Origin of the sequence: Mycobacterium sp. MS1601 (assembly GCF_001984215.1) — a bacterium.
Taxonomy (GTDB): Bacteria; Actinomycetota; Actinomycetes; order Mycobacteriales; family Mycobacteriaceae; genus Mycobacterium.
In genome coordinates, this window is the sequence record NZ_CP019420.1 from 974,026 (window position 1) to 1,031,457 (window position 57,432).

Genomic DNA, 57,432 nt, shown 5'->3' on the forward strand with positions numbered 1-57,432 from the left:
AGGCGGCGGCGCTGACGTTGGAGAAGGCCGGGTTCACCATCGAGCGCACTCCGGAGGACTGGCTGTTCAAGGCCTGCGTCGACGGTGACTTCGTGATCGACGTGCTGCACCGCCTCAATGGTGTGGCGGTGACGGCGGAAACGTTGGATGCGGCCGAGGAGGTCGACGTGTTGGCGATCCGGATGCCCGTGGTGCCGCCCACCGAGGTGGTGACGGAAAAGCTGTTGTCGCTCAACGAGCACCACTGCGATTTCGCCGCGCTGCTGCCGGGTGTGCGAGCGGTGCGTGAGGCCGTGGAATGGGCTTCCGTGCGTGCGGCCACTGCCGAGCATCCGTTTGCGTCGGCGTTTCTGTTCCTCACCGATCAGTTGGACATCACGTAGCGGCGGCGCTCAGCCGCGCCGCCATCACACGCGCTCCTTCGATCACCTCGGGCGGGCCCAGGATCTCGAAGTCCGCGCCGACCATCGCCAAAAACAGCGGGATCTTCTCGGGGTCGTCGGCGCCGGCGCTCACCAGGCAGGAGTCCGGGCCTTCCGCTTCCACCGTTGCCGATGACGGCGAAAAGAACTGTTCCACAATCTCTTTGGAACAGAAGAACCGCACCTGCGCGACGTAGCGGTAGGAGCTGCTGCTGATGGCGCGGCTGACGTAGGTGGCCGCGTCGGGCGCCTCGCGCGGGGTGAAGGTGGTGCCGCGGGCACGGACGTCGTCCATCCGGTCCAGCCGCAGGGTGCGCCAGTCCTGGCGGTCGCGGTCCCAGGCCAGCAAGTACCAACGGCGCCCGGTGGTCACCAACTGATACGGCTCGAGGCGTCGCGATGTCTGATTGCCGCGGATGTCGGTGTAGGTGGTGTCGACGTGTTCGTGGTCGCGGCAGGCTCGCGCCAGCGACATCAGCGCGTCGGGTTCGACGGGAGTGTCCGACCCGGAGGCCAGTGTCACCGTCGACTCGCGCACGGCCGAGACCTGCGACCGCAGCCTGGCCGGCATCACCTGATCGAGTTTGGACAGCGCCCGCAGCGCGGACTCCCCCACTCCGGCGACGCTGCCTCCGGCGGCCAGGCGCAGGCAGACCGCCATGGCGACGGCTTCTTCGGGATCGAGCAGCAGCGGCGGCAGGGCGGCGCCGGCGCCCAGTTGGTACCCGCCGCCGAGGCCGGTACTGGCCTGCACGGGGTACCCGAGGTCGCGCAGCCGTTCGACGTCACGGCGCACGCTGCGGCCGGTGACGCCGAGGCGCTCGGCCAGCTCCTCGCCGGTCCACACCCGCCGGGACTGCAACAGGCCCAGGAGATGGAGCACACGGCCCGTGGTTTCGGACATGCCAGCAGTATTTCGCACTTTTAGGACCGAAACTGTCCTATATGGGTGTGACGCTGTGTTCATGACCGCCCGAAGCCTCACCGACCAGCTGGTCTACCAGCTCGACTTCCACTGGCAGAGCGCGCTGCGACCCCGATTGGAGGGCCTGACCGACGACGAGTACTTCTTCGAACCGGTGTCCGACTGCTGGACCCTGCACCCTGACGGGAGCATCGACTTCGCTCATCCCCCGCCCGAGCCGGCGCCGTTCACCACCATCGCGTGGCGGATGGCGCACCTGATCGTCGGTGTACTCGCCATGCGCACCCACAACCATTTCGGTGGTCCGCCTGCCGACTACTACAGCTGGGACTACGCCACCGACGCCCAATCCGCGCTGCGCCAGTTCGACGACGCCTACCGCGGCTGGATGGACGGGGTAAGCGCCCTCGACGACGACGGCCTGGCGCGGCCGGTGGGCGCGGCCGAGGGCGGCTGGGCTGCCGAGCCGATGATCACGCTGATCTTGCACATCAACCGGGAAATTATCCACCACGGAGCTGAAATCGCCTGCATCCGTGACCTTTACGCACACAAGGAGAACTGACATGGCCGCTATGCCCCCACCCGTCGCCGATGAACGCGCCGGACTTCTGGAGTACCTCAAGGCTCAGCACTACGCCTTTCACGCCATCGCGTTCGGACTCACCGATGAGCAGGCACGCTCCAAGCCCACGGTCAGCGCGCTGTCCATCGGCGCCATCATCAAGCACGTCACCAACTGCCAGCGCGGCTGGATGCAGCGAGTGGCTTCGGCTCCCGAACCCACGCCGGCAGACACCAGATCCATTCAGGAGCAGGCCGCGGAGTACGAGGGCGAGTTCGTCATGCGCGACGACGAGACACTGGCGGGGATCCTGGCCGCCTTCGACGTCGGCAATGCCGAAGCCGTCGCGCTGATCGAGACCGTCGACCTCGGCGCGGCCGTACCCATCCCCCAGGACGTGCCGTGGTTCCCCAAGGACGTGTCCGCATGGTCGGTGCGCTGGGTGCTGTTCCACATGATCGAGGAGCTGGCCCGGCACGCCGGGCAGGCGGACATCATCCGCGAAAGCATCGATGGCGCAACGCTGTACGAGCTGTTGGCCGGGTTGGAGGACTGGGAGCCGACGCCGTGGCTGACGCCGTGGGGCAAACAGCCGGTGAACGGCTGACGGGGCCACAGCACGCACGGTCATTTCGCGTGGACGGCTACTGACGCCCGTGGTAAAAATGTGTCCGATTCTGACAGAAGCAACCACGGCTCGCACCACGCCGGTGCCGACGCCCTATGTGTGTCCGGTGGAAGGCGTGGCGCTGTTCCATGGAGAGGCTGGTCGGTGCGCTTCGCGCCTTCATTCCCTATACCGTCGGCGCGGCAATCGGGTTCTGCACCGCCCCAACCGGACTGATGATCACCGCTGCTGTCGGTGAATTGTCTCCGGTTGCCGGGCGAGTCGTCAGCCTGGAGCCGGAGACTCAGGCCAACTGGGCGGACGTGAAAGCGCCTATGGCAATTGATGATCTGACAACCGACCCATGGGTGTCAGATCTGCCACGCGCCCTGGCAGCGACGCTGGAGCTGCGCAGCGCACTGGTGATTCCGTTGGTCGCCCAGAACCTGACCATCGGTGCCTTGGTGCTGGCCAGTACTGCCCCTCGGACATACCGCACCGCCGCCATCGAGCACATCACCTCGATCTCGGCCGCGATCATCCCGCTGGTGCTCGGAAGCGAAAGGCTCGGGCATCTCCTGTCCAGCCTTCTGCGGGCGGAATCAGCCGGCTCGGTCACGCCGGTGTTGTCGAACGCCCCGGCCCACGACTTACATTTCGGCCCCTGGTTTCTCGAGCCCCGTGCGCTGAGTGCGGTGTTCCAGCCCATTGTCAGGTTGCCTGATCGACAGGTGGTGGGGTTCGAAGGCCTGTCCCGATTCAGCGGAGCGCCGGGCCAGGCCGCTGACCTCTTCGGTGGCGCGCGGGCGTCACTGTGGGGCCACCGGATGGAACTGCGGGCGTTGGAGGCAGTTCTGTTGGCAGCCCGAAAGATTCCGGATCATTTCATCCTCAGTGTGAATTTGAGTCCGTTGGTTGCGCTACATCCAGCTGCGCGAGAATTGCTGCTGGCGCAGAGTCGGGCATTGGTCGTCGAACTCACCGAGTACCACGCGACCACGCCGGCCATGGACGTGGAACTGCACGGATTGCGAGGAAGCGGCATCCAGCTCGCAGTCGACGATGCGGGCAGCGGGTACTCCACACTGACTCGAATTCTGCGCCTTCGCCCCGAGGTCATCAAACTCGACCGTGAGCTCGTCGCAGATCTGGAGGCTGACCCTGTTCGCCAGACGTTTGTCACCGCGTTTGTGCGGGTCGCGGGACAGACCGGCGCCACGTTGATCGCCGAAGGCGTCGAAACCGAAAGCCAAAGCCAGATCTTGGCTCAGCTGGGGGTCGAGTACGCCCAGGGCTACGCCTTCGGCCACCCTGCAGCGGTCGATGACCTGTTTCCCGACAGTCCAGGTGGCGGCCGGCCCAGCTGACCTACGGCGTTGCCGAGGTGGCGTCCGCGGACGCCGACGCCACCATTTCCAGGTACGCAGCGGCGATTCCCGACATTTCGAAGTCCTCGTCGAGATCGGTCCCCGCCCGGATGCCGCCGGGCATCAGGTCAAGCACCGCTTCCCTGTGCTCGCGCGGCACCTGGGAGGCCCGGCACGCCAGGAGCGCGGACTGCACCTCGGGCAACAGTCGATCCCACCAGTCGTCAAGGCGGTGACGTTCGTCCTCCAGCAAGTTGGCTTCGAAGCTGCGAAGCAACCAGCGTCCGGGATGCTGCACGGCTTCGTTGCTGCGCGCTCGAACAGTTTGCGCGGCAATGGATACCGCTACGCTATGAGGCACATACCCATGAGGATTGGCCAGCAGGGCGGCCTGATGTCCACGGTGGAGCCGGTAGAACCAGGTCAATGTTCGATCGCGACGCATGCCTCTACCGTACCCACCGCGGCGCTTGCCCGTGCGACTGATCGCAGCAGCGTACAGTGGGTGTCAGGCGGTACTTCGCACACGTGACCATTCGAGCCGTGTCATCGTCGGTTATCAGGATCCGGCTACATTTCCGGTCTAGATGGGAGCGTCGTCATGACGCCACAACAACCTCTCGATGACGTCGAGCACCACAGCACTCCCCGGCTCCGGCTGAAGCCCAAAGGACCGCAAACCGGTTATGTCGACGGTGCGTGGTGGCCCGAAAGCACAGAACTCACAACCGAATTGCCGGATCTTGTAACGGTGTTGTCGGTTCGGCTGGGACCTGTTGACTGTGTGCTCTACCACCTGGGCAGCTGGGCGGATGTGCCCCGCAAGATCACCCTCGGCACTCAGCGGCTGCGCCTTGGCGGCTACCGCCGCCAGCCGATGAACACCATCGAGCTGGTGGGCCCGCACGGCCGGATCATTCTGCTGGTGGTGCCTCCGGAGACCGATGCCGCCGACGCGCACGCCATCATGATGGCTGCGGCTGCCCGCGACAACTCCGCGGCGCCCGCCGACTTGCTGGGGCTGCGCGCCTCCGAGGAGGTCCGCGCGTAGATGCGGGATCTGAGGTGCCCCCGATGCGGCCAGCACCTGGCCTTCGAGAACTCGGTCTGCCTGTCATGCGGCAGCAGGTTGGCGTTCGCGTTGGAGGAAGCCGCAATGCTCGCCATCCCCGATGCGGCAGGTTTTCCCGGTGAGGTGGTGGCTGCGGGCGCCTACACGCTGTGCTCCAATCTGGATGTCGCGGCCTGCAATTGGGCGGTGGCCGGCGGCGGCACCGACGTGGGTGGGCTCTGCCGGTCGTGTCGGCTGACGCGCACCCGGCCCAATGACGCCGATTCTGCGGGCATGGTTCAGTTCGCCGCGGCCGAGCGGGCCAAGCGACGCCTGATCGCCGAATTGGCCGAGCTGAGGCTCCCGATTGTCGGCCGCACCGAGGATCCCGAGTTCGGACTGGCCTTCGACTTGCTGTCCAGCACCTTCGAACCGGTGTCCACCGGCCACGAGAACGGGGTCATCACAATGGATCTCGCAGAGGTCGATGATGTGCACCGCGAACACGTGCGTGTCGCATTGGACGAGCCCTACCGGACCTTGCTCGGACACTTTCGGCACGAGATCGGCCACGCCTACTTCCATCGCCTGGTCGGGGCGTCGCTGACCAGATACGCGGAGTTCCGGGCCCTGTTCGGCGATCCGGACGCCGACTACCAGTCCGCGCTCGACGGTCACTACAACAGTGCGACTGCCGACTCCTGGCGAGATCACCACGTGTCGGCCTACGCCGCCATGCACGCGTCCGAGGACTGGGCAGAGACATTCGCCCACTACCTGCACATCCGCGACACCCTCGACACCGCAGGCGCATTCGGACTGGCCCCAGATGACGCCACTTTTGAGCGAAACAATATGCGCACCAGCGCTTTTGACGAGATCATCAACATGTGGCTGCCCTTGGCGTGGTCGCTCAACATGGTCAACAGGTCCATGGGACGCGACGATCTCTATCCGTTTGTGCTGCCCACGCCGGTGCTGGGCAAGATGTCCTTCATCCACACCGCCATCGAGGCCCAGCGTTGCCCGCTCAGCTGATTCGTCTCGGTGGGGTGTGACGCTCTGCACCGGCGTGAACCACAGCCGTCACTTCCGCCCCTTGCTCGGCAGGGAGCACCTTCGTGCCCGCCTCTGTGCGACACCCTTGCGACACACCGAGTTGTCGCATCACAGTCGCACAGACGCGGGCAGATTGGGCTTGCCATGGACAACCCGAAGCAGCCCCGGCAACGACCTACGCCGCGCGAGTGGTGTCGGCGACCAACACACGCAGCGCACGCACACGCCGGTCGATGCGGTACTCGGTGGCCCGCGCCATCTCCCCCGGCCCGTACAGCCCGCGCCCGCGTCGGTACACCCGCCCGATCTTGACGTCGGTGCGAAGGGCGTCCGACACCGTTTTCGACGGCCGGCCTCTGATGTCGAATCCTTGGTACTGCACAGACTCGACCAGTTCGTCCACGGACACGGTGCCGTGCTCGAAGATGTATGTGACCAGCAGATAGCGCAGGTCGATGCAGCGCAGGCGTAACCGGGTATCCATCTGGGAACCATGGCAGCCGGCACCGACATACCACACCTTGATTGGGCGCACACCAGCAGATTTGAGACACTGCAAGACATGAGTTCAACCAAACACCGCGAGGTGGCCAAACTCGACCGGGTGCCGCTGCCCGCCGAGGCCGCCCGGATCGGCGTGACGGGTTGGCAGCTCACCCGAGCAGGCGCCCGCGTCGTCTCCAAGATCAAAGCCCGAGGATCTTTGCAGTCCAAGGTCATCAAGGAGATTCCGCAGACCTTCGCCGACCTGGGCCCCACCTACGTCAAGTTCGGCCAGATCATCGCCTCCAGCCCCGGCGCCTTCGGTGAGCCGCTGAGCCGCGAATTCCGCAGCCTGCTCGACGCGGTGCCGCCGGCAGACACCGCCGAAGTGCACCAGCTGTTCAAGGAGGAACTGGGCGACGAGCCGCAGAACCTCTTCAAGCACTTCGAGGAAAAGCCGTTCGCCAGCGCCTCCATCGCGCAGGTGCACTTCGCCACCCTGCATACCGGTGAAGAGGTGGTCGTCAAGATCCAGCGGCCTGGGATCCGCCGCCGTGTCGCCGCCGATCTGCAGATCCTCAAGCGATTCGCCCAGGTGGTGGAGTTCGCGAAGCTGGGCCGACGGCTCTCTGCCCAAGACGTCGTCGCCGATTTCGCCGACAACCTGGCCGAGGAGCTCGACTTCCGACTCGAGGCGCAGTCGATGGACGCCTGGGTCAGCCACCTGCACGCGTCCCCGTTGGGTCGCAACATCAAGGTGCCGGACGTGTACTGGGATCTGACCAGCGAGCGTGTGCTCACCATGGAGCGCGTCAGCGGTGTCCGCATCGATGACGTGAAGGCCATCAAGGAGATGGGCCACGATGGCACCGAACTGGTCAAGGCGCTGCTGTTCTCCACCTTCGAGGGCGGCCTGCGGCACGGGCTGTTCCATGGCGACCTGCACGCGGGCAATCTGCTGGTCAACGACAAGGGCCAGGTGGTGTTCCTGGACTTCGGCATCATGGGCCGCATCGACCCCCGCACCCGCTGGCTCTTGCGTGAGCTCATCCACTCCCTACTGGTCAAGAAGGACCACGCCGCCGCAGGCAAGATCGTCGTCCTGCTCGGGGCGGTTGGCACGGTCAAGCCGGAAGCCCAGGCCGCCAAGGACCTGCAGCAGTTCGCCGAGCCGCTGACCATGAAAACCCTGGGTGACATGTCCTATGCCGACATCGGCAAGCAGCTCTCCAAGCTGGCCGAGGCCTACGACGTCAAGCTGCCGCGTGAGCTGGTACTCATCGGCAAGCAGTTCCTCTATGTCGAGCGCTACATGAAGCTGCTCGCGCCCAGGTGGCAGATGATGAACGATCCCCAGTTCTCCGGCTACTTCGCGAACTTCATGGTGGAAGTCAGCCGCGAGCACCAGAAGTCCGAGGTCTGAGTGGACCTCCGCAGCGGTTACGCCAAGTCCAAAGCCGGGCCTCTTACTCGCGGAACAACGCCGCTCGACGAACCCGGCGGGTCCAAAGCCGGGCCTCTTACTCGCGGAAAAGCGCCGCTCGACGAACCCGGCGGGTCAGCCGATCTGGACATCTATTTCGAAGACCTCGGCAATCCCGATGATCCGGCGGTACTGCTGATCATGGGTCTGGGAGCGCAGCTGCTGCTGTGGCGTGACGGGTTCTGCGAGAAGCTGGTCGACAGGGGTCTGCGAGTCATCCGGTTCGACAATCGCGACGTGGGACTGTCCACCAAGTTGGACGGTAAGAAAGTCGTCACCAATCAGTACGCGAGCATGGCGCGCTCACTGATCGGCCGCAGGAGCCCGTCGGTCTACACGCTCGAAGACATGGCCGACGACGCCGCCGCTGTCCTCTCTCACCTGGGCATCGACTCGGCGCACATCGTCGGCGCTTCTATGGGCGGCATGATTGCCCAGGTGTTCGCCGCCCGGCACAGCGCGGCCACCAACAGCTTGGGCGTCATCTTCTCCAGCAACAATCGTGCGGCGCTGCCGCCACCGGATCCGCGGGCATTGTTCGCCGTCATCAAGGGCCCTCACCCGGACTCTCCGCGTGAGGTGATCGTCGAAAACGCCGTGCGGGTCAGCAAGATCATCGGCAGCCCCGGCTACCCGGCTCCGGAAGACAGGGTGCGCGCCGACGTCATTGCCGGCTATGACCGCAGCTACTACCCATGGGGAGTGTCGCGCCAGTTCGGCGCCATCCTCGGCAGCGGCAGCCTGGTGCACTATGACCGTCAGATCACCGCGCCCACGGTGGTCATCCACGGACTCGCCGACCGACTGATGCGCCCGTCGGGCGGACGGTCCATCGCGACAACGATTCCGCGCGCCCGGCTGGTGTTGTTTCCCGGGATGGGCCACGAGTTGCCCGAACCGCTGTGGGATCAGATCGTCGGTGAACTGTGCGTCACGTTCGCCGAGCGTCCGTCGACGACCACCGGCGCGGTTTGACTCGGCCAGTTGACCACCTGCATGTAGAGTCGGCGCTGCAAGTGGGTTAATCACGCGTCTCGGGGGGACGCTTGACCGGCCTCTGGTTTCACCAGAAGGACATCAAGTCATGGCGAAAAAACTGAAACCGCACTTCGACGACGTACAGGCGCATTACGACCTGTCAGATGAATTCTTTGCACTGTTCCTCGATCCGAGTCGAACGTACAGCTGCGCATACTTCGAACGTGATGACATGACGCTCGAGGAAGCCCAGCTCGCGAAGGTGGATCTGGCGCTCGGCAAACTCGGGCTGCAGCCGGGGATGACCCTGTTGGACATCGGATGTGGTTGGGGCGCAACGATGATGCGCGCCGTGGAAAAGTATGACGTGAATGTCATCGGACTGACGTTGAGCAAGAATCAGAAGGCCCAGGTTGAGCGGGTGTTCGCCGAGTCCGACAGCCCGCGCACCAAGGAGGTGCGGCTGGAGGGTTGGGAGGATTTCGAACAGCCCGTCGACCGCATCGTGTCCATCGGCGCCTTCGAGCATTTCGGCAAGGACCGTTGGGACGACTTCTTCACCACGGCCTACAAGGTGCTTCCCGACGACGGTGTGATGCTGCTGCACACCATCACCGCACTCACCATTCCCCAGATGATCGAGCGGGGCATCCCGCTCACCTTCTCGGTGGCACGGTTCATCAAGTTCATCCTCACCGAGATCTTCCCCGGTGGATATCTGCCGACCATCGAGTTGGCGGGCGAGCACGCCGAAAAGGCCGGCTTCACGTTGACTCGCACACAATCGCTGCAACCGCACTACGCCAAGACCCTCGATCACTGGTCGGCAGCGCTGGAGGCGCATCGCGAGGAGGCCATCGAGGTGCAGTCGGTGGAGGTCTACGACCGATACATGCACTACCTCACCGGGTGTGCCGATGCTTTCCGGAAGGGTTACACGGACGTTTGCCAATTCACGCTGGAGAAGTCGGCGTCGAATTAGGGTCAGTCACCGGCAAAACGCTATGGTGAGGGGCTAGTTGCGGTCGTCTTGGAAGGTTAGCCAGGGGCGCCGGTTTATGGAAAGGCCGAGTAAGAGAAGCTATGTCTGATAATTCCGCTGGTACCAAGGATCTGACGCCGCACTTTGACGACATTCAGGCTCACTACGACCTGTCGGACGACTTCTTCGGGGTGTTCCAGGACCCCACCCGCAAGTACAGCTGTGGCTACTTCACCGGTCCCAACTGCACGTTGTCCGAGGCACAGATCGCCAATGTCGACCAGCATCTGGACCGGCTGAATCTCGAGCCCGGCATGACGCTGCTGGAGATCGGCTGCGGCTGGGGTCTGACGCTGCAGCGCGCGATGGAGAAGTACGACGTCAACGTCATCGGGTTGACGCTGAGCAAGAACCAGCAGGCGTACTGCAATGAGCTTCTCGGCCGGATCGACAGCGAGCGCACCTTCGACGTGCGCCTCGAGGGTTGGGAGCAGTTCCACTCCCCTGTCGACCGCATCGTCTCCATCGAGGCCTTCGAGCACTTCGGCTTCGAACGTTACGACCAGTTCTTCAAGAATTGTTATGACATCTTGCCCGCGAACGGCCGGATGACCATCCAGAGCAGCGTGAGCTACCACCCGGACAATCTGCAGGCACGCGGCAAGAAGCTGACGTTCGAGATGGCCCGCTTCATCAAGTTCATGATCACCGAGATCTTCCCTGGCGGCCGCATCCCCACCACGGACATGATGGTGGAGCACGGCGAGAAGGCCGGTTTCACCGTGCCCGAGGCGATGTCGCTGCGCAACCACTACATCAAGACACTCGGTATCTGGGCCGCGGCGCTGGAGAACCACAAGGACGAGGCCATCGCGGCCACCGATGAGGAGAACTACAACCGGTACATGAAGTACCTGACCGGCTGCCAGTACTACTTCGTCGACGAATCCATCGATGTCAGCCTCGTCACCTACGTCAAGGAAGCCAGCTAGCTCGGCATCGGGAGTTCCCTTGCCGCGCAGAAGCTTTGGGAGCCCGCCGGCCTGTCGAGATTCGACACGGATGGTGGGCCGGCACGGGCGTGGATCCAGATCCGCGAAGAGGGCACCCGCGCCTGCGACCTTCGTCAGTGGCCCGCGCTGCGCGGCCGCATCCCGCGAAACCCAAGAGCAAATCCGTCGTGAGCCATCAGTACAGCGTCTGTAGTTAGCGGAACTATTGACCGCTGCAGCCCGCGATGAGCAGACAGTAAGTCCATGGCCGTAACCAGCTGATGCCATTCATCTTTCTACAGGTCTTCGATCCGGCCAGAAACTGACATCTGCGCAACCAAATTTGCTGTTTCTAACGCATGTTTCGTTTCAGCTATCGAACCAGAGTTGCTGCAGCTATGCTCATGCCGCCGCCAGTCGGCGCACATCCGCTTCGGAAGAGGTACAGAGTGGGTTCTGCACGGTATATCGGTCGAGTCGGAGCGCTGGCTGTCGCACTGGGTATCGGGATGGTGGTCACCAACAGCCCGGCCATCGCTCTGGCCGAGGATTCGGCGAAGGTGGCGCCGTCTGCAGACAATGACCGCTCCGACGTGCAGAGCCCGGAGAAGGAGTCGACGCCTGAGAACGACTCCCCTTCCGATGAGCCCTCCGAGGACGACGACACGGACGACAGCGCGGAGGTGGACGATGCCGACGCTGACGGCGAAGACGAGGGCGATGAAGTCGACGAGGGCGACGACGACGCGTCAGAGGATGCCGCTTCCGCCGACGACGAGGACGTTCCCGACGAGGACGACAGCACTTCGGGCACGGTGACGCGCGCGCCGACGGTCACCGTCACCGAGCGCCGGCTCGTCGAGCAGAATTCGCCGGAGCCGCAGGAGGTTTCGGCCACCGCTGAGAGCGAGGCCGGTCTCGAGGCCGATACCGCCACCGAGACCAAAACCGAGCCGACGGCGGCAACCGACTCCGGCAACAACCCCGACATCGTGACCGCAGCGGCCGAGCCTCTCACCGTCACGATTCCCACCGTGGCCGCGGCCGTGGTGGCACCCGCCAATCCGGTACAGACGTTCGTCACCAGCGTGCTGTCGTGGTTCGGCTTCGCTCCGCACGCCGGCACCGCCCCGGCAAGCCCCGCGAGCAATCCCACAGCCTGGGCCGTTCTGGCCTGGATCCGCCGGGAGATCGGCTACACGTTCTTCAACCGCAGCCCGGTTCTCGATCCCGTCAAGACAGGGCAAACCGCGGCCGGTGAGGTCACCGGTGACCTCAACGGCAAGGACTTCCAGGGCGCCGCACTCACCTACTCCGGCAGCGGCAGCACCCCCAAGGGGTCGGTGGTGATCGACCCGGCAACCGGCGCCTTCACCTACACCCCTGGCGCGGAACTGGCCGCTGTCGGTGGCACCGATACCTTCACGGTCACTGCCAGCAACACCGCGGCCTACCGGCTGCCCGGAGTGGCGGGCATGATCCAGGGTGTCATCCATCAGGGTGCGCAGCTGCTCGGCCTGGCGCAGTCGGACGCCACGTCAACCGTGGTCGAGGTCTCCTACGATGTGAACGGCCTGACCGTGATCACCGAGATCCGCACGGCCGGAACACCTGTCGGCCTCGTCATGAGCTCGGACGGCACCCGCGCCTACCGCACCTCCGAGATCTATGACGCTACGACGGGTGAATACCGCACCCGGGTCACCGTTGTCGACACCAACACCGGTGCTGTCCTGGGCGCGCCCGTTACCCTGGTCGGCCGACCCGGCGATTTCCAGGTGAGCAAGGACGGCACCCGCGTCGTGCAGACCAGCGAGGCGTACCACGAGGACACCGACAGCTACACCACCACCGTGGTGGTCATCGATTCTGCGACAGGCGATCTGGTGGGGTCCCGCTTCGTCATCGAGGCTCACCGAGCCGGCCACCTGCAGCTCAGTGATGACAGCACCCGCGCCTTCCAGACCACCCAGACATTCGATGAGAACAACCGGGTCTGGTTCACCGAACTCACCGTCATCAACACCACCACCGGCACCCTGGTGGGTACCCCGATCGTGGTCGACGGGTCGTTTCGCATCCACACCAATGACCGGTTGAGCCGTGAACCGTTGGTGTTCAGCGCGGACGGCACCCGTGCCTACATGTTGACGCAGAACCTGGGCTCTGGCGTCGATGCCACCAAGCCACAGGAATCCACGCTGGCCGTCATCGATATCGCCACCGGCACGCTGGTCGACACCCCGGTCACCGTCGACGGGCACCCCGCCGGTCCCCTCGCGTTGAGCAAGGACGGCACCCGGGTGTACGCGGTCACCACCGTGGACATCTACTTCACCAACACCGCGACCGCCAGGGTGGCCGTGGTGGATGCCCACACCGGTGCGTTGATCGGTGATCCGTTGGTGCTCAACGGTTATGCCGTCAGTGACAGTGGGTCACCCGATACCGAGCCCGTGCTGTTCTTCAGTCCCGACGGCAGCCGCGCGTTCGTGTCCACCAATGTGTGGGATCCTGTGACGTTCGCGGAGACCACCCGCGTGGCGATGTTCGACGCCACCGACGGAACCCTGTTGCACACCACCGTTCTGGAAGGCCGCGCCCGCGGCACGCTGCAGCGGTCAACCGCTGATCCCACCCGCTTCGTCCAGGTCACGGTCACCGACTTCGGCACCAGGATCGAGCCTGCGACAACACAATTGGCGACCATCAATGCCGAAGACGGCACGTTGATCGGTACCGCACACACTCGCGGCATCGACGACAACGGTTTCCCCGTGCAGTTCAATCCAACTGGCACCCGGGCCTACCTGTTGACCGTCCATCGCCGCGGTGACCAGCATGAAGGTCCCGCCGATGCGGAGAGCCTGTATCTGACAGTGATCGACACCGCCACCGGGCAGCTGGTGGGGGAACCGATCGAGCTACGGGTGGCCAAAACCGTCGAAGACGGTAATGGCTCCGTGCAGTTCAGCGCTGACGGCACCCGCGCATTCCAACTGGTCCAAGAGAAGACACCCTCGGGCGTGGACTGGTCCACGCGCATGCTGGTGATCGACACCGGCAGCGGAGCGCTGCTGAACACTGTCGAGCTGCCGGGTCCACTGGTGGGGCATGGGCAGGACAGCGACGACGGACACCGGGTGTACCTGACCACTGCCACGAAGCTGATGGTGATCGACAGCGTCACCGGCGCTCTGGTGTCGGCCACCACGCTGCCGGGCACCCCGGTTGCCGAGATGACGTTTGCCGGCAACGCCGGTGAGCCCGGATATCTCGCCGTCACCAGGACCGTGGCTGGTCGCACCGAGACCGTCGTATTGGTCATCAACACCGTGACGGGCGGCATCACCGAAACCTGGTCCCCGCAGGCAGGGCAGGTCATTGCGGGGTCCGCTCCGGTGTTGAGCCCGGACGGCAGCCGCCTGTACGTCGTCACCTCGGTGCATCATCAGGACACCAACACCTACACCGCCGTGGTGGCGGCCTACAGCACCGCCCACGGCGCGTTGATCGGCACACCAGTCACGGTGCCCGGCCCGCGCAAAGGTCCGCTGCAGGTCAGTGCCGATGGCACGCGCCTGGTGCAGCCGGTCTCGCTGCGGGATCCCTCGACCGGTGAATGGATCAGTGCGCTGGTGGTGATCAACTCCCACACCGCGGCGCCCGTGGTGGTGTGAAATCCGTTCTGGAATTCTGTCGGATCTGTGTGGCGCTGTTCGTCGGTCAGGTAGAGAGTTCAACATGAGGTTGCGCTCCTAACTCGAGGACGGATGACCATGCACTATCTGGCGATTCTGCGGGGCCCCGAGCCCACCGGTGAGTACGACGCCGCCGCTGAGGAGGCGATCATGGCGGAGTACACCGACTTCAACACTCGCGCCGGTCACGCCATCCGGAGCGGCGATGCGCTGTGCCCGGCGGCTGACGCGGTGCGCATCTCAGGTGGAGTGGTGACCGACGGGCCCTTCGCCGAGGGCGCCGAAATAGCGGGCGGCTACTACGTTTTCGAAGCAGACAATCTGGACGACGCACTGCAGTTGGCCCGCCACATCCCGGCGCGCAAGGCAGGCGGTGTCGAGGTGTGGCCGATGGTCGGCTGGGAAGCACCGGAAGGGCCGCTGGGCGCTGACTGGTTCGCGCTGCTACTGGAGCCGCCCGGAGCGGATTTTCCCGATCCGGGCACACCGGAATGGAATGCCGATGTCGCCCAGCACGAGGCGTTCGGGAGGAAATACGGTGAGCACATCCTCGGCGGCGCGGCCCTGCACCCTCCGTCAACGGCCACCACGGTGAAGGTCCGCGACGGTGACGCCATCTTCACCGACGGACCGTACGCCGAAGGCGCCGAGGTGGCCGGCGGCTTCTATCTGCTGCGGGCCGCCGACAAAACCGAGGCCGTCGAGATCGCTGCAAAGATCCCAGTCTCGGTGGTGGAGTTGCGTCAGTTGGCCAACATCTCTGCTGTGTAACTCTTCATGACGGACCTGGACGGCGTCTTCCGGCGCGAGTGGGGTTCTACCGTGGCCGCGCTGGCGCGCTGGTGCGGCGATCTCACCATCGCCGAGGACGCCGTCCAGGAGGCATGCACTGAGGCCTTGAACATTTGGTCACGTGACGGTGCGCCCGACAGCCCGGGCGCCTGGCTGTTGACGGTGGCACGCAACCGCGCGCGAGATCGGCTTCGGCGCGAATCTGCGCGCCCGGGCAAGGAATTGACTGCGGCAAGGGATGAGGTGTTGGCCCGGATAGACAGCACCGACCCGCATCCCGTGCGCGACGACGAGCTGCGAATGATGTTCACCTGCGCGCATCCCGCATTGGAGCGCACTTCTCAGCTCGCGTTGACCCTGCGGTTGGTCGCGGGGTTGACCGTCGCCGAGATCGCCAGGGCGTTGCTGCAGAGCGAGGCAGCCGTAGCGCAGCGAATAACCCGGGCCAAGAACAAGATTCGCACTGCCAACATTCCGCTACGGGTGCCGCCCGCCGAACTGCTGCCCGAGCGGGTTCCGCATGTGCTGTCGTGTGTGTACTCGGTGTTCACCGAGGGCTACTGGTCCACGGCCGGACCGTCTGCGGTGCGGGACGAGCTGTGCGACGAAGGGGTGCGGCTCTCCGGTGAACTGTGCACGTTGATGCCCGGTGACCGGGATTGTCGTGCGTTGGCAGCGCTTGTGCTGCTGCATGATTCACGACGCTCGACGCGGGTCGATGCTTGCGGTGCGTTGGTACCGCTGGATGAGCAGGACCGCCGGCGCTGGGACGTGACCAAGATCGCGCACGGCCTGGATAGGCTGAGAACGGCCGCCGGCGCAGGCGGGCCATATCTCCCCCAGGCCGTCATCGCCGCCGTCCACGCGTCGGCCCCCAGTTGGGAACGGACGGACTGGGGCACCATCTGTGCGGCCTATGACCGGTTGGCGGCCATGACGGACTCACCGGTGGTGCGCGCCAACCGTGCACTGGCAGTGGGTTTTCGCGACGGTCCCGACGCCGGGCTGGCAGCGTTGGAGCGGGTGGCCCACGACCCACGCCTGGTCCGGTCAAACCTGGTGGCCACGGTGCGGGCCGATCTGTTACGCCGGGCCGAGCGCTTTCCCGAAGCGGCAGACAGCTATCGAGTGGCGTTGGAGCTCAATGGCTCCGAGCCGGGCAGGCAGTTCCTGCGGCGGCGTATCGAGGAGTGCGACGCTCAGTATGCGCCGGAGCTGGTGAAGACGGCGCGGACCGTCTTCACCGCGATCACCATGTCGGAAATCATGGTCCAGTTCTCGACGTAGAACATGTCGAGGCGTACCGAGTCCTCCCAGGAGAGGTCGGAGCGGCCGCTGACCTGCCATAGGCCGGTGATGCCGGGCTTGACCAGCAGGCGCTTGCGCACGTGATCGTCGTACGTCTTGACCTCGTTGGCCAGCGGCGGTCGCGGCCCGACGACGCTCATATCGCGCTTGAGAACGTTGATGAACTGGGGCAGCTCGTCGATGCTGAACTTCCGCAGGAACTTTCCGACCGGGGTGACGCGAGGGTCTTCCTTGATCTTGAAGAGCACCCCGCCGTCGCTCTCGTTCTGCGACGCGAGCTGGCTGACCATTCTGTCTGCGCCCTGCACCATGGTGCGGAACTTGATCATCTCGAACGGGGTGCCGTCGATGCCGATGCGCTCGGAGCGGTAGAACACCGGGCCCTTGCTGGTCAGCTTGATGGCAAGCGCCACAACAAGGAGGATGGGCGCCGCCGCCAACAGCACCATGCTGGAGAACACGACGTCGAAGAGGCGCTTCTCAAATCGCTTGGCGCCGTGGTACTGAGGCTTCTCCACATGGATCAGCGGAAGGCCTGCCACCGGACGCATCTGCAGGCGCGGCACTGCGACGTCCACCACTCCCGGCGACACGAGCAGGTCGATGTTGTGCTTCTCGAGCTCCCATGACAGGTCGCGGATACCGCGTCCGTCGAGTCGCTCGGTGGCCGTCACGGCCACGGCTTGGCAGTTGGTGGCGGCCACGGCGGCAGCGATGTTGGACTCGTCGCCGAATGCGCGGATGGTGCCGACACCGGGGACGTCGATCAGCGTGCGCTTCTCTTCACCGGAGACACAGGCACCGACCACGCGGTACTCCGACCATGGTTCACGTGCCAAAGCCTGGGTGAAGTCGCGCACCGCGGGCGCATTGCCGACCACCAGGACGCGGGTGAGGCACTCACCATGTGCGCGCGCCTTGACAACTTGGCGGCGGGCCAGCCAGCGGAACAGCGTGAGAATGGCGATGCCGGCGGGTAGCGCGATCATCAGGTAACCGCGGGCGATCTCGAGCTTGAAGAGCATCGAGACGACGGCGACGAATCCGAACGTCGACAGCGTGGCCAGGACAACTCGACGGTATTCCTCAGCGCCGGAGCCGATAACCCGCGGCGAGCGCGACCGGTTGATCGACAGCGCCACCAGCCAGCCGAGCGTGATGACAATCGAAACAGCGGTGTAGTTCGAATAGTGGAGCGCCTCATCGGCGTTGGGGAGTTCGCCAAATCGGAGCCACTGCGCGAGCGCAATCGCAAAGACAACTCCGAAAACGTCCACAATGATCAGGCGGCGGCTGTAATCCCGCTGCCAATCTGAGTATTTCTTGCTCCCAGGGGACAGCAACGTCCTGAGTTGCGAGTTTGCTGCCGCACCCAATCGATCATCCACCGCAGTCATCTGTCCCCCACCAAGTTAGCCCCTTGGGCTGCAACTTTAGCCCACCTTTTGCCGTTTTCTCAAGGCGAGCACAGTGTTCGCTCAGGAAACTTAGCACGCAGCTCGTCCCGACTTCCCCGCAGCCGAGCAAAATTCACCCCCGCGTAACTTTGCAGGGCCGCAGTTCAGATAAGGCGTCAACCGTCATAGAAGGCATGGATGAATAAGTAACACCATACTGACCCACGACAGGCTCAGTCTCGATGCCCACTCAGCCATCAGCCGTGGCGCCCCGGACTCAGAGGATCGCAGAGCTCAATTACCGGCGCAAGAAGCCGCGCGATCGTGTTGCCGACCTCAGCGAATACTTCAGGCCCTTGATTGATTGGGTCTGGAACATCCTCAGCCGCGCCAGCCTTAAGGAGGGGGCGGAGGCGGGAAAAGTCCGCCACGCTACCCACCCCTTCGAGCGATGCAAGCTGCGCCGCCTCCGAAAGCGTATACGTGCTGCGAAGGAGACGCGGTGCAAGCGACAGCACCTTGTCACGATGATCTCGGGTCATAGTCAAAATGAGATCAGCCTGCGCAGCGATCTTGGGCGTCAACTGTCGAGCGCTGAAGTTTGTTGCGTCGCCGCCCAGCCCCTCCAGGACAAGAGCAGCTTGATCATGAATTGGATGCGCAATGACTGCACGAGTACCTGCACTCGACGTCACGAGATCCGGAATCTGACGTTCCGCTCCGTACGCTGCAGCAAGTCGTTCGCCGATCGGTGACCGGCAGATGTTTCCGGTGCAAACGAACAATAGGTGCAGGGCGGGCCCCTTTCACTCTGCGCAATTTGCGCTCGGCCAACCTTAGTTCACCCGACAGACCGCGAGGCCCGCTCGGCAGTAGAGCGAGACCATACGCGCAGCGACCGGCTACATCACACACCACGAGTAGCGCAGACGGCAGGACTAGTAGATGCTGGTCCGGTTGCGAAACCGCCACGACAAGCAGCGCAAGCAAGCTCGGGGTGCCCTAATATAGGTGCTCACGACCAATCTGGGGGACATGAAATGAGTTGCCGCATAGCGGTTTTCGGTACCGGATATCTTGGAGCCACGCACGCAGCCTGCATGGCTCAACTCGGTCACGAGGTCATTGGTGTCGACATAGATGAAGCCAAGCTCGCGAAACTCAGCGCGGGCGAAGTACCTTTTTACGAGCCTGGCCTAGACGAAGTCCTCAGAGCAAGCGTCGACTCTGGTCACCTTCGCTTCACCTCGTCGTACGAAGAGGCCGCTGAGTTCGCGGATGTACACTTCATCGGCGTAGCTACACCTCAGAAACGCGGAGAATTCGCGGCAGACGTCACATATGTGGACTCCGTTGCTACCAAACTCGCGCCCTTGTTAACTAAGCCGTCGGTCATCTTTGGAAAATCTACGGTTCCGGTCGGAACCGCGGCACGAGTGAGTTCGCTCGTCCAGCGCCTAGCCCCTGTGGGCGACGCGGCCGAAGTAGCTTGGAACCCGGAATTCTTGCGCGAGGGCTTCGCGGTACAAGACACGCTCCATCCGGACCGGATTGTGCTGGGCGTCGACACTAAGCGCAGTGGTCGCGCTGAGGAAGTGGCCAGAGAAGTCTATTCGAGCATTCTCGAGGAAGGTGTGCCGTTCCTCGTTACAGACCGTGAAACCGCAGAATTGGTCAAAACGGCAGCGAATGCATTCCTCGCCACAAAGATTTCGTTCATTAATGCTATGGCCGAGGTCTGCGAAGCGGCAGGTGCCGACGTGACGGAGTTGGCAGACGCAATCGGGCACGATGCACGAATTGGCAGACGTTTCCTTAACGCAGGCATCGGGTTTGGCGGCGGCTGTTTACCAAAGGACATCCGCGCGTTTATGGCGCGAGCGGGTGAACTGGGCGCCAATCAAGCGCTCACCTTCCTGCGCGAGGTCGACAGTATCAACATGAGACGTCGAGCCAAACTGATGGAGATGGCAAGGGAGATGGCCGGCGGATCCCTGATAGGAACCCGCGTGGCAGTCTTAGGCGCGGCGTTCAAGCCTGACTCTGACGATATCCGAGATTCCCCAGCATTGAATATTGCGGGCCAGATACAACTCCAAGGCGCGTCAGTCTCCGTCTACGACCCCAAGGCAATCGATAACTCCCGCAGAATGTTCCCCACCCTCGAGTACGCAAGTGACGTGTATGAAGCCTGCAGGGGCGCCGACGTCACACTAGTGCTGACCGAGTGGGATGAGTTCCGCAAACTTCAACCCGAACAGCTGGATCACATCGTCCGATTCAAGCGCATTATTGACGGACGAAACTGCTTAGACCAGCTGAAGTGGCGTAGCTCCGGCTGGGAGTACAAGGGCATGGGCAGACGGTAGCTCGACACTCAGCATCAAGTTTGCTGCCGACCGCAGCGGTGGGCGGCCGATGATCGAGAGCGGTATACTTCCGCAGATCGTTACGTCGAATCACGGAATGATCGAGCGTGAAAAATCAGCAGCGAAGGGGTGGCGTTGACTCTCCAGGATTTTGTCAAGATGTTGCGCGCCCGGTGGCTTACTGTTTGCGCGACGACCGTTCTAGCGGTGTTTGGGGCCGTCGTGATCTCGTTGCTCACTACACCGATGTATCAGGCTTCGACCAGACTGTTCGTGTCGACTGCGGCAGGCGCGTCGGTGTCAGAGATGTACCAGGGGAACAGACTTTCTCAGGAACGTGTCGTGTCGTACACCGAGCTAGTCAAGGGCACAACACTTGCACAGCGGACTATCGACAAGCTCGGCCTCGACATGTCGCCTGGGCAGCTGGTCGCTAACATCACGACGAGCGCGAGACCAGACACAGTGCTTATCTCGGTGTCGGTACTCGACGAATCACCAGTCCGCGCCCGAGACATCGCAAATACATTGTCCGATGAATTTGTCGTCATGGTCCGGGAACTCGAGACACCTGAAGATGGAACAGCTCCGAACGCCCGCGTCGTAGTCGAGCAACGAGCTTCGATACCCAGCAGCCCGGTCATTCCCAAAACTACAAATAATCTCCTCATGGGCTTCGGATTGGGCTTGGTACTCGGCATCGGCGTGGCCGTCATCCGTGAACTGCTTGATAACACAGTCAAAACCCGAGAAGCACTGGAGGAAATCACCGGCGTTGGTGTAGTCGGTCAAGTTCCGCTTGACAGGGATCGTCGTAAGCAAGCCGCGATATCGTTCGACTTCGACAACTCAGCAATTGCGGAAGCATTCCGAAAACTCCGCACCAACTTGCAGTTTATTTCGGTCGACAATCCTCCTCGCGTGATTGTAGTGACAAGTTCGACGCCGGCCGAAGGAAAGTCCACCACTGCCATAAACATTGCGTTGGCGCTGGCAGAGGCTGACCATAATGTACTGCTTGTCGATGGAGATATGAGGAAGCCCACCCTCCATAAGTATCTGGACCTAGTTCAGCCGGTCGGTTTCAGCACCGTTTTAAGCGGTCAGGCTTCTCTAGAAGACGCAGCTCAGAAGACGCGCTTCTCGGGCCTGACAGTCGTGACCTCGGGCGGAATTCCACCAAACCCCAGTGAACTTCTGGGCTCGCAGTCAGCGAAAAAGCTCTTGGCTGAAATGCGCAACTTATACGATTACGTCATTATCGACACAACACCACTTCTCGCCGTAACCGATGCTGCAATCCTCGCCGCTGGCGCAGATGGTGCTCTCATTATGACCCGATTTGGCCAGACCAAGCGAGACCAGTTGACACACGCGATTAAGAATCTCGACGACGTTGGCGCTCCACTGCTGGGGGCAGTGTTCACCATGATGCCAACACGTGGAAGTAATACTTACAACTACAGCTACTACGGCGAAGAAGGGCGCACAGCCACTACACAGAGGCCATCGAAGGCCCCCGGCAGTAGCGATGACTAAGTCCAAGGGCGAGTGTCGGCCCCGACGAGCCACTGTGATACGCAATCAGATCGTGGAGCCCACAACGATGGCGTGCTTCCACTGGATGACTCAGGCTGACCTGTTCCCGTACTGCTGATATCTCGTTGTGGGGGTCGAGGGCAGAGTGATCGGCAAAGGCTCACCTGCGCCCGGTCAACACTTACCGTTGGTACGTCGGCGAGTTGCCGAGCGACCCGCGACTGGACGAATCCGTGGCGGCCATCGGAGCTGAGACTGGAATCGGCGCGGTGCCGTTGTTCTGGTCGAAACTCCAAGCGCTTATCGCCGCCCAATTCGTCGGCGATGTTCCGAGCGCAAGGCCGACGAGCTGTCAGCTGTAACCAAACGCATCGCCCGATTAGATGCCGAACTCACGTTAACCCGCGTGACGCACGCGAACTGTTCGACGAAGAAGCGGCAGTGCCCCCGAAACTCCGACGAAGGATCGCCGAGAGCTAATGGCGAGAACAGCCCGCTCGATCTGCTTGCCGGATAAGGGAATTAGCTCGATTGTTTCCTGCACAACCGTCGAAGCTGACCCGGCCCCGATCGCGAAGTTCCGAACGCTGACTGTCGCCGACACGATCACCGAGATCCACCAACGATCGAGCGGCATGGACGCAAGCGAGTCCGCCATACCATGTGTGCAACTACGAAATGGACGTCTAATACATCCCGTTCGTTCGATTATGCAGCCACACGGCATGTACGAGCTGCTGCATCCCAGGCGGAAACCAGCCTGATTGGTGTTGATACGTCCGTCCATCTGATTCATCAGAATCCAGTACCACCAAGGACGACGATCATGGCGCACGGATCTCACCGAGCATCCCGCACGTGCCTGCATGCTGTGTTTGCGAACTACCTCTCCCGCATCTCCGTGGCCCTCACGTTCGCCACCACTGCGGGCATGACGGTGGTCCACAACGCGGTCAACATCGCGGTCGGTCGGCAGACCCGTCGAAGGCGTAGTGGCGCAACGCTTCTGAACGCGGATCATGTAGCTCAGTTCAGGTCATGGGGCCTCTGGGAAATCTGCAGCGATGTGGTCTCGACTCTTACGGAACCGAGGCGAGTGCTTGGATGGCACCGCCACGCACCTGTTCAAGGCGATGATGCAGGTCGACTACTCAAAGTCTCACGGTGAGCTGCCCGAGGAGCACCACCGGTCATCATCCGGGTCGAGGCGGACTGCGATAACAGCCGCTGAACATCGGTGCGTGGTGAACTACCCGGAACCGCTCAGCGAACGAATCGCCGCTCAGCCTGGACTGCGGTATGGTCCCGATTCATCTGAGCATCGCCAAGGAAATGGAAACACAATGAGACGGGCGGTCGCGCTATGACCTCACTGCTAGATCGCTACAAACGGTACCGGGGAACACGTCGCCGCGAGGTGGAACAGTCCCACACCCGGCTTGACATTCAAGGCCTCCGAATGGTGGCCGTGCTAGTGGTCTTCGCAAACCATCTGTGGGGTTGGCCACATGGCGGATTCGTCGGCGTCGACGTCTTCTTCGTCATCTCCGGATTTCTGATCACCGGGAACCTACTGCGTGACGCTCAAGCTCGCGGCACCGTGTCGTTCAAACGCTTCTACTGGAATCGGGTCCGAAGGATCGTGCCGGCCGCAACACTGGTATTGCTCCTCACCTACCTTGCCGCGGTTGTAGTGTTCCTGCCGTTCCGCTCGCAACAGGTTGGCGTCGACGCCCTGTTCGCGTTCGTCTTCTTGGCCAACTGGAATTTTGCCATCCAGGACACAGACTATTTTCAAGAAGGCAACGCCCTCTCGCCAATTCAACACTATTGGTCGCTGTCGATCGAGGAGCAGTTCTACTTCGTCTGGCCCGCGCTGATCTTTCTGATCAGCGCGCTCGTCCTGCATCGGGCTTGGACGCACTCCCACCGCATCCAGATGGCTGCCGCCATTATGGGCCTAATCGTCGCGGCGTCATTCGTGTGGGCCATGTACCAGACATCCACCGCGCCCGCATGGGCTTACTTCGACACCCTCACCCGCGTCTGGGAACTCGGCGTCGGTGCGCTACTGGCTACCGCGGTAGGGCTGTTGGGACGGATACCGGCTGCCATCAAGCCCGCGTTGTCGTGGACCGGCCTTGGCCTGATCGCGGCTAGCTTGTTCCTCATAGGCGAAGATTCCGCTGGATTCCCAGCTCCTTGGGCATTGCTCCCCGTCACTGGGGCAGCGCTTGTGATCGTCGCCGGAGTGAACGGAGAACCCAGATTTCAGGGATTCTTGCGTAATCCCGTGTCGACCTACATCGGAGACATCTCCTACTCGCTATATCTGGTGCACTGGCCGGTAATCGTCATCCTGGCTGCGATCATGGACGTGGGCACTCCCTTCTACGTCATAGCTCTCGCACTGGCGTTCGGGTTTGCGATCGCGTCGTACCACCTCGTGGAGAACCCTCTGCGGAGAGCGGACTGGGCAACGCTGCGCCGCAGCATCCGCGCGATCCGCCACCAACAGTACGAATCAAATCCGGCCACCAAGCACGCAGCAGTCGCCTCCGCGGCGCTTGTGACACTCGCACTGTGCGTGTTCGCGTTGCAGCCGTTAAAGGCCAGCGATCAAACCGAATTGGTCACCGTGGCCGCCAACAACTCCATCGGCAATCCACTGGAGGCGTCCGCGCCCGAGGTACCGTTGGGGCCACTCGGGGCGGATCTGCAGAACCAGATACTAGCCGCAGTTCAGGCGACATCATGGCCAGTGCTCAACCCCACAATGGAAGCCACCATAACCGGGCCCCAGGCACCACCGGAGGTTGCCCGCTGCTCGCGGACGGTAGACAACGATCCCTCCGAGTGCACCTGGGGTATGTCGACGGCCCCCATTAAGGTCGTTATCGTCGGCAGCTCCATCGCAGTGACCTACTCGGGACCGATGCGCGACATCGCGTTGAACTCCGGCGGCCAGCTCCAGGTGCACACCGAAGCGATGTTCGGTTGCGCCTTCGTGGATGCCGCAATCCAGAACACCGACGAAGAAGAGGCAGGCGACTGTGCCGCAAAGAAGCAACGAGCCATTGATGTCATCGTGGCGTCCAGGCCTCAGGTTGTCGTAATTTCCAACTCGTACAAGGCGGCAGTGAGCGCTGAAACTGGCCGCGACATGAGTCCAGCCCAGTGGAGCCAGTCCATGCGGGCCATCGTCGAGAAGATCAGCGGCAGCACAAACAAGATCGTATTCATGGCAGCACCACCGGCGGACGTGAAACTAACAGAGTGCTATGGCAACCGGTCGAGCACTCCCCAGGACTGCCTATCTCGTGTGACGTCTGAATGGAACGGAATAGCTCAGGCTGAACAGAACTTGGCCGAGTCCTTCAATTCAACGTGGATCGACTCGCGGCCATGGTTCTGCACCAGCGCCAACGTGTGCCCAAGCTTTGTCGGATCCACGCCGACGAAGGTCGATGACAAACACATGTCGCCCGCATATGGTCAGAAAATCACCCCAGTGATGTTGGAGACCCTGATCGCTGCTGGTGTCTTTCCCGCGCCAGCCTGACCAAGTCATGTCCGACCAACTGGGTAGCAAAACTCAGTGGCTTATGGGTACCTGGGACGCCATGGCAGACGAAGGCGATTTTGTCGTATCACGTCTCCAGTCGCCACCATAGCTTGACAGCGTTAAAGTTGCATTCACCGGCGTTGCGACCTTTGTCGTGCTCGACACCGAACCCCTGTCTCTGGCAGCCGTGGCTACCGCGGCGTTTGTGGTCGTCGATGTGATCTGAGAGTTTGCGGGTGAGCACTTACAGTCCGGCGCGCAGACTTCGACGGAACTCCACCGGTGATGTCGGCCATTGGTTGGCGCCTTGCATAGGGGTCCAAAGTTCCTGTTCGATACGACGAACGCGCTGTGGGTTCTCTTACCTCGCCAAAACCGGATACCTCGCCAGAACCGGATACCTCGACTCAGTCGATGATGAGCAGTGAGGCAGGCGGGCCAGCTTGATCAGTTCGCCTTAGAGTCGGTCGGCGCGAGCGCGGCGGCGAGGCGGTCAACCCACTGCGCTCGCGGTGGCGAAGGCGACGTGATGCCCAGCCTGGCAGGCTCGGATGCCCAGTACGGTCCGATCGATAGATGGGCTTACCTATTCCTGTGGCCCAAGCAAGACGACATTCTGTTTGGCGGCGATGAAATCCAGGGTGCCGGGGTGCGCGATCTGTTCGCGTTTGAGGGAGCGTGATAGTCGAAGTGTAACTCCTTCAACGCTTTCCGCGAGGGAATTCAGGTGTTCCGGATGCGACCCTCACCGCCGTGGGGTTCGCGGGCGGCAAGCTCTCGTTGCAGGCACGTCGCGAGGGGTTCCTCGTGGTCCAGTTCTCGGCTCGGGCCTGTTTAACCAGCGTGAGGATGGCATCGGCCAGCGACGCGCTTTGGGGGCCGGTGAGAAAATGCCATCCGTACCCCCTGTTCCAAACCTGCCATCGTCGCCACCGTCAACGAGCGCCTCATCCGACTGTTCGATACTGTCTACACCGAGGCTGTCAGGGCGGCCCGAACCTCGACCGAGGCGTCATCATCGAGGGGGTAATTTGGACCCGGTTAACCGACGGAAGTTCTGCACCGCAGCCAGCATTTGCTGCCTAAGCGCCGCAACGGTCGCTCTTCACCAACTCAATCCGGCCGGAACGTCTGGTCGCGATCTAGTAGCCGATGGTAAATACAACCCCGAGACCGGCGAAATGGCTGGGACGGACAATACAGCAGCCATCAATTCGGCCCTCGCTTCTGGCAAGCAGCTTCAGCTCCCCCCTGGTTACTTCTATTACGCAGGCCCGCTCTACACGGCAGCCGACGGCAGCGGGATCAACGGCAGTGGCTCAGCATCAAGCTTCCTCATAACCGATAGGAACTTCGACCGCCACATCTCGGTCGCTGCAGGCACTAGAGACACCTCGTGGACCGGCTTTGCGATGATCGGGCCCTTCTCAGAGAACAACAAGCGCCGCAATCGTGCACTCACAGTAGGCACACGGTTTTCCGGGACCGGCACAGCATCAGCGGCCTGGGACGCCAGCGGGACATGGATCGATGACTTCACCACATACGGATACAGCGTTGGAGTGCATATCGCAGCCGCCGATCACGTCCGATTCGGCACAATTAAAGTCTTCGAGGCCGGGAATAGCCGGGAGGAACCGGGTTCTTATGGCATCACATGTTCGGGATCGGACCTACAGGGAAAGTACCTACACGCTGAAAACACGAGTACTAGGGGCAGACATGCACTGTATTACACAGGTATCGCAAATGATTGCTATGTCGAGAAGGTAGAAGCAAAGGGATTTGACCTTGCTGCCGTGCAGAACCGAGCTCGTATCGGCGGTGGCCAGAGAAACGGATTCGGGTGGGGGTTCTTTGACGATTGCAACACGAACGACGGCATCGAGCCAGTGGGATCGATAAGAGGTGTGGTCAATTTCGTATGCGCTGACGGCATCGTCGTGCCCGGGGCGGGCAAAGCAAGTATTGGAGACTATGTCGCCGTAAACTGCGGCGGATTCCCGGGACCATCGCTGCGCTATATGCCTCAGTCGCAGTGCGGTACCGTCCGAATCTTCGGGCACGCAGGGTCTGCGCACTTTACAAGAGGGAAGCACTACGGCAGTGAGATCTACTACTCGAATGATGTCCGACTTCCTGAGCTAATCTTTGTCAACGGATACGGCCCGTCTGGCCTAAATGATCCATCGTTCAGACCCATTGTCGTTGAAGGCTCTTCCGGGTGCTACGGAGGCTCGGTACAGATGCATCCAGGCGCCATCTATACGACGGACTAGCAAAATTTCTGGACAACTCATTACTGATCTACAGGCTCCGCCCGCGCCATCGTCTCAATGTATGTACTGGCCGCGATAGCGCTCAAGCGCATCCTGATGGCAATTTTTGATAAAACTACCGGCACCGGAGCGTAGTCCGCAAATACGAAACCACATCGGCGGCACATCACAAAATCTAGTTCAGGACTTCCCTTGCCAGATTTCGACGTACCGCCCCATCGCCGCATCTGCAGAAAAGTTGGCGACTACAAAATCTCGAGCTCGAGCACCAATGTGTTCCAACGAAGAACCCGTAGCAATCCTACCTAGGATCTCTTCCGCTGCACTAGTAACGTCGGCACCGTCGATGACGAAGCCAACAGACTCTGACGGCACGAGCTCTTCAATACCCTGAGTCGGTGACACAAAGCAGACACATTTAGCTAGCATTGCCTCCTTTACGACGTTCGGCAGCCTCTCAGACCTTTTCTGCGAAAAGAAAAGAAAATATTCGCTGGCACACATAACTCTGAATAGATCGCGACGTTTCATGTATCCAGCAAATCTAACAGCAGGAGATACACCGAGTTCAATAGCGAGTGCTTCTAGACGCTCCCTCTCTTCGCCGTCTCCGATTATGACCAGCGTGGCTTCACTATGCTGGATTCTAATCGCGGCAAAAATACGGAGAGTCAAATCCACACGCTTTGAGTGGGTGAGAGCTGAAGCCGTACAAAACTGTAGAAGAGTCTTTGTCACCTGTTGCCCGCACTCATCAGCCGAAGACAACTCCGCAATGGGAATTCCTCGGTGCACCATGTTAACGTCCCGTACTACGCCAAGCTCCTTGATTCGGTCCAGATTACTGGATGAATGCGTCAGGCGGTGATCCACCCGATCCGCGGTAACACCGAGTGGGAACCCGGCGTCCAGATCGTACGCGCCCATATGGACAGAAGTGATGATCCCGGGCGAATAGCGTGACAGCAACGCCGGCACTGCAGATGGCCAGTGACCCCAGAACGCGTGAACCACGTCCGGCTCTCGTCGGCCCAGTTCGTGCACGAGTTCGGCAATTCGCGGAAGCAACAGAAAGAACACCAAGAATCCGCGAGGGTTGCGGACAAGTTTTCGAAAGATACTAATGAAAAACTTCGGATTCTGCATCAAGAATCTTGGAGCTGCACACACGCCCGATAAGTACCCAACTGCCGTGGCATTTGCGATTAGTTCGGTGTCTAGTTCATACGTAGCCGCCAAAGCGCGCTGCCTAGCACTTTTAGGCAGAAGGCATTCAACGTTGACTTCATGCCCCAGCGACCGAAGCGCTTCAATGTCAGATATCGCGAACGTCTGGGTAGGTACGGGAAACTGCATCATTACGTATGTAATTTTCATCTACTCTATCTCCGATACGATTATCATGGCGCCGTATAGCCCAAACCGACAAGAAAAACTGCAGAACATACGTCACGCACAATGTAGCCGAAATGGCAACTATTGCCGGCATCTCGGCCAGTCCGCGCACGTTCGACAAGAAGAATACTCCGACAATGGCACCAAGTCTCGCACAGTCCCACAGTAGCTGCGCTTTCTGATGACCCAGCACATTTAAGGTCTGTATCATCGGCGAAACTATAAACTGCGCGTAGAAAGCTGGAACCAGAATCTGACAGAAGACGCCGGCGCGACGCCACTCATTACCGAAGATAACTTCGAAGATCCAAGGCGAGAACACCGCCAATAAGGACATCGGTAGAAGGCCAGCCAGAAACAGTGAAAGAATGGTTTTTAAGTACGTGGGGAGCAACTGCACCCCGCCAGCAAGCGAATCTTTCGCTAAACGATTTGTGTACACCTGTGCCACGGAGCGCCCAATAACCAGTGTAGGCAAGGCGACTAACCGTTGAGCCAACAAGTAGAACCCGGCCGCACTCAACGAGTAGAACGCCCCAATTAAAACCGGTATAAGATGTATACCTAGTCGGTTAATTACGCCCGCAGGAAACGCAAAGAGGAAGAACTGCCGATACTTCCACGCAACTCTGCCGATATCTCGAAATCCGAATCTCGACGGCCGACTTCGGCGTACGGCCAAAGCAAACGACGTAGCTCCATAAGACTGCGACATTACGTATCCGACCAGCAAGCCGATGGGGCCGAACATCAGTAGCCCCAAACCGATCTGAACAAGTATCGAAGATATTGCTTGGCGGATCTTCACCCTGGCTACGAGACCGAAGTCTTGGGCGTAACCCACCCAGGCATTAAGCGATGTGAAAACACCCACGGCGAATGTCCCGATTGTTACCAGCCACCAATAATCCTGAATAGTGGCAAGGCTGGAACTAGCTTGCACTGCCAACCCAGTCCCGAAAAGCACTCCCACGACGGCAGTGCACAGCGCAGTACTAAGCATGCACAAAGCTAGAGTTTGATACGACTCCTGTTTATCCTTCGATAGCGATATAGCGATATCATAGCGAAAATTTGCGATTACCGGCACAACGCCCAATATTGAAACGAAAACGGCGAGTACACCGAAGTCGGATGGCGTATATATTCGAGTTAAGATCGGTGTGCTTGCCAGTACCAAAAACTGACTTAAGATCGCGGAAGTTGCCACTTTCCGAATATCCGCGAAGTATCTAGAGCTTTTAAGACTGCTAAATGCCTTCCTCGATCTTGCCAACACGATTTAGCCCGAGCCCAACTGAGCACGCAAGGTTTCTAAGTAGCGGTTAGTTCGAGGAGGCAGGGAGGCGCGGTCCAGGTTACCTGACTTCCAAATTTGGAGGAGTTGGGCAAGCCCTTCGGGCTGATTTTCAGTGATGCATACAGAGGACAGTCCAAGCTGCTTGTAGAATCTTGGGGTCTTCACGTGTTGGGGCAGCGAGATGATCTGCTTTCCTAGCGTCACTCCAACTATGCCAACGTGGAGCTTATTCGTTATGACAAGATCAACTTCGTCAATCAGATTACACAGCTCGATCGGGTTCCCCGAGTACGAGAATTGATCGGATTCAGGGATAAGTTGACGAAGCTGGTCAAGAGCTTTATCTTGCGCCGTTGACCTTCGAGTCCGAGAAAGACTGTCCGTGATGAAAACTGGCCTCTCACTAGAGTTACTCCGAAAGAACTCAACCAAGACATCAGCCATGGCGTTCCACTGTGGCGAGCCGAAGTTTGTGAGATGAACCAATACTCGCTTTTGTCGCTCGGCGTGTGGGAGTCCAGCAGCCGTAGGTGTAGACGTCCCGTTTGGCGATCCTAAGATATCCCTTGTCATGTACGTTGCTGCGTCGATATCGACCGCTACCGGACGCGTCACACCGATTTGACGTAAAAAGTTCTCAGACTCTTCGTCTCGGACGATCACGAACTTGGAGTAATTGACAAGTCTCCTCAGTCGCCCACGCAGAAACTTTGAAGAAAGCGGTCCAGCACCGGTACCGAGGATGTAGATATCCTTTCGCATCAGCATTGCCAACTCCGCAATTAGAAAATGCCTAAAGAAATTTCTAATCGACCACCTAAGGCTATTCTTACCGGAGTCGCCGAAGTAACCTCCGCCGCAAAAGACCAGATCTGTGCATGACAGGAAACGGACAATACCGCGATAATCCGCGTCTATTAGGGTAGCGTTTCTCCGGTTTGCAAGAGGTAGGACAACCTGCGCTTCCGCCGCACTTTTGATCCAATGACAAAAAAGAGCGCACAGCAGCGTGTCACCAAAGTTGTAACCAAAATAAGAGCCGTGTAGGGCGACTTTTCTCAAGTTTATGCCTTCTTCTGTCTCTAGACGATTTGATTAGTTCGACTCTGCGAGGTTTCTGTGTAGCCCGATGCATCCACCGGCCATTAGCGGGTCCTCCGCCTCGGCGCAAACGTTAGGATGGGCGCCACAGGTGGAAGTTGACCTAAGACTCCCAGTCCGGGTGTACACACGGTCCAAGGCTCAATCGAACGATTCGTATCGAGTGCACTTCCCCGTGAGAAACGGTCAAAGAACTTCTGACGGCTGGGCGTCGGAGCTATCAATGCCGGCCTTGGGCTAGTAGCTAACAACCGTGGCGCGCCAAGACGGTGGCGCATTTGCGTTGCCATCACACCACCGCATCCGCGACGCGTGGGCGCGTTCTCGGCGGTGGCATTGCTTTCGGCGGCCGGCAGACAATCCACGCAATGCCGAGCAAGACCACTAAAATAGCCGTCTCTATGATAAACACTGTCACACCGTTCTTAAATAGCGTCACAGATTGCATAAAGAACACCGCAGCCAGAGATCTATACCATAGATCAGGCACTAGTTGACATTTTAAGCAAAAACGGTAGAACAGAAAGGCAAGCAGCAGCGCCGCAATCGGAGCAATCGGGCCGAATCCGTAATACAACTCGCCGTACCAAAATGAGCTTGGATTTTCAATGAGCCAATAGTGTTCTTCCAAAATCGTATCAAGATCTACAGGCTTAGATGTCCACAGCGCTCGCGGAATAAAGATTGTGAAAGGATACAGCAGCAAGTATAGCGGGTGCGCTCCATAACTATCGACAAAGTCTTGAATATAGACAAAAGTGGGAAACCCGGTTGACGGACTTCCGAACAATACGTCCTGAAAGCTTCTGACTTCAAAAGCGTTGACGCTTTCGCCTTGGCTCCAACTCGTAAAGTATACCCTCGCATACCAGAGGAGCGGCACGAGGAGTAACCCAGCCGTAAGCACACCCAATACCAGCGGACGCCCTCGCCGCGCAATCTTATTCATATGCTCTTTAGTGAGCGAACCCGCGGCCGATGAAGCTGTTCGCAGTGGCCCGAGGAATATCGTTAGGCTTAGCAATAGCAGTGCTGTCGTCACCAACTCGCGACGTTGATGGGTTGAGAAAGTAGCCATCAGCGCCAGACCGACCCAGACCCAGCCGGAAAGCCGCATTCGACCATGCTTCCAGTAGCTTAGAACCACCAGCACCGACGGGATCGCCAGGTACATTGATCGCAGATATCCAGATTGCTCTGCAGCGACACCAGTCTGTTGAATGGGTAGAAGAAATCTAGTTAGCGATTGACCAGACTGACGATATTGAATAGCGGCGAGCGCGAGCCAGAGGGCGAAGTAAATTGCAGATACTGCTGCGATCTTTGGGGACCCGATTAATCGCACCGGCGCTGCCTTCTGCTCTTGCAAGATGAAGCTTTCCTTCTTGGTGAACTGCTCAGCTGCAGCCGCGCCGAGCAAAAGGCAGATATTAAGCGTTCCTAAATATAGCGCTGAGTTCAACGAGTTTTCATCGATTAGTATCGTAAAATTTCTCCACGAATAGGATTCGAATCCCGATCCGTCAAGGAAAAGCACGGCTGGCAGCGACGAGAACACCGTTGTGAGTACACCCACGATGGACAGCGGATTGTACGGATTTCGCCAGAGCAGCCATCCGGCAAGAACAGATTGCAAAACAAGCAGCGTGATCAAGAGTGCGCTGTCGTTCATTCCCGCACCAATTCGTGATCCCAGCCAACCTTCAACTGGTCGAGTCGGCCTCCCAAACGGTAGCCTTCGCCGTTGGCAACTGCGTTGTTCACGCACCCCCCTTAGATCCCCTGCTAATCAAGCCCCGACGAAGTTTTACCAATCACAAGTAGCCCTGTTGCGAACTCGTTCGCCTACGTTCCCACGGATCAGGATCGAGTGCCAGCCGCGCACCCGTCGTAAGCGATCAAAAGTAACTAGGCTCACTAGCCTCGTCTACTCGGTTCTCGTCGATCGGGCCTCATCACGGAAGTGCAAACGACGGTCTCCAGCCTCTAGCGTTGTGCCGCTGTACCTCCGGAGTTTGACCAAGGTGACGCTGAATCCGCTGCGGTCCAAGATCTTCGGGTGATTGACACCCCGCCTGGCAATACTCCCCCGGGTTGCCGATCATTGCGACCCGCACGTCCGGACTCACCGCCGTTCACCACGTTCTCCAATCAGATCAGGGGCCGGATCTGGTCTGATAGTTTCTTGACTTCACCCAACGCGGACGTTCAGCCAGACACAGTCGATGTAGCACCTTATTTGGCCGTCCCCAGCGGACCAGCACCTTCAAACGGCGTGTTAGGCAACCATGCAGCGTAACGGGCGTAGTCCCCCGCTTGCTCGGATGGATGAGTCCAACCGGTGTTAGAGTCCGGTAGCCCGATGTCGGGCGAGAAAAGACGATGAACGTGTGGCTGCCCGGAAGCGGCGCTCCGCGGAGACATCGTTGGCAAAACTGCACCGTGCGGACGAGTTGACCGCGGGAAGCACGATTGGCGAGGAGGCCGCCGCCAAACTGGAAGTGTCGGCGGCCTCGCTCTACAACTGACGCCCGCAGCTACGGCGGGATGGACACCGATTCCGCCAAAAAGCTCAACGAGCTTCGCAGCAGTACGCCCGCCTCAAGCGGCTGCTCGCTGAAGCTGAACTGGTCAGAGATGCCCAGCGGTAGGTCGCGAAGGGGAAATGCTAGACCCAGCTGCCAAGCGCTGCGCCGTAGTCATGCTCAAGGATACTTTGGCATGGCGGAATGGTTGGCGTGCAAAGTAGTTGGGCTGGCCCGCTCCACCTGCCGCAGCCTCCTGCTAGCGCGGACTGCCGCTGATCCTGATGCCGAAATACGGGGCTGGTTGCGTACCTACGCCACCAACACCCTGCCACGGGCTTCCGAGCGTGCCTGGGCGTCGCTGCGCTACTGCAAGGGCCGTGAGGTCGCCAGAAAGGAAATCCACCGATTGTGGCGCGAGGAAGGCCTGCAGGTGCGGATGCACAGTCCGCGCAAGCGGGCCGGGGTCTCACCGATTCCACCGGTCGACGCCGGCACCCCAAATGCGGTGCGGGCGATCAGTTTCCAGTTCGACTCCACCATCGACGGCAAAGCCATCAAGATCGCGCCGATGGTCGCCAAACATAGCCGGTGCTTGCCGCTTAACATCGTCGAGCGATCAATCACCGCTGATCGGCTGGTCGACGAGTTCGAGAAGGTGTTTGCCGCCGCCGGCGGGCCACCGAGGGTGCTGCGGAGGACAATGGACCGGAGTTCGTTTCTCAAGCACTGCAACAGCTCTGTGGTCGCTGAGTGGGTAGCTCCCACATCTCGCCGGGGAAGCCGTGTAGCAACGGACACATCGAATCCTTCAACGATCGAGTACGCAGAAAGTGTCTCAACCGCAACCACTGGTACACCCTGCTCAAGGCTCGCGCGGTAATCGGCGACTTCAAGGACGAACACAACCTCCGCCACCGCGACTCAGCCCCGCGCTGCCGCACACCGGCCGACTATGCTGCGGTCTGCAGGCGCACCCACACCCAGATGGCCTACAAGCATCAACTAAATCTGGATCGACAAACCCGACGGACGCTCGCACCGTATGCACTCAGCAACGGTGACTCGCAGGCTGGTTAAGCCCGAGGCCCTGACCACCAGACCATGCCAGCCCGAAACTCTTAGGCCCAAGTCGTATCAGTCGTATCACCGGTCCCAGGGCTTGAGCTTAGGGCCATCTCTCCGCGCCGACCACTGACGAACTGAGGATATAATCGCCTAAACGATCACCTCTGGCGTTGATCTCTCGAATGAACCATCCAGGGGTGCAGTCCGTGACAGAGGTCCTCATCTGGGAAATACCTGGCTCGAAGGTGCGGTTCGGTGGCCCAGCTTGCTTTCGGACTCGTCGAGCATTCCCAGCAAATGTCTAGCATTAACATCGGGACGCGAGGTGCCTACCCGCACGTCTCAGATCAGTCTCGGGTGATGCAGCAACTAGTAGGAGGTGCAAGTGCCTAATGTGAACCGCCGCGGCTTTCTAGCGGGTTGCGCAACCGCCGGCATTAGCGCAATGACATACGCGGCCGCCCCTACAGCTGGTGCCACACCAAGGTCTACGACAACGCTGTTCGACTTCGATGCGGTCGCCGATGGCAGTTTCGATTTCGCCACACGCACGATGAGAGGAACCGATAACACGGCGGCGATTAATTCAGCGCTTGCATCAGGTCAGACAGTCGCCATTCCGCCGGGGTGGTTCTACTATTCCGGCACATTGCATACGGATGTCAACGGCAGCGGTTTATCGGGCAGTGGGAGTCAGTCCTCATACCTCATTACCGATCAGAGCCTCGATAGGCATATTGCCGTTGTCGAGGGAACTGTGGATACAACATGGACTGGGTTTAGCATGATCGGACCGTTTATCAATGATGGCAACGACCTCAATCGAGCATTTACAGTCGGAGTCAAGAGCGACCTGGTCACTTTATCGACAAAGCCGTGGGATGCAGCTGGTACGTGGATCGATGATTTCACTACACTCGGATACTGCGTGGGAATGCACATTGCAGCCGCAGATAACGTTAGCTTCGGATCCGTTGAGTTCCGTGAATCTGGCGATAGCAGAGCAGAGCCCGGAGCTTACGGACTGACGTGTTCCGGCTCAAATCTGCGCGGAAACTCCGTGCGCGCCATCAATGCAGGCACTCGTGCTCGCCATGCTGTCTACTACACAGGTCCGGCTAATGATTGCTTTGTTGAAACAATAGAGGCTAAGGGATTTGACTTCGCTGCTGTACAGAATCGCGCCACCAAGGGCGGCGGAAAAGGAAACGGTTTCGGAAACGGGAAGTTCGAGGACTGCAACCTTGCTACGAACGAATCCGCAAACCTTCGAGGCGTTGTCAATTTCACGTGCGCCGACGACAAAGTCGTGTCAGGTGCCGGGGGTGCCCGAATCGGCAGCTACGCCGCAATCCACTGCGGAGGCTTCCCAGGCCCCTCACTTCGGTATATGCCTGACTCACAATGCGGCAAAGTGATGGTCTATGGACATCTGGGAACGTTCCTGACGGATCATTATGGAGCCCACATTTACCGTTCTGCAAACGTCGAACTACCGCTGATGATATACGTTTCCGGGTTTGACGCCGGAGGATTGAACGACCCATCCTTTCGACCGCTGGTCGTTGAAGAGTCACCCGACTGCCACGGCGGCGGTGTCGAGATGCAGCCCGGTGGCGTATTCTCGTCGCAGCCAAACTGAAGTCGGGCCTATTTCGGAATTGGTGGCATCCGCCCCCAAATCGGGTGAACTTCACACGGTGATTTGCCAGCGAGGACTCGGCGTCCACTGCATAGGTCGATGATGGGAACCAGCTATCTATCTATTTTGCGGTAACTCAAATAAATCACAGCAAGGCAAAGTCGACCTGGGCCATCTGCCACCTTTTGATAGTGAACACGCACGCCTAGGGCAGCCGGAAGTCAGTCACACTAGGGTGAATACGTTCCGACAAGCGGCTCCAACCACTGGACTTGACGTTCTAAGCCCTCGGCTATCGCAACGCTCGGCTCCCACTTCATAGAGTTCTTGGCTTGTTCAAATGAACCACCTGTACGGAAGACGTCGCCAGCAACCTTTTCACTACGCTCAACTTCAATTGGTTTTCCAATGATCTGCTCGATTGTCCCCAAAACGTCGTTTACTGATACACTTCCGCCGCCCGAGACGTTGTAGACAGATCCGGGCGAGACCGCTGCTGCTGAAGCCGCAGCCATGTTCGCCCTCACAACGTCATCGACGAATGTGAAATCTCTGATTTGTTCGCCAGTGCCGAAGAGTTGGATTGGACGACCCAAAAGAGCCCTCGTGATGAAGCGGGTGAAAGCCATGTCGGGCCGTTGACGCGGCCCGAACACGGTGAAATAGCGAAGTGAAACTGTGGGGACGCCAAAGTTGCGGGCGTAGAGACCCATCAGATGCTCCGCCGCAAGCTTAGTTACTCCATACGGACTCAGCGGATGAGGAGTGTCGGTTTCCAAAGTCGGAAACCGCTCCGCGTCTCCATACACCGACGACGACGATGCGTAAACAAAGCGTTTTAGAGAGGTCGAGCGGCGCGCCGCCTCAAGCAGCCTTTGAGACGCAAGGATATTGTCATGGGTGTAGGCGTCGAAAGAGTTCCCCCACGACGGACGAACACCGGGCTGTCCGGCTTGGTGGAAGATCACCTCGGTGCCGTCCAATAGCTCATCCAGATCCAGCCCTACGATGTCCTCTTCGACTATCGTTACACCCGAATCCCGGAGAGACTCGACATTTGCTGACTTTATTTCACGAGGGTAATAGTCGGTGAACCGATCGATCCCGACTATCTCAATTGAAGGATCAGATGCTAGTAGCTTCTCGGCGAGCGTGCTACCGATAAAGCCAGCAATACCCGTAACCACTACCCGTCTTGAAGTCACTGACTTCCCCCGTTCATTCTGAAACTTTTCGAGTTAAAGCCTACCCCGGAGGCTCCTTCGGGACACTCCAGCGACATCAAACACCTGAAGGCACAGGCACATAGATGCCGTCCGAACTTATCTAGACACACCTTGGCCTCGCCACTTCCTTGAGGCCGGAGGCGACGTGAGCAGTACGCCATGGCTGTTTGGGCAACCATTCGTCCGGGCGGATCGAGCGAAGTGACTGACACAGTGACTCGCCTGTCGGTCGGCTCATCTCGATTTGCGTAGGTACGTGCGCTTCCAAACCGCTAAGACCGCATAGCGCACGAAACAATAGCAGCTGAACCACAACGGTAACTTCTCAACTTCGCGGTAGAGCGACCAAACACCGCGGGCTGCCATGATCTTGTTGCTGGACAACGAGCTAGTTGTACGCCTATATTGACCCAACACCTCCGTCATGCCGTGGTTTACATGTCCCGCTTTTAGTATCTGCAACCACGTAGCTGCGTCTTGACGCCTCTTGATGGCGGGCATCCGAAGAAGTTCTTTGTCGACGATCTCAGTGTCGACCATTATTCCGACAGTCTGCAATAGATTGGTTGTCAAAAAGTCCGTGTAGTTCGCCTTAGGTAACATTCGGATCTTTTTATTAAGCGGAACGCCTTGATTATCGATCACCTCATACGAGGTGCATGTGAATCCATAGCCGTTCGTCGACATAAACTCGACCTGACGCTCCAACTTCTCCGGAAACCAAATATCGTCTGAGTCGAGATACGCAATGAACCTGCCGCGAGCGTTCTCCACAGCGCGATTCCGCGCGGGCCCAGCACCTAGGTTCTCGCGCTGATTGATGAGGCGAATTCGCTGGTCAGATTGCGCCAACTGCTTGACTAGCTCGCAAGTCCCATCAGTAGACCTGTCGTCGACTATAACCATCTCCCAGTCGCCCATGGACTGAGCTTGAACGGACTGAATGGTTGCCTTTATGTACGTTTCGCTATTGTAAGTAGGCGTGATCACTGTCACTGTTGGGGCAGACATGCGGGTCCCTTACATAGGTGAACAACTTGGCGAGGCCTCATACCGTTAATCCCGTTGCCCAGGAAGCGTCAGTAGACGACGATGGAAACCGCGGCAGGCGACGAGATATAGCTAGACGCTGCAAAATAGCAGCTACCTGTGGCCCTATGTCCGCCCAGCTAGTTGTCGACGACCGACACCGACAAGCCAATTCTCTGTTGCCACCCACCGGTCTAGATAACCCCTCCACGACGTGAATTAAGATTCTAGGTTGAATGCTGAAGGATCAGATTTCGACATCGCTGGTTTGAGTACCCAAGCTTTTCATTGCCGATGAGTACTCCACAATTATCAAGAACACGTTGGAACCGACACCACGGGAGAAACCTTGTCAACAAGCGGCTGTACCGGTACGCGAGCCTCTCCAGGCGCTGTTGGTTCCGACAGCCGGAATGTCAATTCGCCCGACTTTCCGGGGGTATTGCCACCTGAACCTCGAAGCTAGGGTGGCCCAGTTCTGTTGATCTGTAGACCTGTATGGGCTGACCATTCGACAGTGCAGAAATGAGTTTGGCGTCTGTCGTTGCTAGAAGACGCACGGAGGTGAGCATGGTGCCTCGCGGGATGTTAAGCGCCACGTCGGGCAGGAATCCCAACTTGCCGGCAACGTAGTCGGGCAATTCCGGGTCGCCTAACGTATTTGCCAATCTGATTGTGACCGTTGAGTTGCGTGCATCGCCATCGCACCCATCGGCCACGTATTCAATACTGCGGGTTAGATAATAGTCGAGTTTGTTTCCACCCAGGTTATTAACAACGACTTCTGCATATGGGGCGGGATCCTGGGGGATCGCGTTCGCGAGAGGAGTTTGTTCAAGAAGTTCTTGTTCTTCTGGTACCGAACTCCAAACTGCGATCCTGCGCTCGCCGACCGACTTGCCTAAAGCATCAAGTAGCTTACCCGGCGACTCTATGTCGCCGGTGATCTTCTTTACAACCTCAGTTGCAATGTCCTGTAAGTATTCCTTGCGGGCAAGTTGATCGTCTGGAAACCGGACATACGCACTTGATTCAGTCAACTCAACTACATTGTCCTCTGTAATGACTTCACCGTCGGGTAAAGTCACAGATCCCACCGCGCCGAGAATGTAACTCAACGCAACAGGATCAAGGGCTATAACGCCATCAACGTCCGCCCCCGACTGCTGCGCCCACATGGACCTCCAGATCTGGGCCGCATACGGAAAATGACTACTCTGGTTACTGTTTCGATAGTCAGTCGTCGGGTTTGTAAAGCCGTAGTTTTCAGCGAACTCAGGTCCGAGGTCCAGTGGTTGAAAGGGACCGTCAAGATCGATATTTGGCCCCAAAGTATCGACGGTCGGCTCACCATCTACGAATCTGAGAATACCGAACCCACCGAGAAGACCACCGGTGCCGCGGGCTTCGGCGTTGGTCTGGAAACCCATGAAATAGCTACGCGGTCCATCGGCGCCCATCAGTGAAGGCGCTAGTTTGGCAGCAATCGCAGTATTGTCGAGAAGCTGTGCGATATCGGCGGTCTGCTGCTGCAATTGCGTGCGCGCTTCGCCCAGGACGGAGATATACCCAGGCTCGGGGATCGCCTTGGCCTTGTCATTGAGTCGAGTCGCGTCGGCGGACAACGTACTCAGCTTGGGCTCTTCATCTTTCAGCGCCACAACGTCCAGGCGACCACCGGCCAGAAGTTGATCGGGCGCAAGCACCGAACCCACTTCGGCCGAGGGCTTCAGCACATCGCTGGCCAGGCCCAACACCACATCGGAAATCTGTTGGCCAGTGTCGAAAGGGCTTCCCAGCCAAGGAACGGCTGCGGCGATGTGCCACGGTAAGGAATGGGTCGCGTCGCGAGCGGCTTGCGCATGCGACTGTGCCTCTTCGGCAAGGCGCGTGGCGTCGTCGGCATTGCCTTGCAGCAGAGCATCTTTCGCCTGCTGCGCGCTGGTGCGCGCCTGTTCGAGGCTGGACTTCGCAGAGAAGGCGCCTACCGCCAGCCATACTCCGAGTCCGACCATCACGACCAAGATGACGAGTCCCGACCAGGCAAGGCGACGCGTCGTCAGAAATCCCGGTAACCGTCGTGAGCGTTCGTTGTCGTCATCCGCGATCAGATCGGGATCATCGTCGTCCGGGAGCTCCCCATTCGGACGACGAGAAAAGATACTCAAGTCAATGAATCCCCGTGATTAGGTGTGCACTACGCGCCACGGCGCTGTCCACAACGGCTGTAAAACCCAATACGGCGCGACCCGTCCGAAGACGAGTCGCGCCGCTTGAGACTAACAGCAGACCAAGGTCGCGTGCGGGCGAAGAACTAGCCGACGCTGCTGGTCGAGGTTCCGTACGGGCCAACGCGGAAGATCTTGGCGAACTCGTTGAGGGCCTGCGACGCCAGGCCGACGAAGAACTCACTGGCAGAGTAGAACCAGCCGGCGATGGGCTGCACGATGTTGGTGAAGATGAACTCGAACGGGTTGAAGTCGGCGATGGCTCCATCGAAGTCGACACCGGCGTTGAGGCCGCCACCGACCACCAGCGGCACGCTGCTGAGGTCGACGACACTGCCGATGGTCTGAGCAACGGGAGCGTACATCGGGCTCGGGGTAGCTTCGGCGATAGCCGGAGTCAGAGTGGCAGCCCCCACCAGCGCCACGGCGGCAGTGCCGACCTTGACCTTCGTGGTGACCGAGTTCAACCTAGTGGCAATGGTGGACATTGTCCCCCTTTTCTTGTTTTTCCTGAGTGGTTCTTGAGATTGCTGTAAGCATCGCAGACCCCGCAGAGGTCGTCAACACGAACCGCAGCTCACAGCGTGTCCGGCAGGTTAAATCTGGGGTCACAAACGCCTCTGTTTACGTTCGCTAACGAATCCCGCACCCAGAAATGGGACTTCAGCAAAGGCTTGTACAAGTGTCAAACTCCTCAAGACGCCAACATCTGGAGTCTCGAATTGAGCCCGCAGAGCGCGGTGGCAGTAGAGCAAACCGTCCCGCATCAGGTGGCACTCATGGAGATACTGACGAGACGGCTTCTGCTGGAGGCGCTGTGCAGCCCGCTTGAGCCTTCACACGTTGTCAAAGCTGCAGCAACGCTGACACGTGTCAGCAGACTGTCGGCAGATCAGGGGCCCGAATATCATTCAGGCGGCAAGATCTTTTTCTTCACTGGGCAAGTAGTCGCGGACGGTGCATTGAAATGCTGGATGGCTCCGCATCTGGCCTCCGTGCGACCAGCGCTGGGTAGCGCCACCGTCACAGACCGCTCTCAACGTGATCGCATTTCCGCCGCACAACGGTACGTTGAGCGCGGCAATCACCACTCCCCCGCGTACAGTGACGTCCGTGCGAGGGGATGCTTGCGTGTGCGAACACATGCGCTCGAGTCATGAGCATTACCGACGCGGAACCGAGTGTGCGCTGTGCGACTGCCCTCGCTTCCGTCGACAGACCGCCCTCCGACAGCTTTTGCGCAAGCTGACCGGCCAATGACCGGCAATCCATAACTTGCGGCCAGCCAGGTCCCCGCGCCGCTGTTAGCCTGACGCCCAGTCGACAAAGCACCTGGTGGAGGGCGGCCGTCGTTTGAGGCGCAGATCCCGAGTTCTATCGACCATTCTGGTGGTCGCGGGGCTAACCCTGATGGTAGGTGTGCTGGTCGTTCGCCACCGTCCAATCACCAATCTTGTCGAGCTGGTGGTCGCTGTCGGCGCGCCCTTCCTGTCCTTGACCGCCGGCGCGTTCCTCCTGGTAATCACCGTGGTCACACGCCGGAGTGTGTTGGCGCTGATGGCGGTCTGCGTGCTTGTCGTGCCACTGTGGGCTCAGGCCTCGTGGTACTACGTCCCGCGGCCCGTCGACGTCGGTCAGCATGTCGAAATCCGCGTGTTCTCCTCAAATCTGCGCCTCGGCCGCGCCGAAGCCCCGGCATTCGTCGCTCTCGTGAAGGAACACGCCGATGTGGTGACCGTCTCCGAGCTGACACCGGCGGCCATCGAGCGCTTCACGGACGCTGGGATAGGCGAGCATTTCCCGTATTCCTTGCTGGCACCGTCTGGCGGCGCCGGTGGAATAGGGCTCTGGAGTCGGTACCCTGTCACAGCAGTGGACTCGGGCAACCCTCGCGACTACACCATGGCTGCCGCTCGTGTGCAGATCCCCAAAGTTCAGACCGCGCCGCTGATCGCGAGCCTGCACGTAACGTCTCCGGTAGCTTCTCGTCGAGACACCGTGGCGCAATGGCAAATTGGCGTCAGTGCCGTAAAAGCTGCCCTGAGTGCGTTTGCTCTGACTGCAGGCTCCGGTGCCGTCATCGTGGCCGGCGACTTCAACAGCACCCCGGATATGCGCCAGTTCCGTGACCTCGCCACCAACGGCTACCGCGACGCAGTAGAGCAGACCGGTGCAGGCTTCGCGCCGACATTTCCTTCCCGCACATGGCATCCCCCACTGCTGACCATCGATCACATCCTGACGCGCAACGCCGCTGCGTCGTCGATCAGGACGGTCTACATCCCCGGGTCCGATCACCGGGCGCTACTGGGCACCATCAGCATCCCGGTCAATCCTCCGGCACTCTAGAAACGACGAAACCCCCTCGGCACCAAGCGCTTCGGGGGTTCCGTTGACGAAATGGGTTCTTACTACGCCTCTTCGGTGAAGTTCCGCGTCACCTGCGGGTCCACCGGGATGCCCGGGCCCGTGGTGGTGGAAACGGTGACCTTCTTCAGGTAGCGCCCCTTCGAAGACGACGGCTTGGCACGCAGGACCTCATCCAGCGCGGCGCCATAGTTCTCAGCCAGCTTCTTCTCGTCGAAGGATGCCTTGCCGATAACGAAGTGCAGGTTGGCCTGCTTGTCGACGCGGAAGTTGATCTTGCCGCCCTTGATGTCCTGCACAGCCTTTGCCACATCAGCGGTCACGGTGCCGGTCTTGGGGTTGGGCATCAGGCCACGCGGACCGAGCACGCGGGCAATACGGCCCACCTTCGCCATCTGGTCGGGAGTGGCGATCGCAGCGTCGAAGTCCAGGAATCCGCCCTGAATCTTCTCGATCAGGTCGTCACTGCCCACCACGTCGGCGCCGGCGGCGATGGCCGCTTCGGCCTTGTCGCCCACGGCGAACACGGCGACGCGGGCGGTCTTGCCGGTGCCGTTGGGCAGGTTCACGGTGCCACGCACCATCTGATCGGCCTTGCGGGGATCCACACCGAGGCGGATCGCGACCTCGACGGTGGCGTCCTGCTTCTTCGACGACGTTTCCTTGGCCAGCTTCGCCGCTTCCAGCGGCGTGTAGAGCTTGGTCTTGTCGACCTTCTCAGCGGCTTCGCGGTATGCCTTGCTTGTCTTGCTCATTGATGTCTCCAGTTCAGAGTGTGTGGTTCACGGGCCGATGCCAGCCCTCCCACAGTTCGGGGTGGTGCTGACTACTCGACCGTGATGCCCATCGACCGAGCAGTGCCGGCGATGATCTTGGCAGCGGCGTCGATGTCGTTGGCGTTGAGATCTTCCTTCTTGGTCTCAGCGATCTCGCGGACCTGATCCCAGGTGACCTTGGCGACCTTGGTCTTGTGCGGCTCACCGGAACCCTTGGGCACACCGGCAGCCTTGAGCAGCAGTCGGGCGGCAGGCGGGGTCTTCAGCGCGAACGTGAAGGTGCGGTCTTCATAGACCGTGATCTCCACGGGAATGACGTTGCCACGCTGCGACTCGGTCGCGGCGTTGTACGCCTTGCAGAATTCCATGATGTTGACGCCGTGCTGACCGAGTGCAGGACCAACCGGCGGGGCGGGGTTGGCCTGCCCGGCCTGGATCTGCAGCTTGATCAGCCCGGTGACCTTCTTCTTCGGGGGCATGCTGGGTGTTCCTTTTCTTTCTGTCTTAGATCTTCGCGACCTGAGTAAAGGTCAGTTCCACAGGTGTTTCGCGGCCGAAGATGGACACCAGCACCTTGAGCTTCTGCTGTTCGGCGTTGACCTCGCTGATCGACGCGGGCAGCGTGGCGAACGGACCGTCCATGACGGTGACGGACTCGCCGACTTCGTAGTCCACCTCGATGACCGGACGCTCGAGCGTGGCTTCGGTGGATGACGCAGCGGCGGCACCGCCGGTGGCCTTGGCCGGCTTCTTCGGCTGTCCCTGCGGGAGCAGGAACTTCACCACGTCGTTGAGGGACAACGCGGTGGGCCGTGAGGTTGCGCCGACGAAGCCGGTGACTCCGGGGGTGTTGCGCACCGCGGACCACGAGTCGTCGGTGAGATCCATCCGCACCAGGATGTAGCCGGGCAGCACCTTGCGGTTGACCTGCTTGCGTTGCCCGTTCTTGATCTCGGTGACTTCTTCGGTGGGAACTTCCACCTGGAAGATGTAGTCACCGACATCGAGGTTCTGGACACGGGTTTCGAGGTTGGCCTTCACCTTGTTCTCGTACCCGGCGTAGGAGTGGATGACGTACCAGTCGCCCGGCTTGCTGCGCAGCTCACGCTTGAGCGCGACGGCAGGATCCTCGTCCTCGTCCACCTCGACGGCGGCGTCTGCGGGAGCTTCTGCCACGGCGGCCTCGTCCACGAGGGTCACCGACTCGACGTCGGCGATCGACTCGCCCGACTCAGCTGCGGGCTGGTCGCCCTCGAAGCTAGTCACGGTTGTCAGTCCTCTCATTACAGTTCAGCGGTTCATCGTCGGTGACGGTGCTGCCTTAGCCGAATACCAGGGAGATGAGCCTGGCCAGGCCCAGATCCACTCCGCTGATCAACGCCACCATGAAGGCCAGGAACACCAACACCACGGAGGTGTAGGTGACCATCTGTTTGCGGTTGGGCCAGATGACCTTGCGCAGCTCGGCGATGACCTGCTTCAGGTAGTTGATGACGTAGAGGAACGGATTGCGGGACGGGCCGCTGCGATCCTTGGCCACCTTCGCCTTCGGCGCTTTGCCTGAACCGTTCGTACTGGCGTCGGTCTCGACGTCGGTCGACGGCTCGGCATCATCCGTTCCGCCGGCCAGTGCCCGCTGACGCGAACGCTTACCGGTAGGGCGCTGCGGTGTCACAGTGCCCGTGGCCAAGGACCTACCTTGATCACCGGTGTTCTGGTCGGTGGTGCCGTCGGTTGCGTCGGCGTTGTCGCGCTCGTCGCTCACCGCATGCTCCTTCGTGGTCCACCATCTCGAATATTCAGTTGAGCAGGGGCGACAGGACTTGAACCTGCAACCTGCGGTTTTGGAGACCGCTGCTCTGCCAGTTGAGCTACGCCCCTTCAGAAGCCAATGACGCCGACTCCATCAGGTTGGCCCCCACATAACTCGCGCGCCCCCCGATCGGTCAAACCGCCGGACAGCGCGCTTGTTCATGGGAGAACCCCAAGGTCCGAGTGTACATCGGGGTAATGGCTATCTACTAATCCGCTACTCGGGTCACCTGACCAGTAGCGATGTCGAATTTGATCTTCGCCGACTCCTCGCCCTGCTGGCCCATCAATGTGGTGAAGGCCTCCAGGAGAATCTCCCCGTGTTCGTCGGTCAATATGTTCCGGGTGACGACGATATCGGCACCGAACCGTTCGGTCACCGACACCACTTCCATGACCGGAAAGAGCTTGTCGCCGACCTTGATCGGCTTGCGGTACAAGAACTGCTGATCCACCTGGACGATCTGCATGGTCTCGAAACCGGTGTCGACATCGCGGAAGAATTGCTGTTGCACCAGGAGCGCGACGGTGGAGACAAAGGTCAGCGGTGCCAGGAGGTTGTCGTAGCCCAGCTCGGCGGCGGCGGTCTCGTCGTGGAACGCCGGGTCGTCGTTCTTGACCGCCCTGGCAAATTCGCGCACTTTTTCCCGGCCAACCGTGAAATGGTCCGGGTACTTGTAGACCATCCCCAGGATGTTGGTTTTGATTGCCATGAGGTCAGGCCAGCTTCGCCTTTGCGACGGCCCGGCCGAAGATCTTTTTGCCCCCGGTAGTCGCGTTGATGGCAATGACAACCGACTTGTCATCAGGATCGACGGACTTCACCCGGCCGCTGAACACCAGCTCAGCGCCTTTGCCGTCGTTGGGCACTGGCACCACAGCGGTGAAGCGGACGTTGTACTCGGTGACGGCACCGGGATCACCGACCCACGAGGTGACGTAGCCTCCGCCCAGACCCATGGTGAGCATGCCGTGGGCAATCGCCACGTCGAGGCCGACCAGTTTGGCGATCTCGTCGTCCCAGTGGATGGGGTTCAGGTCGCCGGAGACACCGGCGTAGTTCACCAGGTCCATCCGCGTCAGCGGGATGGTCTTCTCCGGTAGGACATCACCAACACTGACCGAACTGAACTCACGCAGAGCCATCGTTGAAGCCACTCTCTCCGTCGTCGCTACGCCCCGCAAGGGTGGTGTAGCTCTCTTGCACTACTTCGCCATCCTGATTGCTCACGATGGTCTTGGTGACGATGATGTCGGTTCCGTGCGCCTGCCGAACCGATTGCACATAAACATCGCAGTAGAGCTTGTCCCCCACCTGGATCGGCAACAGGAACTTCAGCGACTGGTCCACCTGCACGATCTGCTGATCGGTGAGGCCGATGTTGGCATTGTCGAAGAACGCCCGCTGAGCCGTGTAGCCGAACACCGAGATGAAGGTCAGTGGCGCGATCAAGCTGCCGTAGCCGAGTTCACCGGCCGCGCTCTCCTCGAAAAACCACGCATCGTCGTTCTTGACGGCAACGGCGTACTCGCGGATCTTCTCGCGCTCGACCTCATAGTGGTCGGGATAGCGGTAATGCATCCCGACGTGCTTCTCGGACAACGCCACGGGTGGAACCTACCTAGATCGACTCAAGCAACGAAAGAAAGGGCCGACCGGTAACCGGCCGGCCCTGACTGGGGTCAGCGAGACTCGCGATGCCCCTGGTGCTTGCCACAGTTCGGGCAGAACTTCTTCAGTTCCAGCCGATCGGGGTCGTTGCGGCGGTTCTTCTTGGTGATGTAATTACGGTGTTTGCACACTTCACAGGCCAAAGTGATCTTCGGCCGGACATCAGTACTCGAGGCCACGATTCGTCCTTTTCAACACGTCTTGTCTGTCTTGTAGCGGTGGGGAGGCTCGATCTCCCGACCTCACGATTATGAGTCGTGCGCTCTAACCAGCTGAGCTACACCGCCCCGAGGCACGAGCGGCAACCCGCCGCACGTCCACCGAGCCCCCTAACGGAATCGAACCGTTGACCTTTTCCTTACCATGGAAACGCTCTACCGACTGAGCTAAGGGGGCCTGCACCCAGCACGTCAGCGTGCGCTGTCAGCCGGGCCTTAAAGAGGGTACAGCCTGCGGCATTTAGACACCAAACCGCTGGTCAAACCTTGAGTCCTGCCCTCTACGCTGAGGTAATGGCCTCGAGCACTAACGACGACCGACTCTACTTCCGGCAATTACTGGCTGGACGCGACTTCGCCGCCGGCGACATGATCGCCACACAGATGCGCAACTTTTCCTACCTGATCGGCGATCGGGAATCCAGGGAGTGCGTGGTCGTGGACCCCGCCTACGCGGCCGGCGACTTGGTCGACGCGCTCGAAGCCGACGGAATGTCCTTGGCAGGGGTTTTGGTCACCCACCACCATCCTGATCATGTCGGCGGCACCATGATGGGCTTCACCTTGAAAGGTGTTGCCGAGCTGCTGGAGCGTCAAGGCACCCCCGTCCACGTCAATACCCACGAAGCCGAATGGGTTTCCCGCATCACCGGGATACCCCGCGCCGACCTCACCGCGCATGAACACGGCGACAAGCTGAGCGTCGGTGCCATCGACATCGAACTGCTACACACCCCAGGCCACACTCCCGGCAGTCAATGCTTCCTGCTGGATGGGCGCCTGGTCGCCGGCGATACCTTGTTCCTCGATGGCTGCGGTCGTACCGACTTTCCCGGCGGCAATGTTGATGACATGTACCGCAGCCTGCAACAACTGGCGTCGCTCAGCGGTGACCCGATCGTCTTTCCCGGCCATTGGTACTCCGCGGACACCAGTGCGCCCTTGGAGGTCGTCAAGCGGTCGAACTACGTCTACCGCGCCTCCAGCCTGGAACAGTGGCGCACGTTGATGGGCGGTTGATCCCGGAGCTCCTGTAGTCGAGTAGCGAACTACGCATGACGGTGTGGCGGTGCTGAGCGAACCTGATCGCCGTGAAGCCCATCGTGTTGTCCTTCGGACTCGAGTTGTCGAGCTCCTTGACGTCGTCACAGCAGCTCTTCGATTCCGTTGACTCCATCACCGTGCACGTCCAGATAGGCAGCACGCGTCGCAGCATGCGACGCGCGGCAGGTGATGCGTATCGAGCGTTGGCCGGCTGCTACCAATCTGGCGACCGGATCGTTCTTTTGGGCGCGGGCAAAGGTGCCTACTGTGCGTGCGGCGTGGCGAAGGCACTTGGCACGGTGGGGTTGATGGCGCCCGACCATCACCTGTTCGACTACGCGGTGGAGCACTGGTTGGCCCCCGCCGTCAGTCGTACGGACGGCGACTGGCTGCGGCTGAGCCAGTTGGCCGCACAGCTTGCCGACACCGCACCGGTACCGATCGCATATCTGGGCCTCTGGAATGCCGTGAAACCCGTTGGCATGCACTCGATTTCACGCGTTTCACTTTCGAACGTACACACAGGGCGCCACGCGCTGGCCGTTGAGTCACCTCGCTGCGAGCGACTGTCCAGGACTGCTGGGAGCCGGATTGATGAAGTGTGGTTTCCGGGCGAGTATCGCGACATCGTCGGCTTACCGTCGGGCGACCCGACATTGGCAGCACCGGTAGTGGAATGGGTGATCGATGGAATCAGGCAGGTGGGCATACCGTGCCGCGACACGACACCGCTGCCCCCTTCCCGCCGGCCACGACCCGCTCTGCCGCGGCGGTTCTGGACGCGCCGGCCATCCTTACCCGAGGGTGCCCTGATTCATGGGAGCGTCAGAACGCACGCAGCAGCGGATCCGAACTACTGGCGCCGCCTCCCGGACCAGATCACGTGGGTGGATACCGGGTGGCCGGCCTCCCGGGAGCGGCTGTCCGACAATTCCGTTCACAACATGGTCGAGGCGACCTCCGAACTGTCGGAAGCGTCGTAGTCGCTCTTGACCTTTCGTAACAGCGTTTCGTAACGTCGCTATGAAACCTGAAAGCCCATACGCGAGGGGACCAGACCATGAGCGGCGCAGTCATCTACCGGCAGGACGAGTCCATCGCCGTCATCACGCTCGACGACGGCAAGGCCAACGTTCTGGGCCTCGGCATGCAGGAAGCCATCAACGACGCCCTCGACAACGCCGAGCGCGACGACGCCGGTGCTGTGGTGATCGCCGGCAACCAGAAGGTGTTCAGCGGCGGCTTCGACCTGAAGGTGTTCCAGTCCGGAGACATCGACGCCTCGGTGGCCATGCTCCAAGGCGGCTTCGAGCTCTCCCACCGACTTCTGTCTTTCCCCAAACCCGTGGTCATGGCGTGCACCGGTCACGCCATTGCGATGGGAGCCTTTCTGCTGTGCAGCGGCGATCACCGGATCGCCGCACCGGGCTACAACATTCAAGCCAACGAGGTCGCCATCGGCATGGTGCTGCCCTATGCCGCCCTGGAGGTGATGAAGCTGCGGCTCACACGCTCTGCCTTCCAGCAGTCGGTGGGCCTGGCCAAGGTGTACTTCGGAGAGGCCGCGCTGGCCGCGGGCTGGATCGATGAGATCGCCCTGCCCGACGCCGTGCTCGAGCGTGCCGAGGAAGCCGCGCGGCAGTTCGCCCGTCTGCACCGCGGGGCTCACGCCGCCTCCAAGCTGAGGGCCAGGGCCGAAGCTCTGGAGGGCATTCGGGCGGGCATCGACAACATGAAGGCCGAGTTCGGGCTCAAGTAGGAACACGCGTGCCGAGGGTCAAACAGCGGACGCCGGAACTGCGCGACCGGGTGCTTGCAGTGGCCGTCGATGTGCTGTGCGAGGACGGTGCATCAGGGCTGACCACCCGCCGGGTTGCGGAGCGAGCCGCCACGTCCGTGCCGGCCATCTACGAGCTGTTCACCGACAAAGCCGGTTTGGTCCGGCAGGTCTATTTCGAAGGCTTCCGGCGCCTGGGCCGGGCCATGGCAGCCGTCCCGGAGACCGAAGATGCGGTGACCGATCTGGAACAGTTGATTCCCGTCTTCCGGCAGTTCTGCCTGACGTATCCGGCGCTGGCTCGGGTGATGTTCTCGCGGCCGTTTCAGGATCTTGGTCCGGGTCCAGCCGAACTCACCGAGGCACCCAGCGTGCGGGACGTCCTCCTGCAGAGGGTGCGCAGGTGTGTCGACAGCGGTCGGCTTCACGGCGATCCCGTTGACATCGCCCATGTGCTTCTGGCACTGGCGCAGGGGCTGGCCGTGCAGGAAGGCGGACACTGGCTGGGCAATAGCCAGGAGTCGGTGGACCGGCGATGGCGAGTCGGCGTGGCCAGCGTTGTCCAGGGATTCCGGACGCCAGAAACGCTGCCGTAATCAACGCCGACCAAAATTTGTAACAACTCTTAGAGTTTTCGGAATTCGTTGCTGCTCAACGAATTTGCAGGGGATGTCGCAAGAAGGAGCCCCGCCTGTTCCCCTTACGAAAGAATTCAACTGGTAACGTTCGGCCCTCCGCAGCGATGAAACTAGGGACCAACGAGGTCCGATGTGACGAAGGGGTTTATGCCGATGACCGAGAACGCCCGCACCTGGACGCGCGTCACCACAAAGCTCACCGTCCTCGGCATCGGATCTGCTGCCGCTACCGCTGCGTTCTTGAGCTTCGGCGCTGCCACCGCCAACGCCGATGTCCGCGAGAGCGCGCCGCGTCCCAACGTCACCAGCCGCCAGGCCACCGTCATCGACCAGAACGCGCTGCGTCGTAGCGCCCAGGGCCAGGCTCGCGGATTCTGGGGTGATACCCGCTCAGGACGCACCGGTGTCGTCAATGCCCAGGGCGACGTCCGCGACAGCGTGAAGGCCGTGGTCGGTACCCGTTCGGCTCCGTTCGGCGTCCGCCAGAACGGTGAGTTCCGTCAGGGCGCTCCCATCGGCAGCTGGTGACAACCTGACCTCACGGTCGCACTCGGTGCCGGCTCAGAATCGACACCCGGTTGAACGCGTTGATCGCGATCGCCACCCATACCACCGCTGAGATCTCCTCGTCCGTCAGATCGTTACGGGCCCGGGCATACTCCCGCTCAGCGATGTCGTGATCAGGCAGCGCTGTCGTGATCTCCGCCAGCCGGAGTGCGGCCTGCTCTCGGGCATCGAAGAGTTCGGTCTCCCGCCACTGCGACAGTGTCGCCAGCTGTCGAGAGGTGACGCCCGCAGCGGTGGCCTTGCGGACGTGCACGTCCAGACACGTGGCGCACCCGTTGATCTGGGACACCCGGACGTTGATCAGCTCCACCAAGGTGGGCGGCAGGCCGTTCTCCTTGGCCGAAGCCGCCACCGCGGTGGCCATTCCGATGGCCGCGCGGTAGGCCGTTGGATCCACTTTGTCGATCAACACGTGCGCTACGTCCATGGCCCGCTTTCAGGTCCGCCCGCAACGACGCGGGTACGGTCAGATAGGTGGCGTCGATGGTAACCACCTCTGCTTGGCTTCACGTCCGATGAGCAACGCTGAAATCTCACCTCTCGAGGTCGAGTGCTCCGCCGGGCCGCACCACGGCATCGAGATTCTCCAACCTCGCGATGTGCCGCTTGGCGGACCGCGCGCGATGAAGGTGCGCAGGACCCTGCCGCAGCGCGAACGATCGCTGGTGGGTGCGTGGTGTTTCGCCGATCATTACGGCCCCGATGATGTGCGCGGCGGCCCCGGCATGGATGTGGCTCCGCATCCGCACACCGGCCTGCAAACAGTGAGCTGGCTGTTCTCCGGTGAGATCGAGCACCGCGACAGCAACGGCGTACACGCACTGATCCATCCCGGCGAGCTGAACCTCATGACCGCCGGCGCCGGCATCTGCCACTCCGAGGTCTCGACGTCCGCCACCTCGGTGCTGCACGGCGTCCAACTGTGGGTCGCGCTTCCCGATGCCGCGCGCGATACCGACAGGCGTTTCGATCACTATGCCCCGCAGTCGGTTTCGCGCGGTGACGCGATGATCACGGTTTTTCTCGGCGAACTCGCGGGGCAACGCTCGCCGGTGCCGACCTTCACCCCGCTTCTGGGAGCGCAGATCGATCTGCCACCCGGCGGCGTGCTCGACATCGAGATCGATCCCGTCTTCGAGCATGCGGTGCTGGTGGACGCCGGGTCGCTGGAGGTCGCCGGGCAGGCCGTCGGTGTGGCCGAGTTGGCCTACCAGGGCGTCGGACACACATCGTTGACGCTGACCAATACCGGCACATCACCGGTTCGTGCGGTACTCCTGGGCGGAGAACCCTTCACCGAGGAACTGCTGATGTGGTGGAACTTCGTCGGCCGCAGTCACGACGAGATCGTGCAATACCGCCAGGAATGGCAGGCCCGCTCAGCGCGTTTCGGCGAGGTACAGGGGTACGTCGGCGATCCACAATGGCTGCCGGCCCCGCCGCTACCGACGACAAGGCTCAAGCCGCGGCTGCCGCCCACCCAGAAAGAGAATTGATGACGCTCACCGACAAAACCGGAACCCCGCTCACCGTCGCCAAGGAACCGGGCAAGTTCGTGGTGACCGTGGACGGACAGGCTGTGGGCTTGGCGGCGTTCAGGGACAACGACGGTCAGCGAGTGTTCTTCCACACCGAGGTCGACGACAGTTTTGGCGGTCGTGGAATCGCCACGGTGCTGGTACAGCAAGCGCTGAGCGCCACTCGTTCAGAATCTCTTCGAATCGTGGCGGTCTGCCCGCTGGTCTCGGCCTACGTCAAGAAGAACCACGAGTTCGATGACATCGTGGACCGTCCGACACGCGAGATCCTGCACTGGCTGCAGGCCTGAGCGCCGGCGTCGGGGTCAGACGATCAGGGCGGCAAACACGGCCCCGGTCACAATCCCGATGATCAAGGCGATGGTGGACTCCCCCGCCAGCACCGCAATCACCACGGCGGCCATGGCCACCAGGGCCAACACGATGAGCAGCGCACTCATCACATTCTTGACCGAGAGATGAGAGCCACCGGCAGCCCGCAGCGCCGCCTCGGAAACCAGTGAAGCGTTCTGGGCAGTAGTCATGACAATCCCCGTTTCCTTATGGCGAGGATCACAGTGTAGCGATTTTTGTGACAGGCGCCACGTTACGTTGACGGCCTAATTTGTTTCGTGTCAAGACCGATCGGCAAGTCGGGATGTTCAGCGGGGCCGCGCGGATGCTCGGTCATCCACCGACGCTCGACTTTCTTGACGCGCTGATGCTCGACGGTGATGAGCAAAGCCCCCGCCGTCACCAGCGCGCCGGCGATCAACCCGAGCATCAGCGGCCAGCCGTCGCGGCTGTACGCGGTGGCGGCGACAAACCCGGCGATGGCGATGATGCCCAGCGCAAGCAGGAACAGGCCCGGCCACCACAAGGTGTCGATGAACGACTCACCCGCATGCGGCTGCGTAGTTCGTGAATGATCCACCGGGTCGTGGTACGCACCCTTCATGCGACATCTCCTCTCCTGGCGAGCTGCATCCAGCCTACGCCGATTGTGATGTAGCTCACATAGGTGAAGGCGGGGCTGGCGGGCAGGTCTACGGCGAGCAAGCGGTGTGGACTCCGCGTAGGGTCGCTCAGCATGACGATGTACGTGACCCGAGTGGTGCTCAGCCACCTCGCCGAGCCGACACGTCACGACACCACATCGACCCCGGGGCGCGAACCGTTCACGGTCTCGTGGACATTGAGCGAATTGGGTTGCACCGACCAGGACTTCGAGCAATCGCACTCCACACTGTCGGCTGCGCAGATGCACGCGATCAAGCTGTTACGCCGAATCCGCGCCGGAGCGTCGGTCTCCGATGTGTACGCAGAGAAGCTGGATGTGGAGTTGCCGGCACAGCTTTCGAGCTCCGCGGAACTCTGTGTTTGTGGACACCCGTCACATCCGGGCCGGTTCTGCTCCTGCGGGTGCTCCATCAGCGAAACCGACAACGGACGCGACGCGACCTCGCACGTTGTCGCCCCGATCCCGTATTCACGCTCCGGTTAGCTGGCCTCGCCTGCCTGCAGCATCGCCACCAGGTCGGCCTTGGTGTGGTCACTGTGCTTCAGCAGCCGGTCCCGCGCCCGCTTCTGGTTGCCGTCGCGGGCGGCCTTGACGATCTCGTCATGCTCGTTGACCGACGAAACGAACCGTGCCTCGGTCATGGTGTGCTTGCCGATCCGGCGGAAATGAGTGGCGATGCGGTCGATCACTTCCCGCAACACGTCATTGTCGATGGCGCTGAAGAGGATGTCGTCGAACCGGTCGATTTCGGTGACCAGATCCTCGTACTCCTTGGCAGCCAGCAGCTCCTTGGAGCGCACGACGTTGAGACGGAGTTCCTCCCCCGCCTGGGAGGCAGGATTCTCGGTGATCCGCTGCAGGCACTCGGCCTGGATGACGAAGCGCGCCTCATAGAGCTGATCGAAGTCACGAGCGGTGTACCACTTGGCGCGGGCGCCGCGATACGGTGCGATCTCCACCAGGCCGTCGCTCTCGAGGCGAGCCAGCGCCTCCCGGATCGGAGTCTTGCTCACGCCGAAGCGTTCCGAGAGCGGGATCTCCTTCAGCGGTGCTCCCGGCGGGATCTCCTGGGAGATGAGGTCCTCACGAAGCCGGTAGTAGACACGGTCTTTGACCTGCTGAAGATCCATCGAAAGCCCCGCGCTCGAGTCCAGAGAAACTGTCGACCGTGACACGGCCGATGAACCGGTGATCATAGTTGATGTCTGCCGGTCACGATCGATCGCGCCAGTACACGAGCTTCTTGTCGATCAATTCGACAATGCCGTAGAGCAGCAGCCCGAAGAACATCAAGGCGATGATCACCGCGAACGAGGAGGCGACGTCCAGCTGGAAGCTGAACGTCTTGGACAACACGCCCATTCCGACGGAGGCGCCCACGAACTCCGCCACGATGGCGCCGATCAGCGCCAACGTCACCGCGTTCTTGATGCCGGCGAGAATCAACGGCAACGACGCCGGCAATGTCAGTTCGCGGTACTCCTGCCAGCGGCTGGCCCCGAACGACCGCATGAGGGTACGGGCGTCCCGATCCACCGTCTCCATCCCCACCAGCACATTGAGCAGTAGCGGGAAAAAGCAGATGGTGGCCGCCATCACGATTTTGGATTCCAGCCCGAAACCGAACCAGGTCAAGAAGATCGGCGCGAACGCGATACGCGGGGTGATCTGAAACGCCACCACTATCGGGTACAGCGCGCGCCGTGCCAGATCCGACATTCCCAGCAGCGTGCCCAGCACCCAGGCGGTGACGATGCCGATGGCGAAACCGACCAGCGTCTCGGTCATGGTGGCCTGGGCGGCCTCCCAGAAGAACGGTTCGGTGACCATCGCCGCCAGACTGATCGCGATGGCCGACGGTGGCGGCAGGATTATCGGGTTCACCATGCCGAAACCGACGATGCCCTCCCATATCGCCAGGATCGCCAACACCACCGCCGTGGGCGGCCACACCGACCGCCACAGTGAGGACCCGCGCCTGCGCCGCGGCAGAGCGTCCGCCCCGCGCACGGCGGTTTCAGGCTGCGGCGATAGAGCCGAACTCATAACTGCCCCTTACGCATTTGGGTTCTCGCTTTCTACAGGTACGCGCTGATCGAGTTGCGTACTTTCGCCGCCAGCTCCGCGGACACCGCTGATGTGGCCTGCTCAGCCGTGCGCGGTCTCGGCAGTGCGATGTCCACAATGTCCACCACACCACCGGGCCGGGGCCGCATGGTGACGATCCGGTCGGACAAGAACACCGCCTCGGCGATGTTGTGGGTGACGAACAGCGTGGTGCGGCCGTGCTCGTCATGTAGGCGGGCGAGCTCGACGTTGAGCCGCTCCCTGGTGAATTCGTCGAGCGCCGAAAACGGTTCGTCCATCAGCAGGACCGGTGGATCGGTAGCCAAGGCCCTGGCCAGACTGACCCTCTGCTTCATGCCGCCGGACAGTTCCCAGACCTGTTTGGTGGCGAAGTCGGCCAACCCGGTGAGCTCCAGGAAATGCATGGCAGCGTCTTTGGCCCCAGCAGCCGAACGCCGCTGCACCTTCGCCGGCAGCATCACGTTCTCCAGAACGTTTTTCCACGGAAACAACACCGGCCGCTGCAGCATGATCGAGACGTCGGTGCGATCCGCTCGCGCCGGCGAACCGGCGATGTC

The 57,432-nt window shown here is 60.7% G+C and carries 56 protein-coding genes, 3 tRNA genes and 2 pseudogenes (2 of these 61 cut by a window edge); 30 read left to right on the plus strand and 31 right to left on the minus strand.

Translation table 11 applies throughout. From position 1 onward, the window contains the following. Positions 1-383 carry the 3' portion of a hypothetical protein gene (locus BVC93_RS04615; protein WP_083736146.1) on the plus strand. It extends 166 nt beyond the left edge of the window, so 383 of the gene's 549 nt are visible here — the last part of the coding sequence; its start codon lies off the left edge, out of view; the stop codon is at positions 381-383. On the opposite strand, the gene BVC93_RS04620 is transcribed toward BVC93_RS04615, so the two are convergent. After that, positions 376-1,326: a helix-turn-helix transcriptional regulator gene (locus tag BVC93_RS04620; RefSeq protein ID WP_083736147.1), complete on the minus strand. Its 951-nt coding sequence runs from the start codon at positions 1,324-1,326 to the stop codon at positions 376-378. The two genes, BVC93_RS04615 and BVC93_RS04620, sit on opposite strands and share 8 nt — an antisense overlap. Before the next feature lie 61 nt (positions 1,327-1,387). Here BVC93_RS04620 and BVC93_RS04625 point away from each other — a divergent pair, with 61 nt between their 5' ends. The 3 genes from BVC93_RS04625 (at position 1,388) to BVC93_RS04635 (ending at position 3,886) form a co-directional block, all read left to right on the plus strand. Continuing rightward, positions 1,388-1,912 (plus strand): DinB family protein, encoded by a 525-nt coding sequence (locus BVC93_RS04625; RefSeq protein ID WP_083740797.1) that lies wholly within the window; start codon positions 1,388-1,390, stop codon positions 1,910-1,912. 1 nt (position 1,913) lies between these two features. After that, positions 1,914-2,519: a DinB family protein gene (locus BVC93_RS04630; protein ID WP_083736148.1), complete on the plus strand. Its 606-nt coding sequence runs from the start codon at positions 1,914-1,916 to the stop codon at positions 2,517-2,519. Between the two features lie 149 nt (positions 2,520-2,668). Then, positions 2,669-3,886, plus strand: a complete 1,218-nt coding sequence (locus BVC93_RS04635; RefSeq protein ID WP_192860191.1) for a sensor domain-containing phosphodiesterase — start codon at positions 2,669-2,671, stop codon at positions 3,884-3,886. 1 nt (position 3,887) lies between these two features. Here the strand turns inward: BVC93_RS04635 and BVC93_RS04640 are convergent, their stop codons facing one another. Next, positions 3,888-4,331, minus strand: coding sequence for a hypothetical protein (locus BVC93_RS04640; RefSeq protein ID WP_083736150.1), 444 nt, complete (start codon positions 4,329-4,331; stop codon positions 3,888-3,890). A 156-nt stretch (positions 4,332-4,487) separates the two neighbouring features. On the opposite strand from BVC93_RS04640, the gene BVC93_RS04645 reads away from it, so the two are divergent. Continuing rightward, positions 4,488-4,937, plus strand: coding sequence for a DUF5994 family protein (locus tag BVC93_RS04645; protein ID WP_083736151.1), 450 nt, complete (start codon positions 4,488-4,490; stop codon positions 4,935-4,937). Then, complete coding sequence (locus BVC93_RS04650) at positions 4,938-5,975, plus strand: zinc-binding metallopeptidase family protein (protein ID WP_083736152.1); 1,038 nt, start codon at positions 4,938-4,940, stop codon at positions 5,973-5,975. It abuts the gene before it with no gap. Between the two features lie 196 nt (positions 5,976-6,171). Here BVC93_RS04650 and BVC93_RS04655 read toward each other — a convergent pair whose 3' ends face one another. Beyond that, complete coding sequence (locus tag BVC93_RS04655) at positions 6,172-6,480, minus strand: hypothetical protein (protein ID WP_083740798.1); 309 nt, start codon at positions 6,478-6,480, stop codon at positions 6,172-6,174. Between the two features lie 78 nt (positions 6,481-6,558). Between BVC93_RS04655 and BVC93_RS04660 the strand changes: the two genes are divergently transcribed. The 7 genes from BVC93_RS04660 (at position 6,559) to BVC93_RS04690 (ending at position 16,694) form a co-directional block, all read left to right on the plus strand. Then, on the plus strand, positions 6,559-7,902 hold the full coding sequence (locus tag BVC93_RS04660; protein WP_083736153.1) for an ABC1 kinase family protein: 1,344 nt from the start codon (positions 6,559-6,561) through the stop codon (positions 7,900-7,902). Beyond that, a complete protein-coding gene (locus BVC93_RS04665; RefSeq protein WP_083736154.1) occupies positions 7,903-8,937 on the plus strand; it encodes an alpha/beta fold hydrolase in 1,035 nt (344 codons plus the stop codon). It begins immediately after the preceding gene. 109 nt (positions 8,938-9,046) lie between these two features. Beyond that, on the plus strand, positions 9,047-9,922 hold the full coding sequence (locus BVC93_RS04670) for a cyclopropane mycolic acid synthase family methyltransferase (protein ID WP_083736155.1): 876 nt from the start codon (positions 9,047-9,049) through the stop codon (positions 9,920-9,922). A 101-nt stretch (positions 9,923-10,023) separates the two neighbouring features. Then, positions 10,024-10,914 (plus strand): cyclopropane mycolic acid synthase family methyltransferase, encoded by an 891-nt coding sequence (locus BVC93_RS04675; RefSeq protein WP_083736156.1) that lies wholly within the window; start codon positions 10,024-10,026, stop codon positions 10,912-10,914. Positions 10,915-11,363: 449 nt separating this feature from the next. Next, positions 11,364-14,594 (plus strand): YncE family protein, encoded by a 3,231-nt coding sequence (locus BVC93_RS04680; RefSeq protein ID WP_157516767.1) that lies wholly within the window; start codon positions 11,364-11,366, stop codon positions 14,592-14,594. 93 nt (positions 14,595-14,687) lie between these two features. Further along, complete coding sequence (locus BVC93_RS04685; protein WP_442929019.1) at positions 14,688-15,386, plus strand: YciI family protein; 699 nt, start codon at positions 14,688-14,690, stop codon at positions 15,384-15,386. 6 nt (positions 15,387-15,392) lie between these two features. Next, positions 15,393-16,694 (plus strand): RNA polymerase sigma factor, encoded by a 1,302-nt coding sequence (locus tag BVC93_RS04690; protein ID WP_083736158.1) that lies wholly within the window; start codon positions 15,393-15,395, stop codon positions 16,692-16,694. Here the strand turns inward: BVC93_RS04690 and BVC93_RS04695 are convergent. After that, positions 16,607-18,112, minus strand: a complete 1,506-nt coding sequence (locus BVC93_RS04695; protein ID WP_083736159.1) for a sugar transferase — start codon at positions 18,110-18,112, stop codon at positions 16,607-16,609. The genes BVC93_RS04690 and BVC93_RS04695 overlap by 88 nt on opposite strands. 257 nt (positions 18,113-18,369) lie before the next feature. Then, the gene (locus BVC93_RS04700; protein ID WP_083736160.1) at positions 18,370-18,906 is read right to left on the minus strand and encodes an arsenate reductase/protein-tyrosine-phosphatase family protein; all 537 of its coding nucleotides are present in this window, start codon (positions 18,904-18,906) and stop codon (positions 18,370-18,372) included. A 246-nt stretch (positions 18,907-19,152) separates the two neighbouring features. Here BVC93_RS04700 and BVC93_RS04705 point away from each other — a divergent pair, with 246 nt between their 5' ends. From BVC93_RS04705 to BVC93_RS04715, 3 genes are all read left to right on the plus strand, one after another. Next, positions 19,153-20,481, plus strand: a complete 1,329-nt coding sequence (locus BVC93_RS04705; RefSeq protein ID WP_083736161.1) for a UDP-glucose dehydrogenase family protein — start codon at positions 19,153-19,155, stop codon at positions 20,479-20,481. A gap of 135 nt (positions 20,482-20,616) precedes the next feature. Continuing rightward, positions 20,617-22,020 carry a polysaccharide biosynthesis tyrosine autokinase gene (locus BVC93_RS04710; RefSeq protein WP_083740800.1) on the plus strand — a complete coding sequence of 468 codons (1,404 nt, stop codon included), beginning with the start codon at positions 20,617-20,619 and terminating at the stop codon, positions 22,018-22,020. Between the two features lie 1,459 nt (positions 22,021-23,479). Continuing rightward, positions 23,480-25,582 carry an acyltransferase family protein gene (locus BVC93_RS04715; protein ID WP_236950244.1) on the plus strand — a complete coding sequence of 701 codons (2,103 nt, stop codon included), beginning with the start codon at positions 23,480-23,482 and terminating at the stop codon, positions 25,580-25,582. A 430-nt stretch (positions 25,583-26,012) separates the two neighbouring features. Here BVC93_RS04715 and BVC93_RS33860 read toward each other — a convergent pair. Continuing rightward, a pseudogene (locus tag BVC93_RS33860) lies at positions 26,013-26,436 on the minus strand (ATP-binding protein); the annotation flags it as partial. Positions 26,437-26,766: 330 nt separating this feature from the next. Between BVC93_RS33860 and BVC93_RS32945 the strand changes: the two are divergent. Continuing rightward, positions 26,767-27,864, plus strand: a complete 1,098-nt coding sequence (locus BVC93_RS32945) for a hypothetical protein (RefSeq protein WP_157516769.1) — start codon at positions 26,767-26,769, stop codon at positions 27,862-27,864. A 180-nt stretch (positions 27,865-28,044) separates the two neighbouring features. Here the strand turns inward: BVC93_RS32945 and BVC93_RS04730 are convergent, their stop codons facing one another. The 4 genes from BVC93_RS04730 to BVC93_RS32950 all read right to left on the minus strand — a co-directional run bounded on the left by BVC93_RS04730 (position 28,045) and on the right by BVC93_RS32950 (position 33,332). After that, positions 28,045-29,010 carry a glycosyltransferase family 4 protein gene (locus BVC93_RS04730; RefSeq protein WP_192860192.1) on the minus strand — a complete coding sequence of 322 codons (966 nt, stop codon included), beginning with the start codon at positions 29,008-29,010 and terminating at the stop codon, positions 28,045-28,047. 169 nt (positions 29,011-29,179) lie between these two features. Then, entirely contained in the window at positions 29,180-30,469 is a 1,290-nt protein-coding gene (locus BVC93_RS04735; RefSeq protein WP_192860193.1) for a lipopolysaccharide biosynthesis protein, read from the minus strand. Between the two features lie 72 nt (positions 30,470-30,541). Further along, on the minus strand, positions 30,542-31,621 hold the full coding sequence (locus tag BVC93_RS04740; RefSeq protein ID WP_192860194.1) for a polysaccharide pyruvyl transferase family protein: 1,080 nt from the start codon (positions 31,619-31,621) through the stop codon (positions 30,542-30,544). Between the two features lie 328 nt (positions 31,622-31,949). Beyond that, positions 31,950-33,332, minus strand: a complete 1,383-nt coding sequence (locus tag BVC93_RS32950; protein ID WP_157516770.1) for a hypothetical protein — start codon at positions 33,330-33,332, stop codon at positions 31,950-31,952. A gap of 718 nt (positions 33,333-34,050) precedes the next feature. Here BVC93_RS32950 and BVC93_RS33475 point away from each other — a divergent pair. The 4 genes from BVC93_RS33475 to BVC93_RS32955 all read left to right on the plus strand — a co-directional run bounded on the left by BVC93_RS33475 (position 34,051) and on the right by BVC93_RS32955 (position 36,895). Beyond that, positions 34,051-34,188: a hypothetical protein gene (locus tag BVC93_RS33475; protein WP_192860195.1), complete on the plus strand. Its 138-nt coding sequence runs from the start codon at positions 34,051-34,053 to the stop codon at positions 34,186-34,188. Between the two features lie 193 nt (positions 34,189-34,381). Beyond that, positions 34,382-35,068: a hypothetical protein gene (locus BVC93_RS33865; protein ID WP_236950245.1), complete on the plus strand. Its 687-nt coding sequence runs from the start codon at positions 34,382-34,384 to the stop codon at positions 35,066-35,068. Next, a complete protein-coding gene (locus BVC93_RS34690; protein WP_442929067.1) occupies positions 34,987-35,265 on the plus strand; it encodes an integrase core domain-containing protein in 279 nt (92 codons plus the stop codon). Before BVC93_RS33865 ends, BVC93_RS34690 begins: the two co-directional genes overlap by 82 nt. A 373-nt stretch (positions 35,266-35,638) precedes the next feature. Next, positions 35,639-36,895, plus strand: coding sequence for a hypothetical protein (locus tag BVC93_RS32955; protein WP_157516771.1), 1,257 nt, complete (start codon positions 35,639-35,641; stop codon positions 36,893-36,895). A 230-nt stretch (positions 36,896-37,125) separates the two neighbouring features. On the opposite strand, the gene BVC93_RS04755 is transcribed toward BVC93_RS32955, so the two are convergent. From BVC93_RS04755 to BVC93_RS04770, 4 genes and pseudogenes are all read right to left on the minus strand, one after another. Then, a complete protein-coding gene (locus BVC93_RS04755) occupies positions 37,126-38,100 on the minus strand; it encodes an NAD-dependent epimerase/dehydratase family protein (protein WP_083736170.1) in 975 nt (324 codons plus the stop codon). 255 nt (positions 38,101-38,355) lie between these two features. After that, complete coding sequence (locus tag BVC93_RS04760) at positions 38,356-39,132, minus strand: glycosyltransferase family 2 protein (protein WP_083736171.1); 777 nt, start codon at positions 39,130-39,132, stop codon at positions 38,356-38,358. Between the two features lie 330 nt (positions 39,133-39,462). Continuing rightward, a pseudogene (locus BVC93_RS04765) lies at positions 39,463-41,165 on the minus strand (DUF4012 domain-containing protein). Between the two features lie 299 nt (positions 41,166-41,464). Beyond that, positions 41,465-41,866 (minus strand): hypothetical protein, encoded by a 402-nt coding sequence (locus BVC93_RS04770; RefSeq protein ID WP_157516772.1) that lies wholly within the window; start codon positions 41,864-41,866, stop codon positions 41,465-41,467. Positions 41,867-42,842: 976 nt separating this feature from the next. On the opposite strand from BVC93_RS04770, the gene BVC93_RS04775 reads away from it, so the two are divergent. Then, positions 42,843-43,727 (plus strand): endonuclease/exonuclease/phosphatase family protein, encoded by an 885-nt coding sequence (locus BVC93_RS04775; protein ID WP_236950246.1) that lies wholly within the window; start codon positions 42,843-42,845, stop codon positions 43,725-43,727. Positions 43,728-43,789: 62 nt separating this feature from the next. Here BVC93_RS04775 and rplA read toward each other — a convergent pair whose 3' ends face one another. From rplA to BVC93_RS04830, 11 genes are all read right to left on the minus strand, one after another. Next, positions 43,790-44,500 (minus strand): 50S ribosomal protein L1, encoded by a 711-nt coding sequence (rplA, locus tag BVC93_RS04780; protein ID WP_083736174.1) that lies wholly within the window; start codon positions 44,498-44,500, stop codon positions 43,790-43,792. 71 nt (positions 44,501-44,571) lie between these two features. Then, the gene (rplK, locus tag BVC93_RS04785) at positions 44,572-45,000 is read right to left on the minus strand and encodes a 50S ribosomal protein L11 (protein WP_083736175.1); all 429 of its coding nucleotides are present in this window, start codon (positions 44,998-45,000) and stop codon (positions 44,572-44,574) included. Positions 45,001-45,025: 25 nt separating this feature from the next. Beyond that, positions 45,026-45,787 carry a transcription termination/antitermination protein NusG gene (gene nusG, locus BVC93_RS04790; protein ID WP_083736176.1) on the minus strand — a complete coding sequence of 254 codons (762 nt, stop codon included), beginning with the start codon at positions 45,785-45,787 and terminating at the stop codon, positions 45,026-45,028. Positions 45,788-45,842: 55 nt separating this feature from the next. Beyond that, positions 45,843-46,286, minus strand: a complete 444-nt coding sequence (gene secE, locus BVC93_RS04795; protein WP_083736177.1) for a preprotein translocase subunit SecE — start codon at positions 46,284-46,286, stop codon at positions 45,843-45,845. 43 nt (positions 46,287-46,329) lie between these two features. After that, positions 46,330-46,402: transfer RNA gene (locus BVC93_RS04800), tRNA-Trp, on the minus strand. A 140-nt stretch (positions 46,403-46,542) separates the two neighbouring features. Further along, on the minus strand, positions 46,543-47,046 hold the full coding sequence (gene hadC, locus BVC93_RS04805; protein WP_083736178.1) for a (3R)-hydroxyacyl-ACP dehydratase subunit HadC: 504 nt from the start codon (positions 47,044-47,046) through the stop codon (positions 46,543-46,545). A gap of 4 nt (positions 47,047-47,050) precedes the next feature. Continuing rightward, a complete protein-coding gene (gene hadB / locus BVC93_RS04810) occupies positions 47,051-47,479 on the minus strand; it encodes a (3R)-hydroxyacyl-ACP dehydratase subunit HadB (RefSeq protein ID WP_083736179.1) in 429 nt (142 codons plus the stop codon). Continuing rightward, entirely contained in the window at positions 47,466-47,915 is a 450-nt protein-coding gene (gene hadA / locus BVC93_RS04815; protein WP_236950404.1) for a (3R)-hydroxyacyl-ACP dehydratase subunit HadA, read from the minus strand. Before hadA ends, hadB begins: the two co-directional genes overlap by 14 nt. A 101-nt stretch (positions 47,916-48,016) precedes the next feature. Next, entirely contained in the window at positions 48,017-48,184 is a 168-nt protein-coding gene (gene rpmG / locus BVC93_RS04820) for a 50S ribosomal protein L33 (RefSeq protein ID WP_068915518.1), read from the minus strand. Positions 48,185-48,218: 34 nt separating this feature from the next. Then, positions 48,219-48,292: transfer RNA gene (locus tag BVC93_RS04825), tRNA-Met, on the minus strand. A gap of 36 nt (positions 48,293-48,328) precedes the next feature. Then, positions 48,329-48,401: transfer RNA gene (locus tag BVC93_RS04830), tRNA-Thr, on the minus strand. 116 nt (positions 48,402-48,517) lie between these two features. Here BVC93_RS04830 and BVC93_RS04835 point away from each other — a divergent pair. The 5 genes from BVC93_RS04835 to BVC93_RS04855 all read left to right on the plus strand — a co-directional run bounded on the left by BVC93_RS04835 (position 48,518) and on the right by BVC93_RS04855 (position 52,210). Next, positions 48,518-49,243 carry an MBL fold metallo-hydrolase gene (locus BVC93_RS04835; RefSeq protein WP_083736181.1) on the plus strand — a complete coding sequence of 242 codons (726 nt, stop codon included), beginning with the start codon at positions 48,518-48,520 and terminating at the stop codon, positions 49,241-49,243. 71 nt (positions 49,244-49,314) lie between these two features. Then, entirely contained in the window at positions 49,315-50,250 is a 936-nt protein-coding gene (locus tag BVC93_RS04840; protein WP_192860196.1) for a phospholipase effector Tle1 domain-containing protein, read from the plus strand. A 77-nt stretch (positions 50,251-50,327) separates the two neighbouring features. Further along, positions 50,328-51,026, plus strand: coding sequence for a crotonase/enoyl-CoA hydratase family protein (locus BVC93_RS04845; protein WP_083736183.1), 699 nt, complete (start codon positions 50,328-50,330; stop codon positions 51,024-51,026). Between the two features lie 8 nt (positions 51,027-51,034). Continuing rightward, positions 51,035-51,640 carry a TetR/AcrR family transcriptional regulator gene (locus tag BVC93_RS04850; RefSeq protein WP_083736184.1) on the plus strand — a complete coding sequence of 202 codons (606 nt, stop codon included), beginning with the start codon at positions 51,035-51,037 and terminating at the stop codon, positions 51,638-51,640. A gap of 174 nt (positions 51,641-51,814) precedes the next feature. Next, on the plus strand, positions 51,815-52,210 hold the full coding sequence (locus BVC93_RS04855) for a hypothetical protein (protein ID WP_236950247.1): 396 nt from the start codon (positions 51,815-51,817) through the stop codon (positions 52,208-52,210). A gap of 10 nt (positions 52,211-52,220) precedes the next feature. Here BVC93_RS04855 and BVC93_RS04860 read toward each other — a convergent pair whose 3' ends face one another. Next, positions 52,221-52,676 carry a carboxymuconolactone decarboxylase family protein gene (locus BVC93_RS04860; RefSeq protein WP_083736186.1) on the minus strand — a complete coding sequence of 152 codons (456 nt, stop codon included), beginning with the start codon at positions 52,674-52,676 and terminating at the stop codon, positions 52,221-52,223. Positions 52,677-52,764: 88 nt separating this feature from the next. Here BVC93_RS04860 and BVC93_RS04865 point away from each other — a divergent pair, with 88 nt between their 5' ends. Both BVC93_RS04865 and BVC93_RS04870 read left to right on the plus strand, forming a co-directional pair. After that, on the plus strand, positions 52,765-53,745 hold the full coding sequence (locus BVC93_RS04865) for a pirin family protein (RefSeq protein ID WP_083736187.1): 981 nt from the start codon (positions 52,765-52,767) through the stop codon (positions 53,743-53,745). After that, positions 53,745-54,077 (plus strand): GNAT family N-acetyltransferase, encoded by a 333-nt coding sequence (locus BVC93_RS04870; RefSeq protein ID WP_083736188.1) that lies wholly within the window; start codon positions 53,745-53,747, stop codon positions 54,075-54,077. Before BVC93_RS04865 ends, BVC93_RS04870 begins: the two co-directional genes overlap by 1 nt. Positions 54,078-54,092: 15 nt before the next feature. On the opposite strand, the gene BVC93_RS04875 is transcribed toward BVC93_RS04870, so the two are convergent. Continuing rightward, positions 54,093-54,311 (minus strand): hypothetical protein, encoded by a 219-nt coding sequence (locus BVC93_RS04875; RefSeq protein ID WP_083736189.1) that lies wholly within the window; start codon positions 54,309-54,311, stop codon positions 54,093-54,095. A gap of 62 nt (positions 54,312-54,373) precedes the next feature. Then, complete coding sequence (gene usfY / locus BVC93_RS04880) at positions 54,374-54,724, minus strand: protein UsfY (RefSeq protein WP_236950248.1); 351 nt, start codon at positions 54,722-54,724, stop codon at positions 54,374-54,376. 132 nt (positions 54,725-54,856) lie between these two features. On the opposite strand from usfY, the gene BVC93_RS04885 reads away from it, so the two are divergent. Next, positions 54,857-55,270 carry a hypothetical protein gene (locus tag BVC93_RS04885; RefSeq protein ID WP_083736190.1) on the plus strand — a complete coding sequence of 138 codons (414 nt, stop codon included), beginning with the start codon at positions 54,857-54,859 and terminating at the stop codon, positions 55,268-55,270. Here BVC93_RS04885 and BVC93_RS04890 read toward each other — a convergent pair. From BVC93_RS04890 to BVC93_RS04900, 3 genes are all read right to left on the minus strand, one after another. Beyond that, positions 55,267-55,917, minus strand: a complete 651-nt coding sequence (locus BVC93_RS04890) for a GntR family transcriptional regulator (RefSeq protein ID WP_192860197.1) — start codon at positions 55,915-55,917, stop codon at positions 55,267-55,269. The two genes, BVC93_RS04885 and BVC93_RS04890, sit on opposite strands and share 4 nt — an antisense overlap. Positions 55,918-55,999: 82 nt before the next feature. Beyond that, on the minus strand, positions 56,000-56,833 hold the full coding sequence (locus BVC93_RS04895; RefSeq protein ID WP_083736192.1) for an ABC transporter permease: 834 nt from the start codon (positions 56,831-56,833) through the stop codon (positions 56,000-56,002). A gap of 32 nt (positions 56,834-56,865) precedes the next feature. Then, positions 56,866-57,432, minus strand: the 3' portion of a protein-coding gene (locus BVC93_RS04900; RefSeq protein WP_083736193.1) for an ABC transporter ATP-binding protein. 246 nt of this gene lie beyond the right edge of the window; the window shows 567 of its 813 coding nt (coding positions 247-813); its start codon lies beyond the right edge, outside the window; the stop codon is at positions 56,866-56,868.

Bases quoted from the DNA above. Each gene is read 5' to 3' on its own strand.
- BVC93_RS04705 (WP_083736161.1), top strand. From the start codon at position 19,153: ATGAGTTGCCGCATAGCGGTTTTCGGTACCGGATATCTTGGAGCCACG.
- BVC93_RS04660 (WP_083736153.1), top strand. From the start codon at position 6,559: ATGAGTTCAACCAAACACCGCGAGGTGGCCAAACTCGACCGGGTGCCG.
- BVC93_RS04640 (WP_083736150.1), bottom strand. From the start codon at position 4,331: ATGCGTCGCGATCGAACATTGACCTGGTTCTACCGGCTCCACCGTGGA.
- BVC93_RS04685 (WP_442929019.1), top strand. From the start codon at position 14,688: ATGACCATGCACTATCTGGCGATTCTGCGGGGCCCCGAGCCCACCGGT.
- BVC93_RS04675 (WP_083736156.1), top strand. From the start codon at position 10,024: ATGTCTGATAATTCCGCTGGTACCAAGGATCTGACGCCGCACTTTGAC.
- BVC93_RS04860 (WP_083736186.1), bottom strand. From the start codon at position 52,676: ATGGACGTAGCGCACGTGTTGATCGACAAAGTGGATCCAACGGCCTAC.
- BVC93_RS04670 (WP_083736155.1), top strand. From the start codon at position 9,047: ATGGCGAAAAAACTGAAACCGCACTTCGACGACGTACAGGCGCATTAC.
- BVC93_RS04875 (WP_083736189.1), bottom strand. From the start codon at position 54,311: ATGACTACTGCCCAGAACGCTTCACTGGTTTCCGAGGCGGCGCTGCGG.
- rplA (WP_083736174.1), bottom strand. From the start codon at position 44,500: ATGAGCAAGACAAGCAAGGCATACCGCGAAGCCGCTGAGAAGGTCGAC.
- BVC93_RS32945 (WP_157516769.1), top strand. From the start codon at position 26,767: ATGGCTGGGACGGACAATACAGCAGCCATCAATTCGGCCCTCGCTTCT.
- BVC93_RS04885 (WP_083736190.1), top strand. From the start codon at position 54,857: ATGACGATGTACGTGACCCGAGTGGTGCTCAGCCACCTCGCCGAGCCG.
- BVC93_RS04835 (WP_083736181.1), top strand. From the start codon at position 48,518: ATGGCCTCGAGCACTAACGACGACCGACTCTACTTCCGGCAATTACTG.
- BVC93_RS04715 (WP_236950244.1), top strand. From the start codon at position 23,480: ATGGTGGCCGTGCTAGTGGTCTTCGCAAACCATCTGTGGGGTTGGCCA.
- BVC93_RS04730 (WP_192860192.1), bottom strand. From the start codon at position 29,010: ATGCAGAATCCGAAGTTTTTCATTAGTATCTTTCGAAAACTTGTCCGC.
- BVC93_RS04625 (WP_083740797.1), top strand. From the start codon at position 1,388: ATGACCGCCCGAAGCCTCACCGACCAGCTGGTCTACCAGCTCGACTTC.
- BVC93_RS04695 (WP_083736159.1), bottom strand. From the start codon at position 18,112: ATGACTGCGGTGGATGATCGATTGGGTGCGGCAGCAAACTCGCAACTC.
- hadB (WP_083736179.1), bottom strand. From the start codon at position 47,479: ATGGCTCTGCGTGAGTTCAGTTCGGTCAGTGTTGGTGATGTCCTACCG.
- usfY (WP_236950248.1), bottom strand. From the start codon at position 54,724: ATGAAGGGTGCGTACCACGACCCGGTGGATCATTCACGAACTACGCAG.
- BVC93_RS04760 (WP_083736171.1), bottom strand. From the start codon at position 39,132: ATGTCTGCCCCAACAGTGACAGTGATCACGCCTACTTACAATAGCGAA.
- hadA (WP_236950404.1), bottom strand. From the start codon at position 47,915: ATGCATTACCGCTATCCCGACCACTATGAGGTCGAGCGCGAGAAGATC.
- hadC (WP_083736178.1), bottom strand. From the start codon at position 47,046: ATGGCAATCAAAACCAACATCCTGGGGATGGTCTACAAGTACCCGGAC.
- BVC93_RS04845 (WP_083736183.1), top strand. From the start codon at position 50,328: ATGAGCGGCGCAGTCATCTACCGGCAGGACGAGTCCATCGCCGTCATC.
- BVC93_RS04690 (WP_083736158.1), top strand. From the start codon at position 15,393: ATGACGGACCTGGACGGCGTCTTCCGGCGCGAGTGGGGTTCTACCGTG.
- BVC93_RS04895 (WP_083736192.1), bottom strand. From the start codon at position 56,833: ATGAGTTCGGCTCTATCGCCGCAGCCTGAAACCGCCGTGCGCGGGGCG.
- BVC93_RS04630 (WP_083736148.1), top strand. From the start codon at position 1,914: ATGGCCGCTATGCCCCCACCCGTCGCCGATGAACGCGCCGGACTTCTG.
- BVC93_RS04645 (WP_083736151.1), top strand. From the start codon at position 4,488: ATGACGCCACAACAACCTCTCGATGACGTCGAGCACCACAGCACTCCC.
- BVC93_RS04890 (WP_192860197.1), bottom strand. From the start codon at position 55,917: ATGGATCTTCAGCAGGTCAAAGACCGTGTCTACTACCGGCTTCGTGAG.
- BVC93_RS04650 (WP_083736152.1), top strand. From the start codon at position 4,938: ATGCGGGATCTGAGGTGCCCCCGATGCGGCCAGCACCTGGCCTTCGAG.
- BVC93_RS04865 (WP_083736187.1), top strand. From the start codon at position 52,765: ATGAGCAACGCTGAAATCTCACCTCTCGAGGTCGAGTGCTCCGCCGGG.
- rplK (WP_083736175.1), bottom strand. From the start codon at position 45,000: ATGCCCCCGAAGAAGAAGGTCACCGGGCTGATCAAGCTGCAGATCCAG.
- BVC93_RS32950 (WP_157516770.1), bottom strand. From the start codon at position 33,332: ATGAACGACAGCGCACTCTTGATCACGCTGCTTGTTTTGCAATCTGTT.
- BVC93_RS04620 (WP_083736147.1), bottom strand. From the start codon at position 1,326: ATGTCCGAAACCACGGGCCGTGTGCTCCATCTCCTGGGCCTGTTGCAG.
- BVC93_RS33865 (WP_236950245.1), top strand. From the start codon at position 34,382: ATGGCGGAATGGTTGGCGTGCAAAGTAGTTGGGCTGGCCCGCTCCACC.
- BVC93_RS04655 (WP_083740798.1), bottom strand. From the start codon at position 6,480: ATGGATACCCGGTTACGCCTGCGCTGCATCGACCTGCGCTATCTGCTG.
- BVC93_RS04770 (WP_157516772.1), bottom strand. From the start codon at position 41,866: ATGTCCACCATTGCCACTAGGTTGAACTCGGTCACCACGAAGGTCAAG.
- BVC93_RS04870 (WP_083736188.1), top strand. From the start codon at position 53,745: ATGACGCTCACCGACAAAACCGGAACCCCGCTCACCGTCGCCAAGGAA.
- BVC93_RS04635 (WP_192860191.1), top strand. From the start codon at position 2,669: ATGGAGAGGCTGGTCGGTGCGCTTCGCGCCTTCATTCCCTATACCGTC.